Here is a 43,681-nt window from a genome sequence, read left to right on the forward strand (position 1 = left end):
ATTTCGAGATAGCAGACATCCTGGAAGAACCATTAGGCACTATTAAAAGCCGTATCCATTTTGCCCGTAAGATGTTGAAAGCCCAAGTATCCCGTTATTAAGTCAAGAATGTTTTAGAGCATGTAACCCATCTCGCATTTTTAACCCATACTCTCCATTTCTACCATCCCTGACCAACAATGCTGCTTTTTCCGAAATTTCGGCAAAAGGGAGAACTGTGTAAATTTTTGAGCGGAATTAAAAAAACGGCTTTAAATTTAGGGCCTAACCATTCCTTCCAAAATGTTACCACCCGTTATTTTGGTGAACGAACAGGATGAACCTGTTGGCACCATGGAAAAGCTTGAGGCACATCAAAAAGGTTTATTACATCGTGCGTTTTCTGTTTTTGTGGTGAATCCACAGGGGGAGATGTTATTGCAGCAAAGGGCGTTGGATAAATATCATTCCGGCGGGCTTTGGACGAATACCTGTTGCAGTCATCCTTTGCCTGGGGAGGATGTGCTTTCTGCGGCGCACCGTCGGTTGATGGAGGAGATGGGGTTTGATTGTCCTTTGAAGGAGGTGTTTAGTTTTACTTACCGGGCGGAGTTTGATAATGGGTTGACGGAGCATGAGTTTGATCATGTGTTTTTTGGGGAGTATGATGGTCCCGTGGTGCCGGATGCTGATGAGGTGGAGGCTGTGCGGTATTTGTCTCTTGATGTTATTCGTCGATTGTTGGTGGAGGAGCCGGATAGTTTTACGCATTGGTTTCATTTGGCGTTTCCGAAGATGGTGGAGTTTATTAAGGAAAGATAGAGAGTTTGCCGCGCAGGAAAGGGCGGTTTTTTTCTTCTTTTTTTGAGGGGAGCATTTTTTATAGGGAGTTTTTGTTTTTGTTGAGAGACCGTTTTTGGAATGCGGGCTGGAAGTTTGCCGCGCAGCAAAGGGCGGATTTTCTTTTTTTTTTGGATGGACGTGTTTTTTGAGAGGATGGTTTTTGAATGGGGCTGGAAGTTTGCCGCGCAGCAAAGGGCGGTTTTTTTTATTTTTTGGAAGAAAGTATTTTTTATAGGGAGCCTTTGTTTTTGTTGAGAGAGGTTTTTTTGAAGGAGGGCTGGGAGTTTACCGCGTAGCAAAGGGTGGATTTTTCTTCTTTTTTTTGTAGTTCTCTGGTTTTCCGCCTGGTTTAGGGGCGGATTTTCTTTTTTGGGATCATTCTTTTCTAAAGCGTTCTGCGGCTTGTTTTATGTAGATGAGCAGATCATAGGTGGAGGCGTCTTTCATGAACTGGTAGTTGGGAGGATGGAGGAGCATGAACTTTTGGAGGCTATCTCCCTGGAGGCCGGAATATTTTGTGACCAGTTCCGGAGTGAAGAATTGGGTGACGTATTTTTGTTGTTCGAATTCCTGTAAGCGCCGTTTGAAGGTGAGTTGGCGTTTGTTGTTCTTAAAAGATAGTGCTTTGTATAATTGAAAGATATTGATGCCGATGCCGGTGGGCATGATCACTATTACTTCTTGTATTTTGGGCCTGCGGAAATTGAAATTCTTTTTGAAATCTTCCCTTAGGGCTATTGAATCTTCTCTGTACGTTTTTCTTATTATCTCTACTCCTGCCAATTGAATGATCTCTCCGCGCATGTATAGTATGCCTGGCAAAGAAATGGCACGGAAGGAAATGGGGAGATGGCCTGCTGCTTTGAAGAGCAGGGTATCCATGGGATTGGCGGAAATGGAAAAGTAGCCGTCTCCGTTAGATACGGAATATACTTTTGTGTGAATGTTCTGGATGAAAACGCCTGGTAGCGGCAAAGAGTCTTTGCCCATGATGTTTCCCTGCACTGTTTGTGCGTCGGCGGAAAGCCGGCATCCGTATAGGAATAATATTATCAGGCTGATCTTGTACATAGGGTGTGTGTACAAGATATTTAGTCTAGTTCTAAAGGAAAGTTAATATTTATCCTTCTCTGCTTTGAGGGCACGGATCATTTCAGAATAACCCATGTTTTTGAGCATGGCATTGATGGTTTGGGCAATTCGTTTGGCGCGGGTCTCTTCTGTTTTTGCGCTGTCTATCCATTTTGAGAAATAACGCTGGTGACTGGGGGCAAGGGTTTTGAAGAAAGCCATGGCTTTGGGCTCGTCTTCTATACAGGCCATGAAGTCTGTGTTCATGATATAACCGGCGGCGTCTTCTTCGAGCTGCACTTTTACTGAGGCGCCCTGGCGTTTGCCAATGCCTTTGCGCATGGTGGCGTTTATGGCCATGATAAAATCTCCTTCGCCCATGGGCACAAGTGCCACCTGTTCAATGGGATAGCTGTCAAGGAAACCTTTTACGCGGTAAGATTTCTTTGTATCGGGTTTGATCTTGTTGGCGATAGCATATGGGACTTCGATGATGGTCCAGCCGGTTTTTTCACCCATTTCTCCTAATTTTTTCAGTACGGCGGTGAACTTGATCATATTTTCCAGGATTTGGCCGGGGCTAAATTAAAACAATTTTAGCGACGGTAATAGGTGGTAGTGTCCTGGCGGTAGGCGTAATTGATCTTACCCTTTTTCTTATCGAACACCCTGTATTCCACGTAGCTATCTCCCCTTTTGGTATAAATGAGCTGGCCGGCGAGGTCTATGCTATAGTCTGAGCGGTTCACCTGGGCCACGTAAATGGGTTTATGGGCGAAGTCTACCACCAGGGAATCCAGGTAGAGGTAGGAGACGGTTAGTTCCGTAAAGCCGAGTTCGCGCATGCCTTGCATGGCTTTTTGGGTGTAATCGCTGTGGCGTTCAAATGATTGCATGTCCTGGGGGAAGAAACCTTTTTCTTTCCGGTAGCGTTTGATGGCATTTGAGAACTCTATGCTGGGCTGGACTTTATGGCGCTTCTTCTTTCTGTTGATGGGTGGTACGGTGAAGTTGGTACCTTCTATTGTAGCACAGGCGCTAAAAAGCATAATGGCGGCAAGGAGTAAGGGGATCTTTTGCATGGTTAAATGGGGGATTATTATTTATGGGATAAAGATAAGAGATGATCTGTTAAGAAACTTTTAAAGCGTGGGTTGTTATTTTTTGGTTAACAGGTTCGTTTTTCATGCGTTTACCAGCTAAAAACCGCCGTTCGCAAAGTAGTGTGTGGGTATGTGGAACGGGTGCCTATCTTTGCATCGGTTTTTCATAGGATATGGTTAAAAATACTTGAGGGCGCTTTTCTAAGCGCTCTTTTTTATGCCCTTACTTCACTGATTTCTTCCTTCCCACGTACGTGTTATAAGCGTATTATTTCCTTGTAAATTTCTAGTTAACAGTAGCAATATTCACGCGTTTACCAGCTAAAAACAGCCGTTTACAAATTCGATGGTGCCAGTGTGGTTTGCGTGCCTATCTTTGTATCAGGTTTTTCATAGGATATGGTTAAAAATACTTGAGGGCGCTTTTCTAAGCGCTCTTTTTTTTATGCCTTCTACTTTCCTTCTCTACTTGTAAATTTCTAGTTAACAACATCAATACCTATACGTTCACGGGATAAAATGCATCGTTCGCAAAAACGTTTTAGCAGAAGTGGTTTGTGTGCCTATCTTTGCATTAGGTTTTTCATAGGATATGGTTAAAAATACTTGAGGGCGCTTTTCTAAGCGCTCTTTTTTTATGTCTTCTACTTTCCTTCTCTGGCTTGTAAATTTCTAGTTAACAACATCAATACTTATACGTTCACGGGATAAAATGCATCGTTGGCAAAAACGTTTTAGCAGAAGTGGTTTGCGTGCCTATCTTTGCAATAGGTTTTTCATAGGATATGGTTAAAAATACTTGAGGGCGCTTTTCTAAGCGCTCTTTTTTTATGCCTTCCAGTTTCCTTCTCTGCTTGTAAATTTCTAGTTAACAACATCAATACTTATACGTTCACGGGATAAATCGCATCGTTGGCAAAAACGATTAGGGAGGTGTAGTATGCGGGTATATCTTTGCATTAGGTTTTTCATAGGATATGGTTAAAAATACTTGAGGGCGCTTTTCTAAGCGCTCTTTTTTTATGCCTTCTACTTTCCTTCTCTGCTTGTAAATTTCTAGTTAACAACATCAATACTTATACGTTCACGGGATAAATCGCATCGTTGGCAAAAACGATTAGGGAGGTGTAGTATGCGGGTATATCTTTGCATTAGGTTTTTCATAGGATATGGTTAAAAATACTTGAGGGCGCTTTTCTAAGCGCCCTTTTCTTTTGATAGATCTCCCCCTTCTACTTTTATATTTCTACATTGATCTCCAGTCATTTCAAGGAACTTCTTTGCAGGCGTCAGCAACCTGGCCGCAGTGAAGAGGATGTCTTTCGAATTAATACATCTTACTACTGCATCTGCTGTGGTGCCCTGCACACTTAAACCATTGATTGCCGCATCTTCCACATTATCAAGTATTATCGCCGGCCGGGCTTCTGGTTGCTCATATTCAAAACGTACATTCTGCAGGGTGAGGCCTTTTACGTTGCGGGCATACAAACCATAAGCGGGTGGGCCTCCTGGTAACTGGTCCCAAACGCCGAAGTATTCTGCGGCTATTTCCGGGACTACCTTCTTTGCCTGTTCCGCGGTGCCGCCGCCGGCATATTTTACATGTACGTCTGTGAAAGAGATGTTTTCCAGGTAGTGATTGCCCATGGCATTCAAGGTGATACAGGAATTCTTCTCCCCTTCCTTGAAGTTCAGCTCGAAATGGATATCTGGATGGGGAACGGGTTGGGCTACTACGGTGGCGCGTATGTTGTTGAAAGTCACGTTTCTAATGAAAGCGCCTTCCCCTCCGCTGAATCCTATTCCTATGGGGCCGGTTACATTGCGCATGGTGATATTGGAGAAGCTGAGGTTTTCGATCCCTGCTTTTCCGGCGCTTATCTTAATGGCACAGCCGTAGGTTTCATAGATCAGGCAGTTGGTGATGGTAATATTCTGGCTCTGGCCACCGCCGAAACGGAAAATAGCCCAGCGGGTGCTGAAACTGCAATTGGTGATGGTCACGAATTTATTGCTGCCGAATAACGCACAGGCATCATCCTGGCATAGTACATCACAGTTGATCATGTGTACGTACTCGCAGCTGTTAAAATGGAAACCGTCGTTGTTCTTATTTACGCGGTTGTAAATGTAGATGCCGTCGATGTGAACGTGTTTGCATTGGAGGAGGCGGACGCAATGATAAGCGCTGGCGAGTAGTTTTGTGTCTCTGAGCGTGAGATCTGTACATTGATAAAATACGGCGAGGTGGGGGCGGTCGAAATTTCCGCCGATGCCTTTCTGGCCAGGGCCGGTGTTGTCTCCTTTGCCGTTGTAGAAAGCCAGGCCGTTCCCGTCAATGCTGCCTTTCCCTTCAATAGAGACGTTCTCTGCGTTTACGGCATAGAGGAACACAATGTTGCCATTGCTTTCCGGGATGCCCTTGCCTGCGGTGTAGTCTTCGCGTTTAGGGCTTCCCAGCAGTTTTCCGCCGGCTGTTACGTGCAGGGTGACGTTGGATTTTAATTCCAGCGTGGAGCAGAGGAAAATACCTGCAGGGATGATGACTGTGCCGCCGTTTTGCTGGTGGCAGGTGTCGATGGCTTTCTGGATGGCTTTGGTGTTCAGGGTTTTACCGTCACCAATGGCGCCATAGTCTTTGATGTTGAAGGTGTCTGATGCTGCTTTGCCGGCAGCAGCTGAGGCTGGGGAAGTATTCAATATACCTGTGCCGATGGCAGCGGTAGTGAATACGCCCAGCCATTTGCGGCGGGAGATATCTTTCATAATGTGGAATTGTGATTACAATTACGTTAAAAGATGGGTGATAAGCCGATAGTATTTTGGCTTTTGTTTGTATGATAGTGTTTTTGGGAGTTTGCCGCGCAGCAAAGGGCGGTGTTTTTTTATTTTAAGGGGATGGGGGTGTTTTTTAAATGTTTGAGGTGGAAGGTATGTTTTGGATAGTTTGTATGATGATGTTTCCTTATTTTGGTTATTGTTTGTGTGATTGGGGAACTTGTATTTTTGGGTTTTGTTTGTATGATAATGTAACTTTCTTCTATGGCTATTCCACGCAGGTATTTTCTCCGGAACATGGGACTCATGGCGTCCGGCTTTCTGCTCAGTAAGTTGCCGGCTTCCGGTGGCGGGTTTCAATCTGCGCCGCATAATATCCCTGTTGATAAACGGCTCGATCCCCGTTGGGTGAAGGGTTTATTTGAACGGGGGAAGGCTACCACTTATCTTAAAAGTAGAGAGGAGTTGAAATACATTGGGATGCCGGTGGGTGGGATTGCTTGCGGTACTTTATATCTTGGGGGAGATGGAAGGCTTTGGTTATGGGACATCTTCAATGAGAACCAGGAAGGGATTGATCCGCGGGAAATACCATGGCCTGATGCTTTGCATGAAGGAGCGAAAGTACGTTCCCGGGATGGGGCGAATTATATTGCGCCTACCGTTGCTGCTGATAAACGTGTGCTGGACCAGGGTTTTTCTGTAGAAGTATTGGTGAACGGTCAAACCCTTGTGAAAGAATTACGGGCGGAGGATTGGAAGGAAGTTTCATTTGAAGCTACTTATCCTGTGGCTACGGTTACTTATACTGATCCTTCTTTTCCGGTGGCGGTTACCATGAAAGCTTATTCTCCTTTTATTCCGCTGGATGCGGATAATTCAGGGTTGCCGGCTACTATCTTTTCTTTTTCTTTTCAGAATTTGGGGAGTGTTAGTGTAGAAGTGAAGATATTGGGGTGGTTGGAGAATGGGGTGCGAAAGTTTACAGGAACTGAAGATCTGCGGAGGAATGAAGTAGTGCAGAAGGGGGATTTAGTGGATCGTGGGCCTGGCGCTCTTTTTTTGCGGCGCACAGGTCTTGGGCCTGATTATTTGAGTGATGATAAAACATTGTGGGATACTGATCTTACTGCTATCCTTCTTTCTTCTACTGCTGCTGTGCCCGTTTTCCCTGAAAGAGATGCGGGTACCATGTGTTTTGCTGTACTGGACGCTGCCGCTGTAGCATTCACTGATTATAAAAACAATACTTCTTCTGAACCTGCTACTGGTAATCATCTTACGGGCGCACTGTCTGTTGATCGACATATAGCCGGTGGGGCTTCTGCAGATGTTTCCTTTGTTATTTCCTGGCATTTCCCTACCACCGGTACATTAAAAAAACTGGTGTCGGACGCAAATTCAGGTAATTACTATGCTGCCAAATTCCAAAGCGCGCAGGCTGTTACGGAATACATCGCTAAACATTTTAATCACCTCTCCGCTACTACGCTGGCCTGGCATCGTACATGGTATGATAGTACATTGCCCTGGTGGTTCATGGAAAGGACTTTCGTGAATATTTCCTGTCTGGCCACTACCACTGCGCATCGTTTTTCTTCCGGACGGTTTTGGGCATGGGAAGGTGTAGGAGCTTGTGAAGGGACGTGTACACATGTTTGGCAATATGCGCAGGCCATGGCAAGGATCTTCCCCTCCATTGAAAGAGATCTGCGGGAGAGAGTAGACCTTTATGTTGGGTTCGTGCCGGAAAGCGGGATGATCTGGTTCCGTGGCGAGAATGCGAAACATCCTGCTATTGACGGACAGGCAGGGACGGTGTTGCGTATCTATCGGGAACATACCATGTCTGCCAATGATAGTTTTCTTCGCCGTAACTGGGAGAAAATACGGCTGGCGATCACGTTCATCCTTAAACAGGATAAAAATGGTGACGGCATGGAAGATACTCCGCTGGAGAATACGCTGGATGCTGTATGGGATGGAGAGATCGCGTGGATCGTTGGATTGTGTATCGCTGCTGTGCGTGCAGGACAAGTAATGGCGGAAGAAGTAGGAGATGATGCTTTTGCAGCGCTTTGTAAAACATACGTAACCTCCGGGCGTAAAAACATGGAGAAATATCTCTTTAACGGAGAGTATTTTGTTCACCGGCCGGATGCAGTACTCGGCAGAAAGAAATTAGGATCTTATAATACTTCTCACATCGATCAGGTATATGGACAAGCCTGGGCTCATCAGGTTGGGCTTGGACGGGTGTTCGATAAAACCAAAACAATATCCGCATTGAAGGCCCTCTGGAAATATAATTTCACACCGGATGTAGGACCTTATATCAAAACACATAAAGGTGGTCGGCCTTATGCGCTCGCAGGTGAAGCAGGCATGATCATGAATACGAATCCCCGCAATGAGGCCAAGCCATATGGAGAAAGTACTACCTGGCAGTTAGGGTATTTTCATGAATGCATGAGTGGCTTCGAACACCAGGTGGCGGCGCATATGATGGCTGAAGGGCTTACTCAGGAAGCGATGATTTTAACGCGTGCTGTGCATGACAGATACCATGCAGCTAAGCGGAATCCTTTCAACGAGATTGAATGCAGTGATCACTATGCCAGGGCTATGGCGAGTTACGGGACTTTCATTACGACTTGTGGTTTTGTGTATAATGGGCCGGCTGGGTTTATCTCTTTTGCGCCGCGCATTGGGGCTGCGGATTTTAAAGCACCGTTTACGGCTGCTGAGGGTTGGGGGAGTTATTCGCAGCAACGTTCTGCTTCTCTGTTGACTGCGGAGATCGTTGTTGTTTATGGGCATGTGGACCTTCAGCGGATCCGGTTGACGGCTGGGTTTGCTCCTAAGAGAGTGGCTGTGACGTTGGATGGGAAGATTGTTGGGGCTGAATTTAAGCAGTTGGGAGATGGAGAGGTGGAGGTTATTTTAGCAGATACTTTTAGGGTTGAGGGCTCGTTGGGGGTGAGGGTGAGTTGATAGAATGATCTTACGAGCGGGAAAAAGTGATAAGGGGTTCGTAAATTCCGCGATCTGCTTTTCGCAAAGCGCCGAGATATAAGTTGCGAAACCCATCACGTTGGATGAGGTCGCGCCCACCCCATGTGAATACTTCGCGACCAAATAACTTCTCTATTATTACATCAGCGATGAGCCGGGAATGCCGCCCATTCCCATTCGCAAAACAATGGATGCTGACAATACGATGCTTAAAACGAATGGCGATCTCATCAGGACTATAAACCTTGTTATCAACCCAGTATCTGCAGTCGTCCAGCAGAACACGAAGCGCGATACTGATCTGAAGTTTATCTACTCCGATATTTTTATTTGAGTTTCTAAATGATCCAGCCCATTTCCAAACACCACCTAGCATTTTTACATGAAGCAGTCGCACGAATTGTTCAGATAGAATTTCATTGACATTGAATTTCTTCCGACGCTCAATCGTCCAACGGATCGCATTCTCTATATTGCGTTGTTCTACTTCATCCAATTCTCCTCTTGTTGTGATGGTGGGAATCAGTAAACCTTCTTTCTCTTCTTCATCAAGCGGTGTTTGCCCCTCGTTGTACTCAATATTTAATCCCATAAGGTTTTTGGCATTTCGCGTTTGAGTTCTGCTGTCATATCTTCAATAGCCTGGCCGATCCGCTTTTGTGAATTTTCCTGATCTTCCAGTTTCATGGTTGTGGAAGTGCGAGTGACAATCTTCACGGCCATTTCACGGGCTTTGCGCTCAAGCATGTTTTCTAAAGATCCATCTTTTGGAATGAAGGTGTAAACAAGTTCCATATCCAAAGCTTTCGCGGCATCCCGCAATGTTTTAAGTGTTATGGCGCCTTCTTTTTCACGGATTTCAATTTTACGAAGGCTTTGCGGAGTGATAGACATGCGGGCGCCTAATTGCCGAAGGGACATATTTAGCGTTTTTCGAATCAGGTTGATCCAGCCATCTTGAGGTAGTACGAATTGCTGTAAGGCCCCTTCTGTGCCTATTTTGTCATCTAATTGCCTGATAATCAGTAGGCTGTTTTGTGCTTTCATCATGTATGCTTAAAAATTACTGCTCAAATTTAAGCTTTTAGGATTAAATAATGGTAATAATTTTAAGCTTATAGGGTTGTAATTTTATCTTTCATTTAAGCTTATAGGCTTAAACACAGTTTGCGATCAAAGCCCTAATCCTTTAACCAATTTAATAAAGTAGTCTCTGACAATATTTTGCTTTCCTACCGGGAATGTTTTTATAAATGGATTTTTTGAAGCATAGGCTGTATCCATCATTACTGCCATGGAAAACAGATCAACGAACACTTCTATTAAGTCTCCTTTCCATTTAGGATTAAACCTGGTGTTGAATTCTATAAAAGAATCGGGGACGCCGCCTGGATCACCTGTGAGAGCAAACGTAAATAAATGCCCTACCTCATGAAGGAAAATATATTCAGGATCTAAGTCGGCCTCCCTTGGCCTGTATGAGACGATACTATTAAGATGAGGATAATAGCCTGCATTTGCATCTGCATGTTGATAAGGGATATGATAAATCCGGAGAGGTCTGTTATTGGGGGTCTTTAAAAAATATTCCGGTATCCCAAATTGTTCGAGTATGTTAATCAGTTTTATTACTGCTATCTTTTTTAATAATGGATTTTCGGAGGGCTGAAATCCTTTAACGTAATTTAAGAGGCTGACTAATACATTTATTTGTTTTCTGAGATCTTTCTCTGAAACATAGTGATACAAGAAATGACCGACTAAACAGCCCAATGCATATTTGGGCCCTATCAGGCAGTAGCTGCCTAAGTATGGGAATTTTTCTCTTTCAGAGAGATAAGTGGAAATTGAACCTTTGAATTCTTCGTTTGATCTTTGTTCTTCTGCCCGTTTGATTAGATATGTAATCAATTCAACTTTGGATGCAATGGTTGGATCTGAAAGCTTTGATATGATATCATATGCCATTTTGGAAATAATGTTTCAGTTCTTGCAAACATAAAGTAATTTCCTTCGTTGCAGAAAAAATGCATAAACAATTGATAATCATTTAGTATTTCTGTTAATTCACTTCATTGTGTTCATTATTGTTAATTGTTCACTGACAGTGAACGGGATGTTTTAATGAACATTAACTTGTTCATTTGCTAATTGTTCACTATTTTTGAGTGTTCACTGTCAGTGAACAATGGTTAAATATGAACAATAACGAGACATATATCCTGGAAAAAGCCCTCGCTCGTTTGGGTGAGTTAACTGGTATACAAGTAACAGACATTAGAAATGTTCCCAATGGGAGCATAGATTTTAAAATTAAATTAGAAAGGAAAAACCACTGGCATCTTGAACTTTCTGTTGAAACAAGAACAGAATTTAAACCCTACCATCTTCCAAGGATGATGGAAATGGCCAGGCAAAATACTCCCTTTATGCTTGTTGCGGAACGGATCTATCCTGCACAAAAGCAAGCCTTAAAGGAAAATGGAATTAACTATCTCGATACAGCAGGCAATATCTTTCTCAGTCATGATCAGATCTATCTCTTTGTGGAAGGGAACAAACCTGTGGATGAAATAAAGCCTGTTACCAACAGGGCCTTTACTAAAGGGGGACTAAAAACGGCATTCCATTTTTTATTGGATGAGCAATTCCTTAATATGCCTTACCGTACACTTGCCCAAACAACCGGTGTATCCCTTGGTAGCATTAATTATATCATGGAGGGCTTAGACCAGGCGGGGTTCATTCTTCCCGTTGACAATCAAACAAAAAAATTACAACAAAAGAAGCTATTGCTTGAACGTTGGATCACAGCGTATCATGAAACACTTAAACCCAGTCTGTTTATGGGTAGTTTTCTTTTTAAAGGAAGGGACTTATCTGAACCAGGTGAAAAAGAAAATGTATGGGGAGGAGAACCCGCAGCTGAAATGCTCATTAATCATCTATTCCCCCAAATTTATACTGTATATACGCTAAAGGATAAGCTGGGACTAATGAAGAGCTGGAAACTTATTCCAAAAAATGAAGGAGACCTTAAAGTGTATCAGAAATTCTGGACTGCTCCGGAATGGGATGCTAAACAACTGGCTCCTCCTTTGCTGATCTACGCCGATCTGTTAGAGACAAATGATCCCAGGTGTATAGAAGCAGCTGGTATCATTTATAACCAATTTTTGAAAAATGAATTTGAATAATATAAGGGAAGGAGGAGTAAAGGATGTTCTTGGTGTATTAGAACGGGCATTTAAAGCGCTTGACATTGACTATTATTTAATCGGCGCAATTGCCCGGGATATATGGTATTCAGCCAGCGATGTACAGCTGAGAACAACAAAAGATATTGATTTTGCGATACTGGTGGGAAGTAACGAACAGTACCAGCAGGTAAAACAATACCTGATCAATGAGGAAGGCTTTAGTGATAGCAAAGAAAATGCTTTCGTTGTAATATCACCGGGTAAAGTGGAAGTGGATATTTTGCCTTTCGGAGAAATTGCGATGGATGATGGGGTGCGAATAGAAGGAATGGGATTAACGCATATTGGCATTGATGGTTTTTGGGAGGTTCATCAGGCAGGGACGGAAGAGGTAGCACTTTCCACTGGTCATCACTTTAAAGTAGCTACCCTCGCATCTATCGTGTTGTTGAAATTAATTGCTTTCGATGACCGGCCGGAAAGGCGTTCAAAGGATCCCAGGGATATTGCGAATATCATCAGGCATTACTTTGAGCTGCAATCTGAGCTGATATATGACAGGCATGCTGATCTGTTTACACGCATTGATGATATACCATTGGAGGAAATTGCTGCCATTGTTATTGGGAGGGAGATCAAGACTATCATCGTAGGCAATGAGACGCTTTACAACAGGATTCTGGCTATAGTAGCGGGGCATGTTGAGCAGGCGGAAAAGAGTGCGTTTGTTAGAAATATGGTGGGTGAAAGCGGAGAGGATGTGGTGACGGTTGTTAAATGGTTAAATGGGATTGCAGAGGGTGTTTTATAATGCTTTTGGTTGGATGGTCTGTCGTTAAATTTTACTAGGAAGTTAGCATGTGGTATATACATAAAAAACAAATTCCATGTACATAAAAAATATTGTAATACAAAACATAGGCCCAATAGGAAAGATAAATTATGATTTCTCTTTCAACGAACAAGGAGCCCCGAAACCTGTAATAATTGTTGGAAAGAATGGTTCTGGGAAAAGCATCTTTATTTCTCATATCGTAAATACAATGCTTGGGTCTAAAAATGGAATTTATGAGGGGGAAGAAGTAAATGCAGGAAAAGTATATAAATTTCGTAGCCCTCAGTATGTTTCAACAGGGAAGTCCTTTTCCTATTCTAAAGTTACACTTTCTAATAATTTGCAAATGACGGAATGGGTCCTTCTTAACAAGAGGCCTGAAATTGAAAATGTGCTTATCGAAGAGGCTCTTGATGATAGCTGGAGAAATATTGATGAAAATGAAAATACCCATTTGCAAGGAAGTTTTGTGGACAATCGAGCCATGACAGAGCAATTTTTATCAAAAAATGCTCTATTATACTTTCCTGCAAATAGATTCGAAGAACCAGCATGGCTGAATATTGGCGATATAGTATCACATACCACCACATTTACTGAACGAACAAATATTAATGGGAAATCAGATCGTAGAATGATCTGCCATTCACCACTGAGAATAAATAAGAGCTGGCTTTTAGATATTGCATTGGATATGGAAATTTATGAAAGACAAATAATTACAGAGATGACATCTCCAAAGAATGGGGAAAAAATTACTTTTCCTGTGCCTATATTTGGAGGTTATGCAGGTCGTGCAACTACATTATTAGAGATGGCAAATTTGATCCTAAAGACCTCTTTTTCCGACGAAGTGAGATTTGGGATCGGGCATAGGGTCAATCGAAATCTTTCAGTAATGAAAGGGGATAAAGTACTTATTCCTAATGCATCACAGTTGTCATCGGGAGAAACGACAGTATTGAACTTATTTGTATCTATACTTAGAGATTTCGATCTAACTGGTGCTGAATTTAATTCGACATCGGAAATAACTGGAATTGTTGTAATCGATGAGATTGACTTACATCTTCACACACATCATCAATATGAGGTTCTGCCAAAGTTGATCAGTTTGTTTCCTAAGGTCCAATTTATTATCACCACGCATTCACCATTATTTATTTTGGGGTTGGAGAAAATATTGAGCAAAGATAATTTTGAAATTATTTCCTGCCCCGATGGTGCTGCTATCTCTTCGGAGAAATTTTCTGAATTTGGGGAGGCATATAAAGCATTTTTTGAAACAGAGAAGTTTCAAGAGGACCTTAATAATAGGCTTGCAAGAATAAATAAACCTACACTATTTGTGGAAGGAGAGCATGATCTAATATATTTGAATAAAGCAGCTACCCTTTTGAATAAGCAAAATATATTAGATCGTTTTTCTATAGAACAAGTTGGTGGGGAATCTAACCTGGACAAGATCTGGAATATATTTGATAACCATGTTAACAGCTTAGGTACTAACCAAAAGATCGTTTTGCTATATGATTGTGATGTAATAAGGGTTAACGATGCTCAAAGGAATAAATTGTTCAGACGAAGAGTTCCATTTATTGCTCAGAACCCTATTGAAAAAGGTGTAGAGAATCTTTTCGATACTAGGACTATTACAAAACTTGAGAGTGCAAATCCAGCTTTTATTGATTTTAAGGGAGAAACTACCCTTAAAGTAAGAGGAGTAACTGAGGTAATTCCAGAGAAGAAATCAATAAATAAAAATGAGAAAACAAATGTTGCTAAATGGCTAGACCAATATGGTGATGCGGAGGACTTTAAATTTTTTGATCCGATCTTTAAAATCCTGGAGGATATTGATAATGTGAATGTTTAACTCTTGATGATTTCTGGCCAATGAATAAAAGGGAAAGATTGAGAGGGGCAATCAATCTTAAGTTTAGTTCAAAAATGATGAATATCTCTCACGAAAGTCCCATTTGGTTTTTTCGTGAGGTTAAATATTTATATTGTAATAAGTCCATTTTTCTGCAATAACGATAGCAAATCCTGGCTTTCCTCTTCAATCCATTTATTCCTGGCAATCAATTGTGTAATCAATGACAGCTCAGATGCAGTAAATACATCTGCATCAAGGCCTGATAAGGGCAATTCCGGGAGCCAAAGGCTATTGTGGTCTTGTGAACTAATGGGTATCGCATCTCCTACATCAGGGGGTAACAGTATGGAAATTGATTTTCCCTTACTGGAGAATATCTGTTTTATTCTACAATAAATCCGCAGCCCTGCCAAATCCCAGTCACAACAATAGACAATAGATAAAGTCAGTTTATCTGCACCGATCTGTTCCAGGATGGTGGTGTTGTTTCCGCCAACATACCATAATTCCAGTTGATGCTCACGGGCAATCCAGGGGCGTTTGAGGTTTGCCAGGTTTTCACAAAGTACGATGATCCGGGGATTGGGGTGATCCACTACAAAACGCCACTGGTTGTTTTTAGGGTCTTGGTCTGGGAAACCCTGTACTTCCAATAATTGATATATGATTTTACAGATGCCGGGATGTTTTTCAAGGAATTTGGATCCTTTTTCTCTGAAAACCAGGCTGGAGAAGTGGCGAATGGTGCTTAGTCTTTCTCTTAATTCTTCCTTGTTGTCTGCAATAAATATAAAGGCATCCAGATCAAATTCATCAAACTGTTGCCTGGCGCTGAGATCGAGGTGATGTTGTGTTAAGAACTGATAGTATCTCAAATAGCTGTTGTGGAGATGCTGTTCATAATAAGCACGGTATCCTGGCTTTGCCACCAGCGTTCTGGTAATGCCTGGCTTAAGGGCTATTAATCTTTTATCCTCCTTAAGGTTTTTTACAAATGGGTGTTCCAGTATACGGGCATTTGTTGACTCGTTCTCGTATAACTCATGTAATGCCTTTAAATGTGGCCATTTCAGATTCCTATGTTTCATGACTAAGCTTCACTATTTATTGCGAAAAGATTTTCTTTATCGACTTCGCAGAATATACCCACGGGCGTATTATTAATCTCTTCATCGGATTTTGTGTTCTTATGTAACATATACATGTATTGCTCGCCATCTTTGAACTTGCCCAATGGATTAATGGATAGAGAAATAATCTGGTAATCGTGGACTTTGGCGATATTATATAACATATCATAATTACTTCCCAATCCTTCTGCTTCATCTATTGGCATAAAACGTATTCCGCGTCGTGTTTTCCTAGCGTCCGCGGATCCAATCACCGCTAACCGGGCGATGCATAATAACGCTATACCTGCGTAACTCTGTCCGTTACTACCTTTGTTTGACTGGCCGGTACTGGACTTCATGGAGAAAGTTAATTCCAGGTAGGTATTGGGATCCAGTAGCTTTTCTATTTTAGGGCGAGCAATATTGCCTGTTGTGCAAGACTGAAAGGCGGAGAGGATTTTTTCTTCCAGACTTACGCCTTCGGCTACCTCGTCATTAATACCGTAGTTTGGGTCACTGTCCAACCGGCGCTGAAATATCTCTATCCAGTTTTTGGGATATTCTCTGGAGAATTCCAGGGTTAAACGAACTCTATGCCCTCCTGTGATTACTTTGTCTTCTTGATTCAGGAATTGATCAATTTGCTTTGCAATGGTGATACGGGTACTGACTTCATCGTTTACATTATCCAGTAGGTCTTTTATTTTTTGCAGCTTTCGCTTGTTCAATTCTTTATTTTTATCATTGATCTTTTCCAGATAAGTACTAATTAACGTTATCATATTATCCGATGTGGCATTCACTTCCCGGAAGGCTCCTGGTAGTAAAGCAGCCCCTAATTCAGTGGTATCAAAATAACCTTTTAACTTGTAGGCATCATTCGGCACAAATTCGTCTGCAATTTCATCGTATGATTCTTCAAATATTTTTCGCTCTGATTCGTACTTTATCATTTTGTCATTTCTTCCATCTGCCTGGCTGTTTTCAAAATCCTTCGTGTCTGGTTGTTTGTGATAGGCTTCTTCGTACATCTTCCAAGCGACTTCTTTTTGTTCTTTGGATAGCTGGTAATCTTCCCAGGTCCTTTGTAGCTGGAATGTGTTAAGGTTTTGTCTGTAATAGTCAACTTGTTCTCTGATAAAACGGCCCTTATGATCTGCCCGATCGTATTGCTCATTCTGGTATTTTAGTTCCGGGGATGTATCTTCTATTATTTCAAGTGACCGCTTAATTACTTCGTGTATTTCAAGTAGTTTTTCTGTCCATTTATTTCCTCCAATGATGCCGTTTATTTTTCTTTCTTCCTCCTCTAGATCATTATTGAGTATTTTTATATCATGGAATGCGTCATTGGCGGCTTCATATGCTTCTTCTGCTGCCTCATAAGCATCTGTTATTTCCTCTTTCTTTTCACAAATATTGACAATGGAAGTAAGATCATCTTCACTCAATCTGATCAGGTCGTTTTCAACGAAGTTCATTACGTCTTCTTTGTGTTCCAGGGCCTGTAGATATATATCAAAATCTCTTTCACTTATAATGATGTTTTTTAAATTATTGATGATTTCGATCTTTTCCTTGAGTTTAGCGATGTCCTGTTTGAGTTGGGAGGTTTCAGTATTGGCGAAATTTTGAAGTTGGTCTAAATTCTCCGTTGTAAATATCTGGTTTTTCACAAAGGGGATATACTCCCGCAGGCCCTTGATATGTAACCAGACACCGTTATTATCATCATCTGGCTCAACGAAGCTAGGGTCTTTTAAAAGGGCTTCTGGCATGGGAATGTACCGGGTTATGCTTTTCTTTAAAATGGAAGGTTTCTTCGTCGTCAGCTCTTTGAAGTGCATAATAAGGCTTTCTTCTTCCATCGTGAAAGGGCGTTTTTGTGCCAATGCCCAACTGCTTAGTGATCCTGGTTCATTCAGGTCCCAAAATTTCAATAGGCCTTCTTTTTCTTGTATTTTTTCAAGATACCTAGCTCTTTCAGTATCTAGGAAGTCAACAAGGGCTGTTTTACTCCCCTTATCGGGAATACTCATGAAGTAATCTGAAGTGTTTGATCTTATTAGCATGGCGTCTAAGTGCATCATGCTTTTCTTCATTTCATGAAGCTTCTTGTCTTTATGGTATCTATTCGATAGCTGGCTTAATTCTCCGTACTTTTCTAGCAAGGTTTGTCCTCTTTGCAGTTTCTCATAGTTTCCAAGAATACTCTTGAGAAGGTTCTGAGCACTAGTAACCCTGGCCTGTTTTGTTTTAAACTCAGTTTCCATTCCCGCCAATTTTGCCTTGATCAATTGTTGAATAACGTCCAACGATTGCTTATGCATATAAGCCTCTCGATGTTGTGATTTGGCGTCTCGCAATAACTGTATTTCCCGCTCATAGGTATATTGTGCCCTGTTGACCAGCCATTCATATTTCAAACTGGCGGCTTCTCTTTCCTTTGTTAATAAGTGGGATAGCTTCTTTTGTTTGTGGGAAACGAGATCTATTTCTTTTTTATTACGGATGTGTTCAGAAAAGGAGTTTTCCATTTCCGCAACTGTCTGCTGATACTTCGCATAAATGTGTTTAGCTGCTTCATCGCCATATAAGAAGTCTTTAAGGGCACTTCCTTTCTGTGTCTCGAGTGATTTTCCACGAGAGAAGGACTGTATGATCTTGGCATAATCTTTTAATACTCTATCGCTTAGGGAGAGGTCTAATGCGAGGAGGTTATTTCGATAAAGGAATTTGTGGTAACCCTTTTTTTGAGGCCATACTCTGCAGGCCAGTTCCTGCATTTCCAGGTTGTTAATTAATTCATGTAGTGGAGGTACTTTTCCGTCTGAAAGGAAATCCTTAAATGATAGTGGTTCATTTAAAGGTATCAAGTCATTTTCATCATATCCTTTCTGTATTGCAAACGCAACCGTTTTGGAGCTATTTGATTCAATATATGCGCCTATTACTACGTATTGGTTTGGGGCTATTAGTATATTGAGAAAGGCATAACCTATTTCCGTACCCCTTCCATCCGGTGTTCTCAATACCATTCCATCCGGGGTTCTTTTTCCACCCAAGGCTTCTGTAGCGGAAACAAATGCTTCAGAACCCACTAGGATTAATTGTAATAGATCGGCTATCATACTTTTTCCAGAACCACTTTCTCCTACAAAATCAGTTCTGAAATTGTGGAAATTATAGTCAAACTCCTGGTGTTGCCGTAAACCTAGAGTAGATAACCTGTAAATACATGGATATTGCTTCATTACGCTGAAATTTGCCTGATGATGTTATCGATGTCGTTGATATAGTCTGCATATATTTTATTCAATCGGTGGAATGAGGGGTGTAGATCAAAAGTATCCTCCTCCAAGGTTATCCAGCCGATCTTCGAAAATTGAATGAGCGCGTACCGTATAGTTTCGTCCACTTTTTCGTCATTCATTTGGGAGGCGTTTTCCTTCTTAGCCCTGGCAAATAAGCGGTACAGGTCTGACTTTAGTTCTTCATAATCCTTCCTGATCATATTCTGTAGCGCTTTTACGGAGGATAATTCGAGGTTCTTGTCAATATATATGATCTTATACAGCAGAAAACCGACGATGACAAATTCGTTCTTCATAAATTCGCGGTGCTCTGCATCAACGGATCCACGGTTACTTCCATTGAAATCAAGATGATAGTAACTATCCAGGCCTTCCCCACCGCTAGTTAACTCCAGCTCGAAGAAATCGAGATAATATGTAGCGAGGCTCTCCTGGTTTTCCTGGATAAAGTTATAGTAGGCCTGCTGTTTTGTTATTTGCTGAAAATGCATCCCGTCTTTCAGTTGAAAGTCCAGGGTGCCAAAAAGCTCCGGGGCATCCCGGTGATGGAGGAAATCATATTTCAGCGGTAATGTATTTTCATCTCCCATATGCTGATGTTATTTAGCGTGACAGTAATTTCATTGTTAATATAGATGGTGTAATGGTCGTCCAGAGCAGCTATCTTTAATAATCTGTTTGCCACTTTTGAGGCCAGTTCTATATCTTCTTTTTCCTCTTGTACCATTTGGAAGAAATAGTCGGCGAAGTCTATGCTGCCAGCATTCCGACAATCCAGGCATATTTTATCTACCCATTGTGTTATCTTGTCCTGCTGTGCTACTTTTCTGCCTAAGACCTCATAACTTTCCCTTTTTTCTTCGGGTGTTTGTTCATCGGTCTTTACTTTTCTTGCCATAGCGGGAAAAAGCTCTTCCCTTCTTTCTACCACAATGAAGTGCGATTTTTTAGGCGTAACCCTAAATGAGGGAATATTGTCCGGAAGGCAAATACGTTTTTTTGTACCTGATTCTACGGTGGAGTTTTTGAGGATAAAACGTAGGAAGCGCTCCACATCTGTATTAAAGCGCGGTTTGTTTAATGCCCCAAAGAATTGCCTTAAGCGAGGGTGGAGCCTATCCAGCCGTTTGTCTATCAAGTCCAGCCTGTACTTTACTCCGGGGAAAAATTCTCTTGCTTGTGTGAGAAGATCCACTAGCAGTAGATTAGAGCTGTCAACTTCCATTAGCCGGTTGTCTAATTCTGTATTGATCTCTTTCATGGCGGTAAAGGCCACGCGGAGTTCATTATTATACTTCCTGATGCCCTCTAATAGCGTATCGATCTTTTTTAAGGTCTCTAAAACGTTTCCTTCCTGGAGTTGGGCGGATTCCCGTATTTCAGCTACGGCGGTATCTATTTTTCGGTCCAGGTTGTCCACCTGACCATTCATTCTAGGTTCAAATGCGTTAAAATTTAGCTCCAGCCAATTGGTTAGTGTTTTTTCATCTTCACAGGCGAGCAGTTTTGCTTTCAATTCAGTACAGATAATTTCAATTTGGGTAGGGTTGAAATTTCCTTCTAAAGCCCTCTCTACTTCCTGGCAGAGATTTTTTGCAAAAACTTTCAGTGTGTAGACCTGCTCATCGTCGTCGTACCGGAGATAATACTCCTGTAAAGTGCCAATCACGCTATTTAAGCGGTCCTGTTGCATTTTGGGAGATTCTTGCGGTGCCGTTTCTGTAAATGCGGTAAGGATATCCTGTTCTCTGAATTGCCCTTTGGCATAGGTGCTGTCGTTAATTTTGGCGTATAGCCATAGAATTGCCCTGAATATTTCTCTATCCGGGAACAAGGCATTAATATTCGTGCTTTTCTGCACCTCTGCCAGAAAATTAAATGGGACAACATTCTCATTCATGAACAGGGAATATAAATAACTACATTACTATAATTGGGTTAAGAATAAGAGAAATCTAATATAAGAAAAAATGCCGAATAGTTTGTTAATGTGTTGATTTTCTGATTGCTTGATGTTAGTTAAGCGGCACCAAATTTAACATACATTGTATACTCAACGAATCTTCTTAGTTTTTGCTTGCTTCCTACTATTCTTACCACTTCAGGTATGTTTTCGAATTCATTTATGATATTTTGAATGGTTGATTCATCAGGCTTAAGCACATTATGTTTTGCAAGATAGTCGGAAATGAATCTCATGAGTACTTGGGTTTCCCCTTCGGAAAATCCCATCGTTGGGGAATATATATTTAGAACTGAATTTGATTTTGGCTCAATTCGCTGGGCACTATTATATCTTATGATTCTCATTTCATACTTCAGTTCTTCCAGTGCTTTTAGGATGAATGCATCAGAAGTAACTACTTTATTCTCCAGATGCGCGATCTTATACTGTCCAAAATTCTTCAGGAATGTTGTGTAATCGGGATCATTAGTCGCTTTTTCGTGTGTTGCGATCAATCGTTTTTTCAATGTTTCCTTGAAATTTAAGATAAGGTTGAATCTTAAATCCCTCGGATAGTCAATATGCTCTATTAAAGAAGTGTCAAATGAGTAGCCGGTCAGGTCATCTTTTATAATAACTGTTGGTTTATCAAACGCTAACCGCATACCTAATTCAAACATTACGTTGGCGTTTTTGCAGCTTACGTCACAAACCACAATATCACTTGAATAAATATTCTCAATAATGCGTTTGTGAATCACCCCCACATCATCTGCTTCACTGACCAAATTAGGAACAAACCCGGCATCCGTACAAATATCCTTCAAGATCTCTAAAACATTTGCCCAATGTTCTGTTCCACAACCGTCAATGGCGCTCATAGGCATTATTATACCGCAAGTGGGTTGTACGGGTATTTTTTTGATGTTATTTTTATCAGTCATTGTTTATATTTATTGTTATCTAAGTGCTATCGTTGAATCGTTTTTAGTTTTATACCTGAGATTGAAATAAAAGCTGCCTTCCAGGTTACTTTCCTTGATAGGCGTTTGTACATTTTGTGTTAGATATTTTGTACGAATTATTACGGAGTCGTAGAATTCTTCTATGGAGAGATAAGGAACGCGTATATATTCTAGCATAGCAAAGGTGAATGGGCTATGGTTGCCGGTATTTATTGTAGCGTCTTTCGCGGATTTGCCTGATGAGGTGGAGAATCCGGTGAAAGATCCTGCAGGAGAATTTACCCTGGTAAATCCTGTATAGATGAACCTATTTGATCCGGGTTCACGGAATTTTTCTCTGAGTGGCGTTCGGCAAATGTCGAGGAATGAAATGGTAGTTCGGATCTTGGCTGTGGATATTTTTTTGAAGAGTTTTTGTATACAAAACGTTTCTCGGGGCAGATCTTTATTGGACATAGGTTTTGAATCAACCAATGCTATGTAGTTCTTTGCTTTATACTCCGAACCATGTGCTGCTGCGAAAAATACGAAGGTGGCTTCCGGACTCATTACCTGTAACACGGAATCTGTAGATTTTTCTACTTGCTTTTTGGTGGGGTCCAATAGCAGTACTGTATTGTATCCTATACTGTGGAAATACTCCGCCATAGATCTTGCATCATTAATTGTATTATCCAGGCTTGAATCATATAGGTAATTCGCAACGCCTATTAATACTGCAATATTTTCTACGTTAGGTTTTTGACGAGCTTTTTTGTTTTGGGCAACAATGTTATTAGCGATTTTCAGTATGATAACGGATAGTATGAAAAAGGTTAGAATAATTTTCATATTTAGTTTATATTTTAATATTATAATTATTGTGAACTTGCGATAGTGGCAGGTTCACGCTTTCTTTAGTTTTTGGCGGTATTAGCTGCATATATTAGTATCGCAACTAATGCCTTTAATTGGCGGTAGTTCCATTGATCTAGCATGGGCATGTTTATGCCTAGTCTATCAATAAATAGGAAATGGCTTGGAATTGACGAAAGTCTAATGTAACGCTATAACATATGAAAATGTTATACACAGGCTTTTCTCTTATATCGACAGGGATATATTAGTTTGTTGTCCGTTTTTTTTAATGGAAGAAAAAAATATTCAAGCGATAATCGCTTCTTACTGGTTGGTTTTCTTACATTTTTTATAGTTTATATTAATTATTTTTAATGCATTGATATTCTCTTTCCGTTTTTATCAAAAATGGATACTTAGAAATGTTGATATTCCCAGCATCTTTTTTCGGAATCCTAACAATAAGAGTCTTGAAGAATAAAAAGGGGTGAATGGCGTAAAATTAATTTTTACACGCTGAAGTGTAACCATTACTGGTAGCGGGTTCTAGAAGCTAAAATAAAATTAAAAATTTAGCTGGGATTATATACTAATGGAAACTTAGTTCCGGGTTTGAAAGGACAAATAGGTTGTTGTTGTGATATTTTATTGAAAAAATAGGGGGTGTCTAAATTGGATGTTTTGAAGGGCGCCTGCATATTTTTTGTATCCAAACGTACCTGTTTATTTACTTTGTTGAATAATTCATCTATTGTTATTTGAGGTTCACCAATATATTTGAGTAATGCACTGGTAAATGCCCCATTTTTTTCCCCATCGAATGCTTGCTGACCTGGAGAAGCTGCGAATGCTATAAATGTACGGGTGCGCAAATTGACATGAGCCAGGCCTTTTTTCAGTACTTTCTCGCTCCGCGGATTATCAGATACTAAATTCCTGCAGGCATCTAACAATATAATAGAGGTACGTACAGACCCTTCTTCACATAACTGAATAATATTATTGAGTGCATATGCATCATCAGTTAATTTCCTGGCATTATAAGGGTTGGCTGTTCTTGGGAGTATATAATTTTGTCCATTGTGCTCTACGGCATGGCCACTGAAATAGAATAAACAACTGTTGTTACCTTTTATCATTTTTCCAAATGTAGCAGTAGCATTTGCCAACTGTTCCTTATTAGGGTCTAGGAGTTTAATAACGTCAAAACCCAGTGTTTTTAAAACGGAGTCGATATCGTTGGCATCTTTTAAGGAATTTTCGAGTGGTGCTATATATTGATAGTTTGCAACACCCACCACTAAGGCTACTTTTTTTCCGCCTGTGGGTCCAGCTTCCTGATTGTGAACACTCGCACGTCCAGTATGTATAGTTAATAGTATAAAGGCGAGAAGTGTAATTTTCATGTATGTAAAATATTTTCCATTTTGGGATAAGACGACGAATTTTGATGGTGTTTCATAAAATAAGAGGTTAAATGAGTATCTAAGGGGGAAGAGGGGACAAAATTTTGACTAATAATTTCAGCTTAATAGCTAGTGATTAACATTTATGAATGTAGCGCAATCATAATTTATTTATTTTATCACTGGATATTTTAATGATCCGTAAATTACTACTATTGTTTTATGATAGCCCCTTCGGTATTTTCAGCATTTCCAGAAAAGCTTTTATTTTGGACCTGTCAAAGATCCGCTCATACCATAGTTTGGCAATGAAAAGGTTCCAGATGACTCCCACTATATACAGAGAAAGTTTGAGTACATTACTTTTTCGGAAGTTATCCCAGGCTTCTTTTTTCAGCCAGGGAACGTATTCTTGTTGTAACATGATGAATCCTGCAATGGTGAGGGCTAAGCTTAGTATAAAAAGTATCCAGGCATTCCTTTGCCATTTTCTTAACATCTTCCTTTTATATGCTTCAACTGCAGGGTTGGTTTTTTGAGCTTGGCTGTTTAGCCGTATTTTCTGACGATTTATTCTTCCCTGTAGTAGCCCATTAACATAGAAATCTCCTCCCTCTGTATTTATAGTAAGGGTTTGTTCCTGCTCTTTAATTACTTCAAACCGGCCGAGCACTTCATTGATATTATACACTCTCAGTTTCCCCGTGAATGGGTCTATTTCCGGTGTTTTTATTTCTGTTTCGCCGCCATAGCGATAGGTGAGTACATCATTATAATCTACCTGGTAATCGCCCAGGTCAATCATTTCTGTCCAGGCCTTAAATCTTTCTTCATGGGCGTTGCGTAATGCATCACGGATCAGGAAGAAAAACCCTTGTATATCTTTTCCCCTTATCCATATGTCTATTGTGCGGTCGTTTTCTTCAATCAGTGCATCACAGTAGTTGGATCGATGCTCTTTATACTCCAGTACAATTCCTCTGTTCCAGTATTGGCTACCCTTCACGTATTTGAACATTTTTACAATGAACCTGATTATAATATAAGAAGGTATCTCCGTTTCATAACTAAAGTAATAATGCTTTGCATCGCTAATAAAGTTGGTTTTTTTTAACTCACTGGGTAGATCATCAGGGAATGCATCTGGCAGATAGATATTTCTGTCCCGTTCATCAAAATAGGCTACCCTGAAATGGCTCATTAGGGTGATGAGGTAATCGATTTCGTGAGCGTGATAGGTATAGTCTGTTGAACAGGATGGTTGAAGGATATGTACAATGTCTTTCTTTTTTACTTTTCCTCTCATCTTTGATTTTATCCATCCATTTGTAATGATCTTATACATCCCATCAGAAAGCCATTCCGGATTAAGGATATGTATGCCTCTTAAGTTATTCTCATCTAAATAACGTACTGTACCAATAAAATTTAGTTGGCTTAATAACCCTTTCTCTGTTCCGTTGGCAATGCCGTGCTCTTTGCAGCAGTCTATAAACTCCTGCATCGTTATATATGGTTTCTTTTTCTTTTCGTACATCTCTTCCACTACATGTTTTACATTTTTGTAGTTGGAGAGAAAACCTTGTTCAATATGTGGTAGTTGAAGGAATGTTTTCCTGACTGCAGTGAAAAGCTTCTGTAATTCTATATTCCTCTCTTCAAACAATACTTTGTTATCATTGCAATTTTGGAGTGAATCGGCCTGTTTGAGCGAAATGCGGTATTCCGATTGCTGCCACCTGGTTTCGTATTTTGTGGAGATCAGGTTGGCCTTGAGATTAGAGCGTGCGTTGAGATCGTCTTTATTCGTTATAATGAAAAATGGTGAGTTGGGGGCGTGATTATCGAGGAATTTCAGGTATTTATCCGGTTGTTCGTCCGTGACAGCGTTTAGTATAATTAAATACAGTGTATTATCTGTTAGAAAATACTGGTGCAAAGACTGCTGCACTTCCTGCCCTCCAAAATCCCAGAAATTGATCCTATATTCATCAGTTCCATCCCAGAAATTATACCTTGAGATACGAACGCCCTGGGTAACCGATTTTTCCTCAGAAAAGGGTATGCCCAGAAAGTAATTGAGGAGGTTGGATTTACCTGCATCCGGTTCTCCCAGTAGGATCACTTTTGCCTCGCGGAAAGGTATCAGCTCACTCACCTTTAGATTTGTGTAGAAGGCTTGTATTGCTTCATTACCCTGGGCTATTACATCTACTCCTGGTGACACCAATGGATTAGGTAGGATAAGCATTTCGCCTATCAGGGAACTGATCTCTTTCTGTTCTGCCTCTTGAATTGGTCCTCCAAACAACATCTTCCTTTCGATGTCCTGTAGCATGGATGCTTTCTCATGATGTTTGCTTTGCAGCACGGCATTTTTTAGGAAAAGGATCGTGTCAAAGGACAGTTTGTAGTGATGTGAAAAGAGATTTTCAAAGATAACTTCGGACATCATTTTAATAGCGTTACCTTGCATGTTTAATTTTCTCAGCTTAGGAAGCTTCTGAAGGCGATTGATATCTATAATATTATTATTGTTGATATGCAACGTTTCCAGGTTAAGGAGGTTGGTAAGGCCATTTATAGACGTTAGATCGTTATGTCCCAAGTCGAGGTAACGCAGGTGCACTAGTTTTCCAAATTCTTCTTCGTTCTTCAGGCGACATGAACTAAGCAAGAGGGTTTCTAGTTTGTTTTGGTTGTCGGCATTTTTTATCTCAGTGATCCAATTTCCAGATGCTGATAAAACTTTAAGACCAGATGCTGGGAATATCAATACTTCAATCCCGTTGTATGCTATAGATAGTTCTTCTATTAAGGGAAGCGTTGCTATTTCATCCATTGAGGAAATGCGTGTATTATTAAGCAATAGCCGCTTTATATTTTTTAAATTTTCTATTAGTTTTATATCCAGTAACTCATTGAAACTAAGGTTTAGAATTTCCAGATCCGGAAGATCGGTCAATGGCGAAATGGAAGTGATCTTATTGTTTGCGGCATTTAGTTCTTTTAGTTTTGGATGATTGATCATTTGCGAGAGATTTGTTATCCCACAGTAGCTAATATCTAATTCCTCCAGGTTAGATAGCGCAGAAATGAAGTGCAATTGTAGTTTTGAAGTAAACGATATATCCAGTTTTTTTAGTTTTGGTAATTGTATTAAGAAGGTGAGGTCATTAAAGAAGCAGTTTGGGAGTTCCAGCTCTTCTAACTTGATAAATGAATTGAGTATAGTTATGTCTTCATGATTTAAGAAAGTGCAGCTTTCCAAACATAATGTCTTTAAATTTTTCAATGCAGGTTGTGATAGGAATGTAGGCAGTTTTATGTAACCATTACCATGTTGTCTACTTGATTTGTCAGCAGGGAAATATATCCTCAGCACTTCCAGGTGAGAACATTCCCCTATTAATTGATTTATTTTTTCTTCTTTCTCCCGGTCATAGTTAAGAAAAAGATCTGAATTTAAGAGTTTAAGTACAGGGTTACGATTAGCGATATTTTCTTTTATCAGGTCTATAGCTGATTCCATAAGTGGCAATTTTTATAACTTTTTACATTCCTTTCAAGGTAGAGGAGGTTTCATCGCTGCTGCCACCTGTATCATACAACCTAAACTCTTCATCCAATGTAGTGATCCTAAAGGGGGCCTGCTTATTTTTGCTTTTCTCTTTTACAAACTTAGTGGCCTTCGTGATCACTTGATCAAACGTGTCATTCTTATTAGATATGAATTTGAGTATGCCTTCTGTGAAGTATCCATTTCTGCCTGTACTTTCAAGGGTACTAGAACCTGGCGTTGTGCCATATGCGATATAATAGGAAGCATTCAGCGCCGCTTTGATCTTTGCGAGCCCATTACTAAAGATCATTACCTGATCTCCTTTGTTGGGATTGCGCCGGCAGCAGTCTAGGATGATAATACGGGTTTTTACCTTTTTGCTATCCATGGTATTTAATAGGGTTGCAAAATCGAAGGTTTGTGCCTGCATATCTTCCAGGGACTGCGGATTTGAATTTTCAAAATAGAGGTAGTTGTTATCCAGGTACTCTGCGGCATGACCTGCATAATAAAAGATGCAGATACTTTCTTTTGTCATTCTTTTCCTAAACTCATTTAAGGAGTCCTGGAATATTTTCAGGCTTTTGTCTAATACGATGATTGTCTGATAGCCGGCAGTTTTTAATACGGAGTCCATGTCTCTTGCATCATTTAGGGCACAGGGTAAGGAATCAAGGTATTTATATTTTGAATTGCCTACTACCAGCGCTATTTTCTTTTGATCCGCATGTTGGAGATGTGCGGATTGTGCGATGAACTTAATAATATTAGCTCTTCTTGTATTAGTGTCACTGATATTTATTGCTGCTGCTTCATTCACACTTACTACCATCACCATGAAAGCAATCAATATGATAAAAAAACGCTTCATATACAGGATTAGTTTTGGTATTGTATAAATAGATTAACTATTCTTTTCCCTTAGGAAGTAGAACGAGGATCTTGCGGAATATTAGGAGAGGAATAAATTAGTAATGGTTACTGTGCTGACTCTCGTGTAATAAACTCTGCATTTTTGTAGTGTTAAATTTTTGTCTTTGCTATCATTGTTACTTCTTTTTTAGATTTGGATTAAATTCTTTTGTGAGGGTTGTGTAGGAAAGTGAAGGTGTTCTTACGCTGCTGCATAGGGAGATCCTGGTGTAATGTTAACGAACGGCGTAATATTGGTGATGATACTTCTACGGTGTCACTGTTCACCGTGCCTATATTATTCTTTAAGAAAAAATACTCGTTATCTAAATTACTAGTACGATAAGGTATTTGTTTGTCTCCTGTCTGATTTCTTACTTCTTTTGAAACTTTATTAAATAATTGGTCGATTGATACATCTGGCTGGTTGATGTTATTAAGTAAAGCATTGGTTAACAAACCATTCCTTCCATTTTCGCAGCCGGAGGTACCCGGTGCGGTGGCATACACAAGAAATGTGCTATTGGGTATGGTAACGCCGGTTAGGCCTTTATTATAATTTTTGTTGTTGGACCTACAGCCTGCGGCATCTAATATAATAATACTTGTTTTGATCCGGGCTGTATTGCATTTGGCAAACAGTTTTTGTAAAGGATAGGCGTCTACCAGTGGATTAGACGGTTTGTTTGGGTTGAAGGACCTGGTAAACAGAAAATTCTCTCCTTTTATTTCGGCTGCATGGCCAGCGAAGTAAAACAGGCAGGTGCTGGCATTCCGCATGTTTTCTCCAAACGCTTCTATTTTCCTGGAAAACTCTTTGGCAGAGGGATCCAGTAGCCTTACCACTTCAAATCCCAAAGCGGTAAGAACGGAATCCATGTTCTTCGCATCATGTAGCGAATTCCCCAATGGATCTATAAATTGATAGTTTCCTACCCCTATTACGAGTGCGATCTTTTTACCTTTCTCTTCTCCGAAGTCCTTTTTGCCGGCTATTCCATTTACTATCGTGAGTATAACTGTAATAAAAGCAAGCAATGAAAACTTCATGATTCCATTTTAAATGAATAAATGAGGTTGATCAAAAGCTATGACCTCTATTTAAAAGAGGGACATGGGTACTAAAAAGGGGGAATGGCCAGCAATCTTTTGACATTACTCAGACAAAGTGTTGTATTCTTTTAACGGAGTACGATCATGTTTAATGATTTTTAATCAATCAATTATGTATTAATGATGCTGATACAAATTGTTTATCCATTAACTAATTTTTGTAAAGAAAAATTGACAAAACTTTGCAAATAAACGGGAGCTCGGAATTTTTTGTTGAATATTCATTTTTTCCTACATTCGCAACTTCTAGTTTGAACCCCTAAGCCCCAAGTTCTTTTTTTTAAATCAACCAAAACATATCGAATGAAAAACTTTGACCCAGAAGAGGCCTATCCTCTATTATTTGAAAATTTCCGAAGGATCTTTCCCATACCCCTTGTTCTTGTCCGGGACTTTACGCAGCGATCTGTCATGATTGAATTCAAAAAGAGTGACATGATCACTGATGGTGTTCAGTTATCGGAGTATAGCTATTTCATCATTCGCGGATTGATCATGTGTTATACGCCGAACGATGGCACTAACGTGGTCAGATGGATAAGAAGTGAAGATGACTATGCCTATAGCATGGACATGTTCAGGATTAAGTTTGGCTACGATCCCAGGCTTATTGGTAATATCTTGGTTGCCATGGAGGATACGGTAGTAATCGGGATCAAACATGAAGATATCTTCTGGCTACAGGATAATAGCATAGAAATGGGGATCATCGTAAATACGCTTATGACTTTCCATACCGGATTGGACCAGCAAATGCCGAGGATTCATTCACTGGCACCTGTAGAGAGATATAAAGAGATACAGCAGCGGGTATCTTATGATCTCAGCAGGGTGCCGGATATTTATCTTGCGTCTTTTTTGAATATTACATTGAGGGAATTGAAAGAAGTTCGGGAAAGTATACAACAATAATTCAAGACCCTACTTTTAGCACTATTTTATCGTAACCCTACGCTCCAAGTTAACGCCCGGTATATTCTTATTTTAATCTTAAAACCAAATATTATCTACCATGCGGAAGAAGTACACCAAACTGGATCTCCCTTTAGAACAGATCTTTAATTTCCTATTTAATGACCTTAAGAAGATTGGCAAAATGTGCTCTGGAGTGATGACGGCTATAAGAGAAAGGGCGGGGTCGGAAAAGATCCCAAAGAAGACTATTCTCCTGAAAAAGGGACAAGTATGCGATTCTTGTTATTTCGTGGTAAGTGGGTTGCTAAGGGCTTATTCTTTAAAAGGGAATAAAGAGGTAACGCTGTGGGTTATGACCACTGGTGATGTTGCCATAGGCGTTACCAGCTTTTATGATCAAGCGCCCAGTGAGGAATATATTGAAGCATTGGAGGATACGGTTGTTGTCAGCTTGAGTTATGATCACCTGCAATGGATCTATGAGAACTACGTTGAGTTTAATGTAATAGGCCGAAAGCTCACTGAAAAATATCATAAGTTGTTTAACATGCGGTTGTGCACCATGGTAGATTCCAGGGAAGAAAGATATAATAAGTTCGTGAAGGATTATCCTGGATTGGTTGACAGGATCCATGGGAAATACCTTGCCTCTCTGTTAGGTATGAGCCCCTCCTATTTGAGTACAATTAAGACTGCACTCAAATTATTGTGATTTTGAAACTTTTTGAATAGTGAATGCCATTTATTTTTGCAACTGAATTAAATCTGCATTGACTATGAAAAAACTGTACGCTAACCCCACGGTTAGGTTTGTAACCACTTTGCTTCTTTTATTTTCCTGTAGTAAAGTTGAGAAGGCTCCGCTTGATGAATTGCCTTCCTATCTGCAATTATCTTCATCATCGGATAAGCGCCTCCAACCTTTGATCGATAGTATCTGGCATTATGAGCGTCATAGGCCGATCATCAAATCGATCATTTCAAAATACGGATTGGTTAATTGGGATAATGGTTTGATCGGCTACCGGGGGAAGACCCTGGTGGCCATTATCCCACTTTCTTTGCTGGGTGCTTCGCGGATCTCAGGGTTTATCGCTTTTGAAATGGATGAGGGGGTGAGGTTTAAATTATATGATGCATCGCGGCCGGAGCTTGGATTGAGCCGTGTGAATATCCGGACTGTTACCAATGTTGTGAATGCATTGAATTTCAAGGTATTTGGAGCTTCATTGGCGCGGATTGATGATCCTTGTGCGATGAGCCGGAGGGAGGCGGAGATCTTCTCTCAAGCCAGGAGTTCGAATCCTGGGAAGAAAATTCAGTTGAATGTGCGAACGATTGAAGTGACTACTTGTTATTCCTGGGTGACTTGTATTGGGGATGGGGAAGGGAATTGTGTGAGTAATGTTACGCATCATAGTGATTGTATTACGAATGCTTTCTGGACGCCGGATTATTATGTGGATTATTGGGGTTCTGGGGCGCAGGAGGAATATAATCCTGGAGGGAATGGTGATAGTGGGGGTGGGTATAGTAATGAGCCTTGTGGGGGATATGGGGTTGAGGAGGATGAGGGGATGGAGGCGTTTGTGGTTTTACCGCCTGAAAAACCGATTGAAAATATAAACCGATATGTGGATTGTTTTACAGCTTCCAAACGGGCGAAAATCACTTTTTATGCCGACCAGCCAATGGGTGGGATAGCGCTTGAGTTTAGTATGAAAGAAAAAGCAGGTCATGCCTTTATAACAATAGAGCAGACAATTAATGGCAGTCTAATTACGAGGTCCCTTGGTTTTTACGCACGAAGTAGTGTTGATCCTTTTTTTAGTAAAAGTAGTGTTAGCCAATTGGGAGATAATTCTAATGAAAGTTATGATGTTAAGCTTGCTGTTGACGTTTCTGGGTTGCAATTTGCGAGTATTCTTGAAATAATCAGGAATTATAGCCCTGTATATGATTTGGAAAAGTATAATTGTACAAACTTTGTTTTGGATATATCCGATGCTGCAGGATTGCATATTAATAGAACAATTGCAACATGGGGGGTTGGTAGTGGTTTAAATCCTGGTAGTTTTGGGCAAGATTTAAAAAAGATTTCAGGAACAATTTCAGAAAAAGGGAATGCTCCTGCTAATGGAGGGACTTGTGATTAAATAATATTTAAACGATATTTTATGAAAACGATTCACTTTATTTTGATAATAGCGTTACCGATATTTTCTATTAATACAGCCTATTCTCAGGTAGAAGAAAATAGGAATGAAAAACTTGTTCGAGGATTTTTAAAGAGTATTCAAACCCCTAATTGGAACTTTGATACACTATCCAATAGATATATTCTTTTCAGGAGTGATGAGTCCCCTCAATTTTCAAAAACTGAAAGGAAGGTAATTATTTCATTTGCGCTGACATATTTATCAATGGAATTGAATACTGTGAAATTCGATGAACTAATTATTAGACCTTATTTAAAAGCAGATTCCTCATTGCAAAAGATGTTTTTAGATGAAGAAACAAAGAGGAAATCTGTTATAGCTTACTCAAAGGATAAACTGTTTAAGAGGTATTTTTTACTAGAAGACGGGAAAATCATTTCTTTTGTTACTTTTCAACAGGGTAAAGTATTTATGCTTCTAAACTAGCCCACCCAATCCCCTCTATTCTATAAAGAGGGGAGTTTTCATTTTAGAATACGCTGTCCATTTCACTACTTGCATTCCTCCTCAAGGGATGTAGGAAATCCATTCTCATTACTGAACCAATCAAAAACCTACAATGGCTTCAAAAAACACAAACTATATTCAGCACTTAAATGCGTTTATTAAAACCTCACAGAAAGATAAACGCTTAAAAGGAAATCATATCAGCCTCTACCTGGCACTATTCAGCGCCTGGAATGATAGCTTCTTTTCCAAATCATTTAAACTCAATAGAACTAAACTGCTAAGCATTTCCCATATAGGTTCCTGTCATACTTACAGGAACTGTATGGCAGATCTGGAAATATTTGGATATCTCAGATACCATCAATCAATAACGAGAGGAGTTGCCAGTTCTGTCACTTTGATTCCGATATGGGAGATTGACATGTACAGAAATGCTCCAGCAACAGTAGCAAATATGCCTACTGATGATAGCAGAACTGCTCCAGCTGGAGACGCAAATATGCTTCCTGATATAAACAATACAAACAGTGTAAACAGAGAGAGAGGCAATGCTCCCCCTCCCAATAAAAAAAATAGTAAAGAACAAGGGCCAATTGCAAGACCTGAGAACCTGGATGATGTTGTGGCTTTTTTCCACTTGCTTGGCCAGCCGGAAACAGAGGCCGCCAAATTCTTCCACCACTATGAAGCCAATGATTGGCGCCAGGCCGGAAAGGTGCCCATCACAAACTGGCCAGCCGCCGCGCGGAAATGGATCCTAAACATTCACCCAACCCCAAAGCTTAAAAATGACAAACGAGCAAAACCGGGAAACCTCCACACCAACCAAAACAAAGGCTATTCAAACCCATTATGATTATTGCGCACTCTTGAAAATAGTAGAAGAGCGAGGGCAGAAATTATACGGAGAGCGATATGCAATTGAAGATATCGATCGCCCTACAATATTGAAACTGCTTTGCTATTTCCTGAGAGATGAAGGTGTTGCTGCTCACGAGGGGATCGATCTGGGGAAAGGGCTCCTTGTCACCGGGCCTATTGGATGCGGAAAAACGGCGATCATGCATATCATGTGCTCTTTGTGTGAAGGCTTAGGGAAACCTTACTTGGTTGATTGCAGGAACTTGAGCCATGAATTCAGCCAAAAGGGATTTGAGGTGATCGGTAAGTACAGCAAACAGGCCTTTTACCGGTATGTTGGTTTGCCCTTTCCGCCACAGACATTCTGTTTTGATGATCTGGGGTTGGAAACGCAGGTCAACTATTGGGGAAGCCATTGTCAGGTGATGGCTGAGATATTGCTTTCCCGATATAACCTATTTGTCTCAGATGGAATGATAACCCATGTTACAACCAACCTGAACACGGAAGAGTTGGAAGAAATTTATGGGAACAGGATCCGGAGCAGGATGCGGCAGATGTTTAACCTAGTCGCTTTTCACCCGGAATCCAGGGATAAAAGAAGATAAACCCACCCCGTAAAAACAGGGTAGGTAATGGCAAATATCAAACACGGGAAACTTTTACAAAGGCCATGGCATTGTGCGCAGTTGTTCTCAATGGCTGGCGCGTTCCATTGAATTCCTGGAGGAAAGAAATCCTTAATGCAAGAAATAGCGGGTGTTTGCTTTTGAGAGGGAGCTGTACCGTTAAGCTGATGTCGTCTGACAGGGTTCCATGCATTGGTAATTCGATACCGCTTGTTACTGCAGGAATGTATTTGTTGTTCACGAAATCTACTTCGGCGCCGGCAATCGTCAGCAGAAGATGGGTAGCATGGGATGGTCCTCTTGCAATCCTTTCCTGGTTCCGTTCATGAATGGTTACGGTCATTCTTCCTGTTTTTCTGTCGATAATGGCCGTATAAGGAGCGAGGAGCATTTTGCAAAGAGGTATCCTCTCATTGAACTCAAAACCTTCCAGGAGTGTTGTGCCACCATCGGTGATATTTCGCTTCCCTGGTTCGTTTAGCTTGTCTGCCCTTATTGCTTTCAGGGCTTCCCTGAGAAGGTGGGCACTGAGGTTCGAATCTTTTGCGAGGCTGCTTACGCCGGCGAATGCCCGGTATAAAAGGTTACCTGCTTTCCCGGCGTGGCCAAACTCAAGCATGCCGGCTCTTTGATGTGCGTATCCTTTGCCTTTAACCAGAGATTTAGGAGCCGGCTCGGGTTTGGGTCTTATGAAATAGTTGTCTCCTCTTTTATAGAAGATCATGTTGCCAATAGTACCTGTAATTTTTATGGGTCCTGCTTGTCTGGCCATGGTTTAACTTTTTTGTGGTGAAAGATGTAGGTAATAATTTATTCACTAAAACACTTTTTCCGTTCTATGTCCAGTTTTCAAAAGAAGCCATACCGGAGAACAGTTGTCTATTCAAAGGATGTGGCTACATATACCGGTAAAAGCCTGCGGGTCTCACAACGGATCCTTGCGGATATCAGGGTGGCTTTTGGAAAGCATAAATGTGCTTTAGTCACCGTGAGAGAGTTTTGCTTGTACTGGAATATTTCTGAAGAGGATTGGTGGGATAGGATGTCTTAGAATGAATAGAAGCCGGAGGAGATATTTCCTCCGGCTGATAGGTTCTATAACAGGAAATCTTTTACTGTTACGTTACCCGGCAGGTCTGCTGCCTGCACTCTTACTGTGCTGCCTGGCACATCCTGATTGGCATTGATAGCAGTATAGATCCAATAATGGCTATTGGGATCTGTTACTGCCTGGCCTTGTTCAATTGGATTGCCGGCTTGATCGAGAAGGATCACAGATACGGACTCTACCCTGAAGTTATCAATCGCATTGATGCGGATGATACTGTTTGGTAGGCCTGTATATGCGCTGCGATCTATCTCTATGATCTCAGGCGCCTTGAAGAAATCTGCCAGTGCCGTATTGTAAGCAGTACGGCCGGGTTTAGAAACAGCCTGGTAAGCTGCTTTCAGTGCTTCATTGGCGTTTACCGCTTTGGCGTAGTTTGTAGCCGCCTTGAATTTTTGATGGACGGCGATCTGGTCAGCGGTCAGCGGAATATTGGTTGGTTTTGGCGGCTTGCTCATGATGGTTTCACCATGGCGTTGCCGGAAAACGATCTGGCTACCAAATGTTCCGGTATTCCTCATCGTAAGTACGTTATCATTTCCTTTAGACATTGTATTGAATTTTTGATGTGAAATAATTGAGCAGATCAAGGTTTGCTCATTTAACCTTTTCGTACTGGATGCTGAGAACGTCTTCTCAGTATTTGGTACTTCGATATCGATAGAGCAAAATTACCTGCTGGGCAATCGTTCACAAAAGCGTTTGGCGCGATTGTACGCAATTGACGTTTTTAGTTCGTAATTTATTGGTAATGAGTTGATTGAAAAGTGCATGCTAAATTAACAGAAGGAGGAGCTTAGAGGATAGGTACGGTAATGATACGGTGATCTTACAGGGGTGGTATAGGATCGTTTATGTTAAAATAGTATAGGGGAGAGTTATGGGATTATCTATGAAAGACCCTGCGATAGAGCCTTTCATAGATGAGTAACTAAAGATTAAGCTTTCATGCTACTGAATCTTTCCAGGGCACCTATACTTATGTTAAGATAGGAGGCAATATCGCTTTTAGGTATTTTATCAAAGACCCAGGGCTTTTGGGTGATAAGGCTGATATAACGCTCTATAGGGGTGAATGTTCTTATTTCTTTTATTCTTTCTGCAATTTGGATACGATGGGCCTCCCTGATAGCTTTGTAGAGCTCTCTTGTCTCTTCGTGGGTCCTTAATAAATTGATTGCGTTACCATAGTTCATCTCAACAATGGTTGCTTCATCAGAGAGGATAATGTTACTATACCCTGAAGTCGGGATAAGGTATTCACCTTCTCCCCAGAACCAGGAATATATCCGGGATTTGCCATCCATAGAATAGAATTCCTTTGCATAACCTTGTGAAATAAAAATATTGGATGTTGCTTTAGGATGGGCTATGAGCCTGGGGACAGGTTTCATGGAGATGTCTCGGGATAGGCCGGATAAACAATAGAATAGGTCTTTGTTGATCATAAATGGATGTTTTTGGTTTTTTGAAATGGGTTTTATTGCAAGAGGTATATTTCTTTTTTTCGGGGGAATTGATTTCTATTCATTTTTGATTCATTATTAGAATTGGAGAAAATATCGGTGATACAGATACTTTCTCGGTTTTCAATGAAAGTTCTTTGCCAGATATTAAAACACTCCTAAATTCGATTCTTCAGCTAAAAGAACCACTAAGCCCCAATAGACAAACCATATTAAAATCCAATATTCATGATGAAAAATAATCAAACAGCAGCCTACGCTCAATTGTACAAAGCATTTTGCGAAATAGAAAATATGCCTTACCCCGAGTGGGAAGCGTTCATTGACAGATCTGAGATTGTTCAGCTTGGACAGTTTGATTTTTTTGCTATGCCTAACTGTTTATCCACGCACAGTTACTTTATTATTAAAGGATTGGTGGTGAGTTATAGGGAGCATAACAAAGAGAAGTCTGTTCATTGGGTGGGAAGTGCGAATGATTATGTGTGCAGTACTGATAGATTTCGGATTGCTTTTAATGAACAGTATCAGATCGAAGGTGAGATCATTGTTGCGGTGGAAGAAACGATTGCGATTAGGGTTACGCATAGTGATATGAAATGGCTTGAAGAGCATTGTGCAGTATTTAAGAGAAGGACGGATGTTTATGTGAAACAGAATTTTAAGTTGTTTCTTGAATTGGATGATATATTCATCATGCCGCCGAAAGAAAGATATGAGAAGATGCAGCGTGCTGTGAATTTTGGGATTGAGAGGATCCCGGATGTTTATTTGGCTTCCTGGCTGTGTTTAACATTGGGACAATTGAAGAAAGTTAGGGCATTTCTGAAATCTTACAAAGGTTAAAAAAGCATTTTTTAGCTTTCAAAACTGCTTTTTCGACTGCGGTAAAAGTTCAGTGTATAAGGTTATATTGGGCAGCGAGATCAAAAGCTTAAAAAAGGGTGAAGCCATTTTAATATTTATTTTGAAGCGACGTAATGCTTTGCTATGGCTAGTTTATCCTGTTTTAACTTTGTGTGTCTTAACAAATAGATAACCAGATTCTACTTTTATAATTCATTTACTTTATGGAGTTTCACACTTAACAAAACGAATTAAAACTCTAAAGGAACCAAAATTAAATGAACCGTATTTTCTAGCTCTCCTCTTTAGCTTCTCCATGCTTCCCTACCTATGTATTGAGTAAGTAATCTTTGGATACTGAATTACGGTCATCTACAACCATGATGACACCGATGGATAAAAAAATTACTGAAAGACATCATTTCATAATTAAGGAAGTGCACAAAAAAGAATGTAAGGACCTGCTCCTTTTTGCCATAAAATTTTTGAAGGATATTAGAGATGTGGCGCAGGAATGTTTCAATGCTTTAATGAGAAAACCAAACACTAAACGAGCATATTTTCTTTATTATCAGTGTACCGTAAATAAAGAAACACACACCCCGGATATACACGCAGCGCTTGACAGAGAGGAAAGTAAATTTACTATTGAATGGTTCTTTTCTTTCTTTACCCCTTATAGGAAAAAAGTAACAGAACTGGTTTATCTGTAGCATACATCTTACATGCAGGCTGTGGCCATTCCTGGAATCAGTGAGGAATCAACCAAAACTTACCTGCGACTATCACAAGCAACAATAAAGAACACCGGGTCATATTGATAGCAGGAATGCTCATATTTATCAAACTGTTCTAGTTCTTTTAACATTATACACCAAAAACTATCTGATGCAAGGCTGCTGTTCGTAGCGTAGCATTACAACATTTTTTATTGAAGATAGAAATTTTATTCACTCCAATTTGAGTGAGGCTGAAGCTTACTGCCTTAAAATGGCATTTTCAATGTAAAATCTGAACTAACCGCAAACAACTTTGACTATGATCAAGTACTACAATCTGGTAAAGCCATGGAGCCGATGGCTGTTTTTGTTGATGTTTCTATTTTCCCTACAAAGTAAAGCGCTCACACAGGATAGTATTCAGGTTTCTATCAATGCTGTGAATAAACCTATTGAGGTTGTGTTTAAGCAAATTGAGAATCAAACGGGGTATACGGTGTTTTATGGAAGGCCAACCTTGAATGGAGATGAGATGGTAACGCTTCAAACGCGTGGGAGCCTTTCTAGCATTATGAATACACTTATGAAGGGTAGGAATATCGCTTGGGCTTTGAAGGATAAGTCTATTATTCTTACTAAGAGGGCTGTTGTGGGTGAGAATGGGAATAGTAATCTAGATACTGTCCCTAAGGTTAACATTTCGGGGAGTATTGTTGATAAATCAGGAATACCTGTAGTTGGAGCTACCGTTTCGTTGCGCGGGCAGGGTATGGGGCAGGCTACTGATAATTTGGGACGGTTTAGATTCGCTAATGTACCGGATAATTCTACATTAGTTGTTTCTTCTGTTGGATATAAGCCAAAACAAGTACGACTTGGCGGAGAAACAGAATTTAAGATTTTTCTTGATTCTGCTATTACTGATATTCAGAAGATTGAAGTAGTGTCCACGGGCTATCAAGTGATAGCAAAGGAGCGGGTTACAGGTTCTTTTTTTCTAGTTGAGAATAAGGTTTTTAATAGGAGCGTTGGCGCGACTGTTCTAGATCGAATTAGGAATTTAGTACCAGGAGTTTATAGCAAAGTTGGAGCAGCCGATCCGTTAGATAATTTTACTATCAGAGGGGTAAGCACAATTAACGCGAATAAGCAACCATTGTTGGTTGTTGATAATTTTATTTATGATGGTGATCCTAATTCCCTTAACCCCAATGATGTAGAAAGCATAACAATTCTCAGGGATGCTGCTGCGGCTTCAATATGGGGCGTTCGTGCTGGGAATGGCGTTATAGTCGTAACAATGAAAAAGGGGCGCTTCACAAACAAGCCATTGGTTTCTTTTAATACTAATTTTAGCTTCGTGAAGAAGCCGGAGCTCTCTGCTCTTCCCTCAATACCTTCAAAGAGTATAATTGAATTAGAGAAGAAACGTTTTGCTGCTGGATACTTTGATGGCACTCTTAATAATGCATTTAGTTTTCCGGTTTTATCTCAAGTAGTTGAAATCTTAGCCAAAAGAAGATCTGGAGCTATTTCAGAAAGTGAGGCAGCAGCACAAATTTCTCTACTGGAGAATCACGATGTTAGAGATGATATTGATAAGTATTTATTGCAGACTGCTATTGCTCAACAATATGCTTTAAATGTTTCTGGTGGTGGTGAGAATTATCAATATTATGGATCAATTGGATATGACCGTAATCGCCCGAATAATATTAATATTAATAATGAACGACTGACCATTCGATTTAACAATACTTGGCAACCTATTAAAAGAATACAGGTTAAGGCAGAGATAAATTGGGGGCAATCCAATGGGCGAAGCCATAACTCCTTAGGATCTGGAAGTTATAATAATTTATTAACAGCACCCTATAATAGGCTAGCTGATATCAATGGTAATGCGACAGCGTTGCCAACAAAATATAGAATGAATTATGTAGATACGGTAAGATTTCCGGGACAACTTGATTGGCATTATTATCCACTTGATGAGGCAAATAATGGAGATTTCAGTAGTCGTAGCTATAATACACGAATTAACACCGGGATTAATTATTCTGTAATGCCAGGCTTGAGACTGGATGTTAATTATCAATGGCAGAAAGTATTATCAGATAACAAAACAATAAATGGTATAGCTACTTTCAGTACCCGTGATTTAATAAATAGTTTTGCAACCGTAGGGCCTAATGGCTTAGTTGTTTATCCGTATCCCCTGGGTGGAGTTTATAATAAGTCGAACAGCGACCAAACTGCCTGGAACCTCCGGGGCCTTTTAAATTTCGATAAAAGCTATAAACAACATGATATTTCTTTAATGATAGGTTTGGAAACTAGGGAAGTTAAGACTGAATCATGGGTAATGCCAGCGCAGTTCGGATACATATCACAAACAGGAACTTTCGGGGCTCTTAGATTAGGTGAATGGATATCACGGCCAGGACAATTTACACAAATATTATCAGCTGGAGTGGCTTCTACCAGGGGAACAATAAATAGATTCGGTTCTTCCTTTGGAAATATAGCCTATACGTACGATAGTAAATATGCAGTTAGTGGTAGTGCAAGAATTGATCAAAGTAATTTCTTTGGAGTTAAAGCAAATGATCGAAAGGTTCCACTTTGGTCAGCAGGAGTAGCTTGGTCGGTTTCGAAGGAAGAATTTTATAATATTGAATGGTTGCCAGATCTAAAACTGAGGGCCACTTTAGGTTATAGTGGTAATGTAAATGCAGGGACATCGCCCTTTGCTACTGCAGGCTACCTTAACCCTGTTACCCCTTTGTTTGTGCCATATGCCCAACTACTCACTTCTCCAAATCCGCAATTGCGCTGGGAGAGGGTGCAGAATGTTAATTTAGGACTTGATTTTGGCTCTATATATCAACGTATTTCAGGTAATATCGAATTTTTCAAGAAAAAAGGTATTGATCTTATTAGCAGTATTAATGTTGATCCTACGAGTGGATTTACAAGTTATACTGGAAATAATTCAAGTATTCAAACTCAGGGATTTGACCTAAGTTTAACAAGTAGAAATTTTGATAAAAAATTTAAATGGTACTCAACCATAATTTTTGCGTACCAAAGTGACAAGGTTATTGCGTATTCGGTTAAGCCCCCGGACTTGGGACAAACAACATCCATAATAATAGGAAAGCCTTTAAGTAATATTTATAGCTATCGTTGGGCAGGCCTCAATCCGAAAGATGGCGATGCTCAATTCTATTTGGATAATCAGGTCGTCAGTTCAGTTAATATTAATAAGGTAAAACAGGGGGACATGGTTTATAATGGACAAACTACCCCGCCTCTTTTTGGGGCTTTGCGTAACGACCTAAGTTATAAAAGCTTTTCCTTATCATTTAATATCACGTATCAATTAGGATATTATTTCAGAAGAGCGTCTTTTGAAGGTTTTTTGGGTAGCACATCAGGAATAGAATTATGGCAGCATAAAGATTATATGAATGCTTGGAAAGTACCTGGTGATGAAAAAACTACTAATGTTCCCGGATTTTTAGATTCTTATATGGATAGCAGGTATAATATATATAAAGAATCTGATATTCTAATAGAGAAGGGAGACCATATACGATTGGAGGATATTCGAATTGATTATGAATTGGTTAAAAATACGATTAAAAGAATGCCTTTTTCAAAAGTTTCATTGTATTTATATATTACTAATATTGGTTTTTTGTGGAAAGCCAGTCATTATAATCCTGATACGAGAGACGATGTGCGATCAGTTCCGAGGCAGAAGTCATTGGCGATAGGAATGAACATGAGTTTTTGAGTGTTTATGGTTATTCATTTTGATTTAGATATTTTCTATGCTGAAACATAAGATATTTTTACCTACAAAATACTCTATAACCTCTAGTTTTAGTTTCGTGTATACTTTAAATTTTTTATAATGAAAAACTATATAAAGTTAGTTGTGCCATTTTTAGTTTTGAGTTCTCTCTTTCCAATCTCTTGTAGGAGATCGGACTGGTTTGATATAAAATCAGATAATTCATTGACTGTTCCTGGGACGTTACAAGATTTTGAATATTTGCTAGATAATTTTTCTGTTATGAATACGAACTCACCTAGTCTAGCTGAAGTAGGATCGGATGGGCATTACATGCCTGAAACATATTGGGCGAGTTCAATGTATCCTGTTGAACGTAATACTTATGCATGGACGAACAAGCTTCAGACACTAATTGTGAATGATTGGAATAAGAGTTATGAAAGGATATTTCGATGTAATCTTGTTTTGGACGGTCTAAAGAAGATTACCCCATTAACCCCCAAGGATGTAGAAGTGTATAATAGAATAAAGGGAAATGCATTATTTCATCGATCCAAAAACTACTATGACCTTGTTCAAATATTTGGGCAACCATATAAAGCTGCGAGTGCGGCTTCTGACCTTGGTATTGTATTAAAAGAGGGAATAGATGTAACAGAAAAATCAAAACGATCATCAGTTAAGGAAACGTATGATCGCATTCTAACTGATTTGCTTTTAGCAATAGAGTTATTACCATCGACGGCAGCACTTCCGTCTCGTGGCGCTAAAGTAAGCGCTTTTGCATTGCT

38 protein-coding genes (1 of these 38 cut by a window edge) are annotated in these 43,681 nt (G+C 40.1%); 17 read left to right on the forward strand and 21 right to left on the reverse strand.

Features of this window, described 5'->3' with window-relative positions:
* Nucleotides 1–101 carry the 3' end of an RNA polymerase sigma factor gene (locus GFS24_RS17565; RefSeq protein WP_074241983.1) on the forward strand. Its footprint begins 400 nt before the window's first position, so 101 of the gene's 501 nt are visible here — the last part of the coding sequence; the start codon falls outside the window, past its left edge; the stop codon is at nt 99–101.
* A gap of 181 nt (nt 102–282) precedes the next feature.
* The gene (gene idi, locus GFS24_RS17570) at nt 283–801 is read left to right on the forward strand and encodes an isopentenyl-diphosphate Delta-isomerase (RefSeq protein WP_153661528.1); all 519 of its coding nucleotides are present in this window, start codon (nt 283–285) and stop codon (nt 799–801) included.
* On the opposite strand, the gene GFS24_RS17575 is transcribed toward idi, so the two are convergent.
* From GFS24_RS17575 to GFS24_RS17595, 5 genes are all read right to left on the reverse strand, one after another.
* Complete coding sequence (locus tag GFS24_RS17575; RefSeq protein WP_153661530.1) at nt 756–1,121, reverse strand: hypothetical protein; 366 nt, start codon at nt 1,119–1,121, stop codon at nt 756–758. The genes idi and GFS24_RS17575 overlap by 46 nt on opposite strands.
* Nucleotides 1,122–1,197: 76 nt before the next feature.
* Complete coding sequence (locus GFS24_RS17580; protein ID WP_153661532.1) at nt 1,198–1,893, reverse strand: hypothetical protein; 696 nt, start codon at nt 1,891–1,893, stop codon at nt 1,198–1,200.
* Between the two features lie 42 nt (nt 1,894–1,935).
* Nucleotides 1,936–2,451 carry a YdeI/OmpD-associated family protein gene (locus GFS24_RS17585; protein WP_153661534.1) on the reverse strand — a complete coding sequence of 172 codons (516 nt, stop codon included), beginning with the start codon at nt 2,449–2,451 and terminating at the stop codon, nt 1,936–1,938.
* Nucleotides 2,452–2,489: 38 nt separating this feature from the next.
* Nucleotides 2,490–2,975, reverse strand: a complete 486-nt coding sequence (locus GFS24_RS17590) for a hypothetical protein (RefSeq protein WP_153661536.1) — start codon at nt 2,973–2,975, stop codon at nt 2,490–2,492.
* A 1,218-nt stretch (nt 2,976–4,193) separates the two neighbouring features.
* A complete protein-coding gene (locus GFS24_RS17595; RefSeq protein WP_153661538.1) occupies nt 4,194–5,765 on the reverse strand; it encodes a glycoside hydrolase family 28 protein in 1,572 nt (523 codons plus the stop codon).
* Nucleotides 5,766–6,041: 276 nt separating this feature from the next.
* On the opposite strand from GFS24_RS17595, the gene GFS24_RS17600 reads away from it, so the two are divergent.
* On the forward strand, nt 6,042–8,771 hold the full coding sequence (locus tag GFS24_RS17600; protein WP_153661540.1) for a GH116 family glycosyl-hydrolase: 2,730 nt from the start codon (nt 6,042–6,044) through the stop codon (nt 8,769–8,771).
* Between the two features lie 10 nt (nt 8,772–8,781).
* Here the strand turns inward: GFS24_RS17600 and GFS24_RS17605 are convergent, their stop codons facing one another.
* The 3 genes from GFS24_RS17605 to GFS24_RS17615 form a co-directional block, all read right to left on the reverse strand.
* Nucleotides 8,782–9,384, reverse strand: coding sequence for a mobile mystery protein B (locus GFS24_RS17605; protein ID WP_153661542.1), 603 nt, complete (start codon nt 9,382–9,384; stop codon nt 8,782–8,784).
* Nucleotides 9,375–9,842, reverse strand: coding sequence for a mobile mystery protein A (locus GFS24_RS17610; RefSeq protein WP_253906505.1), 468 nt, complete (start codon nt 9,840–9,842; stop codon nt 9,375–9,377). Before GFS24_RS17610 ends, GFS24_RS17605 begins: the two co-directional genes overlap by 10 nt.
* A 123-nt stretch (nt 9,843–9,965) precedes the next feature.
* Nucleotides 9,966–10,760, reverse strand: a complete 795-nt coding sequence (locus tag GFS24_RS17615) for a hypothetical protein (RefSeq protein WP_153661544.1) — start codon at nt 10,758–10,760, stop codon at nt 9,966–9,968.
* 230 nt (nt 10,761–10,990) lie between these two features.
* Between GFS24_RS17615 and GFS24_RS17620 the strand changes: the two genes are divergently transcribed.
* From GFS24_RS17620 to GFS24_RS17630, 3 genes are all read left to right on the forward strand, one after another.
* Nucleotides 10,991–11,989, forward strand: coding sequence for a type IV toxin-antitoxin system AbiEi family antitoxin (locus tag GFS24_RS17620; RefSeq protein ID WP_153661546.1), 999 nt, complete (start codon nt 10,991–10,993; stop codon nt 11,987–11,989).
* A complete protein-coding gene (locus GFS24_RS17625) occupies nt 11,976–12,803 on the forward strand; it encodes a nucleotidyl transferase AbiEii/AbiGii toxin family protein (protein ID WP_153661549.1) in 828 nt (275 codons plus the stop codon). Before GFS24_RS17620 ends, GFS24_RS17625 begins: the two co-directional genes overlap by 14 nt.
* 76 nt (nt 12,804–12,879) lie before the next feature.
* Nucleotides 12,880–14,703: an AAA family ATPase gene (locus GFS24_RS17630; protein WP_153661551.1), complete on the forward strand. Its 1,824-nt coding sequence runs from the start codon at nt 12,880–12,882 to the stop codon at nt 14,701–14,703.
* Between the two features lie 128 nt (nt 14,704–14,831).
* Here GFS24_RS17630 and GFS24_RS17635 read toward each other — a convergent pair whose 3' ends face one another.
* From GFS24_RS17635 to GFS24_RS17680, 10 genes are all read right to left on the reverse strand, one after another.
* The gene (locus GFS24_RS17635) at nt 14,832–15,794 is read right to left on the reverse strand and encodes a hypothetical protein (RefSeq protein WP_153661553.1); all 963 of its coding nucleotides are present in this window, start codon (nt 15,792–15,794) and stop codon (nt 14,832–14,834) included.
* Between the two features lie 2 nt (nt 15,795–15,796).
* Nucleotides 15,797–19,072, reverse strand: a complete 3,276-nt coding sequence (locus GFS24_RS17640; RefSeq protein WP_153661555.1) for a hypothetical protein — start codon at nt 19,070–19,072, stop codon at nt 15,797–15,799.
* Nucleotides 19,072–19,722, reverse strand: a complete 651-nt coding sequence (locus tag GFS24_RS17645; RefSeq protein WP_153661557.1) for a hypothetical protein — start codon at nt 19,720–19,722, stop codon at nt 19,072–19,074. Before GFS24_RS17645 ends, GFS24_RS17640 begins: the two co-directional genes overlap by 1 nt.
* A complete protein-coding gene (locus GFS24_RS17650) occupies nt 19,695–21,032 on the reverse strand; it encodes a hypothetical protein (protein ID WP_153661559.1) in 1,338 nt (445 codons plus the stop codon). Before GFS24_RS17650 ends, GFS24_RS17645 begins: the two co-directional genes overlap by 28 nt.
* Nucleotides 21,033–21,151: 119 nt before the next feature.
* Nucleotides 21,152–22,021 (reverse strand): RNA helicase, encoded by an 870-nt coding sequence (locus tag GFS24_RS17655; RefSeq protein WP_153661561.1) that lies wholly within the window; start codon nt 22,019–22,021, stop codon nt 21,152–21,154.
* 15 nt (nt 22,022–22,036) lie between these two features.
* A complete protein-coding gene (locus GFS24_RS17660) occupies nt 22,037–22,873 on the reverse strand; it encodes a caspase family protein (RefSeq protein WP_153661563.1) in 837 nt (278 codons plus the stop codon).
* Between the two features lie 578 nt (nt 22,874–23,451).
* A complete protein-coding gene (locus tag GFS24_RS17665) occupies nt 23,452–24,285 on the reverse strand; it encodes a caspase family protein (protein ID WP_153661565.1) in 834 nt (277 codons plus the stop codon).
* 220 nt (nt 24,286–24,505) lie between these two features.
* A complete protein-coding gene (locus GFS24_RS17670; protein WP_153661567.1) occupies nt 24,506–27,817 on the reverse strand; it encodes a leucine-rich repeat domain-containing protein in 3,312 nt (1,103 codons plus the stop codon).
* 22 nt (nt 27,818–27,839) lie between these two features.
* Complete coding sequence (locus GFS24_RS17675) at nt 27,840–28,718, reverse strand: caspase family protein (RefSeq protein WP_153661569.1); 879 nt, start codon at nt 28,716–28,718, stop codon at nt 27,840–27,842.
* Between the two features lie 200 nt (nt 28,719–28,918).
* On the reverse strand, nt 28,919–29,809 hold the full coding sequence (locus GFS24_RS17680) for a caspase family protein (RefSeq protein WP_153661571.1): 891 nt from the start codon (nt 29,807–29,809) through the stop codon (nt 28,919–28,921).
* Between the two features lie 366 nt (nt 29,810–30,175).
* Here GFS24_RS17680 and GFS24_RS17685 point away from each other — a divergent pair, with 366 nt between their 5' ends.
* The 6 genes from GFS24_RS17685 (at nt 30,176) to GFS24_RS17710 (ending at nt 34,925) form a co-directional block, all read left to right on the forward strand.
* Nucleotides 30,176–30,784, forward strand: coding sequence for a hypothetical protein (locus tag GFS24_RS17685; RefSeq protein WP_153661573.1), 609 nt, complete (start codon nt 30,176–30,178; stop codon nt 30,782–30,784).
* A 100-nt stretch (nt 30,785–30,884) separates the two neighbouring features.
* Entirely contained in the window at nt 30,885–31,499 is a 615-nt protein-coding gene (locus tag GFS24_RS17690) for a Crp/Fnr family transcriptional regulator (protein WP_153661575.1), read from the forward strand.
* A 64-nt stretch (nt 31,500–31,563) separates the two neighbouring features.
* A complete protein-coding gene (locus tag GFS24_RS17695; protein WP_153661577.1) occupies nt 31,564–32,943 on the forward strand; it encodes a hypothetical protein in 1,380 nt (459 codons plus the stop codon).
* 21 nt (nt 32,944–32,964) lie between these two features.
* Nucleotides 32,965–33,432 carry a hypothetical protein gene (locus GFS24_RS17700; protein WP_153661579.1) on the forward strand — a complete coding sequence of 156 codons (468 nt, stop codon included), beginning with the start codon at nt 32,965–32,967 and terminating at the stop codon, nt 33,430–33,432.
* Between the two features lie 133 nt (nt 33,433–33,565).
* On the forward strand, nt 33,566–34,312 hold the full coding sequence (locus tag GFS24_RS17705) for a hypothetical protein (protein ID WP_153661581.1): 747 nt from the start codon (nt 33,566–33,568) through the stop codon (nt 34,310–34,312).
* A gap of 13 nt (nt 34,313–34,325) precedes the next feature.
* Nucleotides 34,326–34,925, forward strand: a complete 600-nt coding sequence (locus tag GFS24_RS17710; RefSeq protein WP_153661583.1) for an ATPase — start codon at nt 34,326–34,328, stop codon at nt 34,923–34,925.
* Nucleotides 34,926–34,962: 37 nt separating this feature from the next.
* Here GFS24_RS17710 and GFS24_RS17715 read toward each other — a convergent pair whose 3' ends face one another.
* On the reverse strand, nt 34,963–35,718 hold the full coding sequence (locus tag GFS24_RS17715; RefSeq protein WP_153661585.1) for a hypothetical protein: 756 nt from the start codon (nt 35,716–35,718) through the stop codon (nt 34,963–34,965).
* A gap of 66 nt (nt 35,719–35,784) precedes the next feature.
* Here GFS24_RS17715 and GFS24_RS17720 point away from each other — a divergent pair, with 66 nt between their 5' ends.
* The gene (locus GFS24_RS17720; RefSeq protein WP_153661587.1) at nt 35,785–35,997 is read left to right on the forward strand and encodes a hypothetical protein; all 213 of its coding nucleotides are present in this window, start codon (nt 35,785–35,787) and stop codon (nt 35,995–35,997) included.
* A gap of 44 nt (nt 35,998–36,041) precedes the next feature.
* Here GFS24_RS17720 and GFS24_RS17725 read toward each other — a convergent pair whose 3' ends face one another.
* Together GFS24_RS17725 and GFS24_RS17730 are read right to left on the reverse strand one after the other, a co-directional pair.
* Nucleotides 36,042–36,605 carry a hypothetical protein gene (locus GFS24_RS17725; protein WP_153661589.1) on the reverse strand — a complete coding sequence of 188 codons (564 nt, stop codon included), beginning with the start codon at nt 36,603–36,605 and terminating at the stop codon, nt 36,042–36,044.
* A gap of 387 nt (nt 36,606–36,992) precedes the next feature.
* A complete protein-coding gene (locus GFS24_RS17730) occupies nt 36,993–37,502 on the reverse strand; it encodes a hypothetical protein (RefSeq protein ID WP_153661591.1) in 510 nt (169 codons plus the stop codon).
* 246 nt (nt 37,503–37,748) lie between these two features.
* Between GFS24_RS17730 and GFS24_RS17735 the strand changes: the two genes are divergently transcribed.
* The 4 genes from GFS24_RS17735 to GFS24_RS17750 form a co-directional block, all read left to right on the forward strand.
* Nucleotides 37,749–38,366 (forward strand): hypothetical protein, encoded by a 618-nt coding sequence (locus GFS24_RS17735; protein WP_153661593.1) that lies wholly within the window; start codon nt 37,749–37,751, stop codon nt 38,364–38,366.
* A 380-nt stretch (nt 38,367–38,746) separates the two neighbouring features.
* Nucleotides 38,747–39,079 carry a hypothetical protein gene (locus GFS24_RS17740; protein ID WP_153661595.1) on the forward strand — a complete coding sequence of 111 codons (333 nt, stop codon included), beginning with the start codon at nt 38,747–38,749 and terminating at the stop codon, nt 39,077–39,079.
* A gap of 325 nt (nt 39,080–39,404) precedes the next feature.
* Entirely contained in the window at nt 39,405–42,887 is a 3,483-nt protein-coding gene (locus GFS24_RS17745; RefSeq protein ID WP_153661596.1) for a SusC/RagA family TonB-linked outer membrane protein, read from the forward strand.
* 120 nt (nt 42,888–43,007) lie between these two features.
* A partial coding sequence (locus tag GFS24_RS17750) for a RagB/SusD family nutrient uptake outer membrane protein (RefSeq protein WP_173003112.1) occupies nt 43,008–43,681 on the forward strand: 674 nt, incomplete at its 3' end.

Source organism: Chitinophaga sp. SYP-B3965 (assembly GCF_009647655.1).
GTDB lineage: Bacteria > Bacteroidota > Bacteroidia > Chitinophagales > Chitinophagaceae > Chitinophaga.

Coding starts and splice junctions, on each gene's coding strand:
- GFS24_RS17725 (WP_153661589.1), bottom strand. CDS start 36,605: ATGTCTAAAGGAAATGATAACGTACTTACGATGAGGAATACCGGAACA.
- GFS24_RS17665 (WP_153661565.1), bottom strand. CDS start 24,285: ATGAAAATTACACTTCTCGCCTTTATACTATTAACTATACATACTGGA.
- GFS24_RS17670 (WP_153661567.1), bottom strand. CDS start 27,817: ATGGAATCAGCTATAGACCTGATAAAAGAAAATATCGCTAATCGTAAC.
- GFS24_RS17700 (WP_153661579.1), top strand. CDS start 32,965: ATGAAAACGATTCACTTTATTTTGATAATAGCGTTACCGATATTTTCT.
- idi (WP_153661528.1), top strand. CDS start 283: ATGTTACCACCCGTTATTTTGGTGAACGAACAGGATGAACCTGTTGGC.
- GFS24_RS17615 (WP_153661544.1), bottom strand. CDS start 10,760: ATGGCATATGATATCATATCAAAGCTTTCAGATCCAACCATTGCATCC.
- GFS24_RS17585 (WP_153661534.1), bottom strand. CDS start 2,451: ATGATCAAGTTCACCGCCGTACTGAAAAAATTAGGAGAAATGGGTGAA.
- GFS24_RS17745 (WP_153661596.1), top strand. CDS start 39,405: ATGATCAAGTACTACAATCTGGTAAAGCCATGGAGCCGATGGCTGTTT.
- GFS24_RS17580 (WP_153661532.1), bottom strand. CDS start 1,893: ATGTACAAGATCAGCCTGATAATATTATTCCTATACGGATGCCGGCTT.
- GFS24_RS17730 (WP_153661591.1), bottom strand. CDS start 37,502: ATGATCAACAAAGACCTATTCTATTGTTTATCCGGCCTATCCCGAGAC.
- GFS24_RS17740 (WP_153661595.1), top strand. CDS start 38,747: ATGATGACACCGATGGATAAAAAAATTACTGAAAGACATCATTTCATA.
- GFS24_RS17685 (WP_153661573.1), top strand. CDS start 30,176: ATGAAAAACTTTGACCCAGAAGAGGCCTATCCTCTATTATTTGAAAAT.
- GFS24_RS17610 (WP_253906505.1), bottom strand. CDS start 9,842: ATGATGAAAGCACAAAACAGCCTACTGATTATCAGGCAATTAGATGAC.
- GFS24_RS17605 (WP_153661542.1), bottom strand. CDS start 9,384: ATGGGATTAAATATTGAGTACAACGAGGGGCAAACACCGCTTGATGAA.
- GFS24_RS17595 (WP_153661538.1), bottom strand. CDS start 5,765: ATGAAAGATATCTCCCGCCGCAAATGGCTGGGCGTATTCACTACCGCT.
- GFS24_RS17625 (WP_153661549.1), top strand. CDS start 11,976: ATGAATTTGAATAATATAAGGGAAGGAGGAGTAAAGGATGTTCTTGGT.
- GFS24_RS17645 (WP_153661557.1), bottom strand. CDS start 19,722: ATGGGAGATGAAAATACATTACCGCTGAAATATGATTTCCTCCATCAC.
- GFS24_RS17655 (WP_153661561.1), bottom strand. CDS start 22,021: ATGACTGATAAAAATAACATCAAAAAAATACCCGTACAACCCACTTGC.
- GFS24_RS17630 (WP_153661551.1), top strand. CDS start 12,880: ATGTACATAAAAAATATTGTAATACAAAACATAGGCCCAATAGGAAAG.
- GFS24_RS17720 (WP_153661587.1), top strand. CDS start 35,785: ATGTCCAGTTTTCAAAAGAAGCCATACCGGAGAACAGTTGTCTATTCA.
- GFS24_RS17650 (WP_153661559.1), bottom strand. CDS start 21,032: ATGAATGAGAATGTTGTCCCATTTAATTTTCTGGCAGAGGTGCAGAAA.
- GFS24_RS17695 (WP_153661577.1), top strand. CDS start 31,564: ATGAAAAAACTGTACGCTAACCCCACGGTTAGGTTTGTAACCACTTTG.
- GFS24_RS17600 (WP_153661540.1), top strand. CDS start 6,042: ATGGCTATTCCACGCAGGTATTTTCTCCGGAACATGGGACTCATGGCG.
- GFS24_RS17675 (WP_153661569.1), bottom strand. CDS start 28,718: ATGAAGCGTTTTTTTATCATATTGATTGCTTTCATGGTGATGGTAGTA.
- GFS24_RS17640 (WP_153661555.1), bottom strand. CDS start 19,072: ATGAAGCAATATCCATGTATTTACAGGTTATCTACTCTAGGTTTACGG.
- GFS24_RS17620 (WP_153661546.1), top strand. CDS start 10,991: ATGAACAATAACGAGACATATATCCTGGAAAAAGCCCTCGCTCGTTTG.
- GFS24_RS17690 (WP_153661575.1), top strand. CDS start 30,885: ATGCGGAAGAAGTACACCAAACTGGATCTCCCTTTAGAACAGATCTTT.
- GFS24_RS17635 (WP_153661553.1), bottom strand. CDS start 15,794: ATGAAACATAGGAATCTGAAATGGCCACATTTAAAGGCATTACATGAG.
- GFS24_RS17715 (WP_153661585.1), bottom strand. CDS start 35,718: ATGGCCAGACAAGCAGGACCCATAAAAATTACAGGTACTATTGGCAAC.
- GFS24_RS17680 (WP_153661571.1), bottom strand. CDS start 29,809: ATGAAGTTTTCATTGCTTGCTTTTATTACAGTTATACTCACGATAGTA.
- GFS24_RS17590 (WP_153661536.1), bottom strand. CDS start 2,975: ATGCAAAAGATCCCCTTACTCCTTGCCGCCATTATGCTTTTTAGCGCC.
- GFS24_RS17705 (WP_153661581.1), top strand. CDS start 33,566: ATGGCTTCAAAAAACACAAACTATATTCAGCACTTAAATGCGTTTATT.
- GFS24_RS17660 (WP_153661563.1), bottom strand. CDS start 22,873: ATGAAAATTATTCTAACCTTTTTCATACTATCCGTTATCATACTGAAA.
- GFS24_RS17735 (WP_153661593.1), top strand. CDS start 37,749: ATGATGAAAAATAATCAAACAGCAGCCTACGCTCAATTGTACAAAGCA.